We start from the raw sequence: 57,333 nt of genomic DNA on the forward strand, positions 1-57,333 counted from the left end.
CCTTCACTTCGGCCAGGCCACCAAAGGCGTCGAAGCGGGAGCGAATCCAGAAGTTCATCAGATGAACAATCAGGAAAATGAGGAGCAGCGTGCCCAGCAGCGCCATGTTGCGCGAGGACCACTGCGAGTTCTGCTCGGAATGGTTGACCACGTACCCCTGAGCGCCACGGGCCTTTTTGTTTTTAAGCGCCAGGGCGAGGCCCTGATAAATGTGCACGGCAAAACCAAGCATGAGCACGATTTCCATGAACCGGATAACCGGATTGGTGCCCATGAACTCGGCCCAGAAGTTGAAGCTGGCCCCGCCATCGTGGCGCAACAGCTGCAGGTTGATCAACAGATGCACCACCAGAAACGAGCACAGGAACAAACCTGTGGTGGCCATAACAATTTTGCGGCCGATGCTGCTGGTGAGGGTTTTGGAAATCCAACTCATAGAGAGCTACTAAGTAGGGTGGGGAAGTCGATTATAACGGTCAAAGTTAGGTGCCCGGCTAGTAGGAAACAATCTGAATAAAGACTACAACCCGGCCGGAATCAATCGAAAGCCAACTCCGTTAGTATCTTGCTTCGGTCTAACAACCCGCGCTGACCGATTTTTGTTAGGTTTCCGCCAGGTTTTTCCGGACCTTTCTTCCTGCTGTTTCTCTGCCTGCCAAGTTGTCTAACTATATGCGTATCGCTCTACCTATCCGCCCGTTGCAGCATTGGCTGGCGGGGCTGTTTCTGCTGGTGGCCTGCCTGGGACTGGTGCCGGCCGCCCAGGCTTCGCACCTGGCCGCCGGCGACATCCAGGCCCGCACCGACCCCAACAATCCGCGCCATATCTTTTTCACGCTCTCGCTCTACGTGGGCGTGCCTGGTCCCACCGTGGCCGAGGAAAACGAGGTCATCATCTTCTTCGACGACGGTACAGCCCAGGAGAAGATTCCGTTTGTGTCGCAGACCCGGGTAGCGCCCGAGTATCTGCTCAACATTTATAAGTTTGATCATACCTATAATTCTGCCGGACCCTATACAGTAAGCTACGCCAGCGTCAACCGGCCGGATGGAGTGCTGAATATGTCCAACTCGTCGCAGGAGAGTTTTTATATCTCTACCACCATCCTGATTAACGCTTTTATTCAAAATACTACGCCCCAATTACTGGCCCCGGCCATCGACAAGGGTAGTGTACGACAGGTGTTTTTGCATAACCCGGCCGCTTTTGATGCCGAAGGAGATTCGCTGGCCTACGAGTTGGTGCCTAGCAAGCGGGCCGGCGACCCGCGGGTGGCCCTGGCCAATGGTAACCAGCTGACTCCCGTAACGACTACTAACTTCACTTTCCCCAATAATCTGCCCGGTGTTGATGCCCGGCAGGTGGCTTACAGCGGGCCGCCCGCAGGGGTGCCCAACGATAGGGCCATCTTCAGTATTGATGCCCGCACGGGCCAGATTGTGTGGAACGCGCCAGCGCTGCAAGGCGTGTACAACGTGGCCTTTAAGGTGAAGGAATACCGCCGTACGCCCGGCCGGCCTACCATGCCAACACTGCTGAGCGAGACGGTTCGCGACATGCAGATTAATGTGAAGGCGCAAAACAACCTGCGCCCCATCATCAATGTGCCGCCCGATGTGTGCGTGGTGGCCAATACGCCCGTGCCCGGCGGTACCATAACGGCCACCGACCCCGATGGCAACCCCGTGCTGCTCGAAGCCTTTACGGGCCTGTTGCCCACGCCGGCTTCGTTTCAGCAGACCACTAAGGGGCCGCCCGTAGCCCGCGCCCTGTTCCAGTGGACGCCGACTTGCTCCTATATCCGCCGCCAGCCTTACTCGGTGCTGTTCAAGGCCACCGACGAGCCGGGCGGTGCTATTTCGCCGCTGATTGATGAGCGCATCTGGAATATTACCGTGGTCGGTCCGGCCCCGCAAAACCTGCGCCCTACCCCGCAGGGCAATACCATTCGCCTCGACTGGGACAGTTACAGCTGCCAGAATCCGGGGGCGCAGATGCTGATTTTCCGGCGCGAAGGCTGCTTTCCCTACACGCCGACCACTTGCCAGACGGGGTTGCCCGCCGGCTCGGGCTACGTGCAGATTGGCACCGTAGGAGTAGGCACCCGCACTTTCCTCGACGACAACAACGGAGCCGGCCTGACCAGGGGCAAGACTTACTCGTACCGCATATATGTGAAGTTCGCCGAGCCCGGCGGGAGCGAGAGCCTGGCTTCCAACGAAGCGTGTGTAAAAATTGAGGGCCGTGCGCCGCGCCTCACCAATGTAACCGTAGACCGCACCGACGCAGCCGCGGGCCAGATTACCGTGCGTTGGAACCAGCCGGCGCCGCTGGCCAATTTCCGCGAGCCCCGCGGGTACCGCCTCTACCGCGCCACCGGCCAGAACCCGGCGGCCGCTGACTTCCGCAAGGTGTACAGCACGACCAATCTGCTCGATACCACCTTCGTGAATACGGGCCTCAATACCACCGATAACGCCTACACCTACCGGCTCGATTTCTTCAGCAACACAATCCTCGCGGCCGATTCGGTGGAGCGCACCCAGCCGGCTTCGAGCGTGCGGCTGCGGACCACGCCCAACCCGCTGGCCAATACCGTAGCCGTAAGCTGGACGTACAATGTGCCTTGGGACAACAGCAAACGCCCCACCACGGTGTACCGGCGCGAGCCGGGGGGCACGTTCCGGCCCGTGGGCAAAGCCACCAGCACCACTACCGGCGGCACGTTCGTGGACGACGGCAAGGTACTGCCGCTGGTGAAAAACCGCACCTACTGCTACTACGTCAAGACCAACGGCACCTACAACATTGCCCTGCCCGACTCGCTCATCAACCTGAGCCAGGAGCAGTGCGCGCCCCTGCAGGCCGTGCCCTGCACGCCGATACTCACGCTCAAGCCCACCAACTGCGACAGTCTGGCCAGCCGCCTGTTCGAGTTGCCATTCACGCCTAAAACGGGCATGGTGTTCACCAACTTCCTGAGCTGGACGCTGAGCAACCAGCCGACGGAGGATTGTAGCCGCGACATTGTGCAGTATATCATCTACTTCGCACCCACTGCGGCCGATGCGCTGACCGAGCTGGCCCGCGTGCCCGGTACCCAGACCACCTACCAGCACGCCAACCTCACCACTGCCCAGGGCTGCTACGCGGTGCAGGCCGTCGACCGCAACGGGGCCGTGAGTGCGCTCAGCAACAAGGAGTGCAAGGATAACTGCCTGCTGTTCCTGATGCCCAATATCTTCACGCCCAACGCCGACGGGAAGAACGATACGTTCCGGCCCAAAGTGTTCAGCCCGATTGAGCGCACGGCCATCAAGATTTACAACCGCTGGGGCACAAAGGTGTACGAAGGCGACCGGGACCCGCTTATCAATTGGAACGGCGGCGGCATGGGCGAAGGCAACTCCAACGGCAAAGTGTCGGATGGCATGTACTTCTACCAGGCCGAGGTAACGTTTAAAGATGCCAACCGCACCACCCGCACCTTTAAAGGCTGGGTGCAGATAAACCGCTAGCCGCGGGCTTCGGCCCGCCAAAAAGCCGGGTTTCCTTCATGGGGAGCCCGGCTTTTTTGTGGGGAAGCCAGGCCGCTTTTTGCGGGCCGCTACTTTCCGGTCCGGCATTTTTATGCAGCTTGCGGCCGTAAATCTCCCGCCTGCCCCGGCGGTGCTTCCTACCGGGAGCGGCCGCGGGGCGTATTCTGACCACATGAAAGCAGTTATTTTCCCCGGCCAGGGCAGCCAGTTCAGCGGCATGGGCCGCGAGCTGTACGAACAGTACCCCGAGGCCCGGCGCCTCATGGACCAGGCCAACGACATCCTGGGCTTTTCGCTTACCAACGTGATGTTTACGGGCTCGGAGGACGAGCTGCGCCGCACTGACGTTACGCAGCCGGCTATTTTCCTGCACTCAGTGGCCCTGGCCGCCGTGCTGCCCGACTTCCGGCCCGATATGGTGGCTGGCCATTCGCTGGGCGAGTTTTCGGCCCTGGTAGCCGCCAAGGTGTTGCGGTTCGAGGATGCTCTGCAACTGGTAGCCCAGCGGGCCCGCGCCATGCAGGCCGCCTGCCAGGAACAGCCCGGCACGATGGCCGCCATTCTGGCCCTCGACGATGACACCACGGCCCGCATCTGCCAGGAAATTACAGCGGGCGGCAACATTGTGGTGGCCGCCAACTATAACTGCCCCGGCCAATTGGTGGTGTCGGGCTCGCAACGCGGCATCGAGCTGGCCTGCGAGCAGTTGAAGGCCGCCGGGGCCAAACGGGCCCTGCCGCTGCCCGTGGGCGGCGCCTTCCACTCGCCGCTGATGCAATCGGCCGAGGCGGCGCTGGCCGCGGCCATTGCTAAAACGAGCTTTGCGGCCGGCATCTGCCCCGTGTACCAGAACGTGGATGCCGCCCCGCATACCGACCCCGACGAAATCCGCGAAAACCTGGTGCGCCAGCTCACGGCTCCCGTCCGCTGGACCCAGAGCGTGCAGCGCATGGTGCAGGACGGCGCCACCGAATTCGTGGAGTGCGGCCCCGGCAAAGTGCTGCAAGGGCTGGTAAAGAAAATTGCCCCGGAAGTAACGGCCGGCTCAGCAGTAGTATAGGTCTGCCCGCTGTTACCGAAAAGGTCCTGCCAATTCATGGCAGGACCTTTTTTGTGTCTGCGTTTCCAGTTTCACCCGTCATAGTTTGGTGAGACTAACTACTTACCCACGTAACCGCCAGTTCATCGGGGCAGTCGGCCAGCAGCTGGGCTACGGTGCGGCCTAGCGCCGGATGCGGCACAGCGGCCGCAATTTCGGCCAGGGGCAGTAAGGCAAAGCGACGCTCCGGCAGGCACGGGTGCGGCAGCTGAAGCGTGGGAGTTTCGAGCACTAAATCGGCGTAGAGCAGGATATCCACATCGAGCGTACGGGCGCCCCAGCGCACCAGCCGCTGCCGGCCGGCGTGCTGCTCGGCGGCCAGGCAGGCAGCCAGCAGCTGGGTAGGGGAGAGGCTGGTTTGTACTTCCAGGGCCTGATTGAGAAAGGCCGGCTGCTCAGTCAGGCCCCAAGCGGCCGTTTCGTAGAGGCCCGAGGCCGCCGTTACCGGGCCGGCCGTGCGGCCCAATTCATCGGCCGCCGTCCGCAACGTGGCGGTTCGGTCGCCGAGGTTGGAGCCGAGTAGGAGGTAGGCGGTTTTCAAGCGAGTTAGAAACGATAAATGGAAAGTGCCGGTAGAAGGCACGTACGCACTCTTGGCAGTGGTTTTAACTACTGTGACGCAGTTGGCTTCGTTTGTACAAGCCCGCACGCTGTAGCGCGAACTTTGTAGTTCGCGTCCCCGCACCGTTCAGCTGGCTTTTACGGCGCGGGGCCGCGAACTGCAAAGTTCGCGCTACTGGCAACGGCGTAACAGCAGAGTTTTAACTTCTCATTTTCAATTCAAAAAACTCCGCCGTGGCCTCGGCCGCCTGCTGGGCTTGTTCGGGTAGCTCGGCCGCGGGCCAGGGGTGGGCGCCGCCAAAGTTGTGGGTGGTGCCGGCCAGCACCCGCAGCTCGGCGGCGGGCTGCCACGCGTGCAGCTGGCGGGCGCGCTCCAGCGGCACGGTTTCGTCCTGGTCGCCGTGCAGAATGAGCACGGGACGGTCGGCGAGCTGTTGGCGCAGGTTCTGCTCGATGTTCAGGCGGTCCTGGTGCTGGTAGTAGTTCTCCACAAGCTGGTAGTAGAGCGGTAGCTGCTGCCTGGTGCGCGAGTTCTCCACGTGCAGCACGCCCTTGAGCTGCCAGTCGGCCATTTGCTGCTCGGTCCAGCCCGGGTTTACGTTGCTGATGGCCGCCCACGTAGCCACGGCCCGCACCCGGATGTCTTCGGCCGCTTTCAGCAGCACCAGCCCGCCGCCCCGGCTGTGGCCAATGAGCGCCAGCCGCGAGAGGTCCATTTCGGCGGCCGGAATGCCCGTCTGGCCCGGCTGGTGCAGGGCGTCGAGTAGGGCTCCCAGGTCGTCGAGCTCGATGCTGAAGTTGTTGCGGCCGAAGGCTTCCAGGTCCTCCAAATCGCCGGAGCCGCCTACTACTACGCCGTTGTGCGAGAGGTTGAGCTTCACGAACACGAAACCCCGGCGGGCAAACCAATCGGCCAGCACATGGAAGTGGCCCCAGTCTTTGAACCCCTTGAAGCCGTGCACGAATACCACTACCGGCTTGGCCCGGCCATCGGCCACGAAGCGCGCATCGGCGGCAAACGGGCGGCGGTGGTGGGGGGCAGACAGCAGGAAATCGACGGTGGTGGGCTGAGTTGTAGGCATGGGGCTAAGGTAGACAGGAGTGAAATAAGAACGTCGTTCCGGCCTTGTTCACTCCGAAACGCCACCCCAACCCCTTTTCCCGTATCATTGCAGTGCCCAACTACGCCGCATGACCATTTCGCTGGACCAGATACAGGCTCCGATTGCCTTGGAGATGGTGGAATTCGAAAAGAAATTCCGCCAGTCGATGCAGACTAAACAGCTGCTGCTCGATAAAATCATGGGCTATATTATCAAGCGCAAGGGCAAGCAGATCCGGCCGATGTTCGTGTTTTTCACGGCCAAAATCTGCGGTGGCGACCCGCTGCCCGAAGCCACCTTCCGCGGCGCGGCCCTGATCGAGCTGCTGCACACGGCCACGCTCGTGCACGACGATGTGGTGGACGAGAGCAACTACCGCCGGGGTTTTTTCTCCATCAATGCGCTGTGGAAGAACAAGATAGCCGTGCTCGTGGGCGACTATCTGCTGAGTAAGGGCCTGCTGCTGAGCCTGGAAAACGACGACTACGAGCTGCTCAAAATCGTGAGCAATGCCGTGAAGGAGCTCAGCGAGGGCGAGTTGCTGCAGATTGAGAAGGCCCGCCGCCTCGACATTACCGAGGACGTGTACTTCGATATCATCCGCCAGAAAACGGCCTCGCTCATTGCCTCCTGCTGCGCCGTAGGGGCCGCCTCGGCCGGCGCCGACCGCGAAACGGTGGAGCGGGCCCGGCTGTTTGGCGAGAAGGTGGGCATGGCCTTCCAGATAAAAGACGACCTGTTCGACTACGGCACGGCCGAAATCGGCAAGCCGCTGGGTATCGATATCAAGGAAAAAAAGATGACCCTGCCGCTGATTTACGCCCTGCAGCAGGCCGACTGGCTCACCAAGCGCCGCGTGATTTTCAACGTGAAAAATAACGATGGCCGCCGCGACCGGGTGCAGCAGGTAATTGAGTTCGTGAAGCAGTCGGGCGGGCTGGCTTACGCCATTGCCGTGATGGAGCGCTACCGCGACGAGGCCCTGACCGTGCTGCGGACTTTCCCCGAATCGGCCTCGCGCACCTCGCTCGAACAGCTCATCAACTACACCATCGAGCGCGAAAAGTAGCCGCCCACTCCGACGCCTGCCCGCATGAAAACGCGCTACCTGCTGCCGCTGCTGTTGCTGTTCGTGGCCCTCGATTTGGGCTATACCGGCTGGCAGAATTACCGTATGCCCCTCGATGGCGACCTGGCCTACATCGTGCTGCCCGCGCCCGACTGCCGGCCCGTGCTTTCGGACCCGTTTGGCTGGGCCGCGCTTACCCGGCACGAGCTGTACACGGCGCCCAACCGCTTTTTCGCCCACGCGGCCATGGTGGTCTACTTCAAAACAGTGCCGTTTGGGTTGCAGAAGTTTCTGCTGCCCATAACCAGCGTGTACGTGGCCTGCGGGCTGTTTAGTGCCGCGGTGCAGGCACTGGTGCTCTACGTGCTGGCCCTGTACGCCAGCGGCCGGGCCCGCCCAGGCCGCCGGTTCTGGCTCACGGTAGCCGTGCTGGTGCCGCTGTTTCAGTCGGCGGGCTACCACAACCAGATGGGCATTATTGATAACGCCATCACCTACACGTTCTTCTATGCCTTCCCGCTGGCGCTGCTGGGGCTGTTTTACTGGCCTTTTTACCGGGCAGCGCAAGATGGGGAAGCATTCCGGCCGCGCTGGTGGCAGGTTGGGCTGCTGGCGGGGCTGGCCGTGGTACTGAGCTTTAATGGGCCAATTATTCCGGGCGTGGTGGCCGTGCTGCAAACCGGTATCTGCCTGCACTGGCTGGGGCGGCAATGGCGGGCCACGGGCGGAAGCTGGCGGGCCGTGGCGCAGCGGGTACCGTGGGCGGCGTTTGGTTTGCTGCTGCTGCTGGGGGCGCTGTGCCTGTATTCGCTGTACATCGGGCAGTTCGAGCTGGAAAGCCGCGACATCACCATTCCGCTGGCCGAGCGCTACCGCCGGCTGCCTACAGGCCTCAATGAAACCTTTTTTCGGCGGCCCGCGCTGGCTATTCTGCTGGGCGTGGTGCTGCTGAATACGCTGCTGATTGGCCGCCTGCTGCCCGCCACGCCCGAAAGCCGGCGGCTGCGGCAGCTGCTGGGCTGGCTGGCACTATTTGCGGTGGCCTACATGCTGCTGCTGCCGCTGGGCGGCTACCGCGCGTACCGCCCCGACATCATCCGTCGCGACTCCATTATGCCTGTTTTGCTGGGCCTGATGGCCCTCTACGGTGCCACTACTTACTACCTGGCCGCCCACCTGCCGGGCCGCCGCCGCCTCGGCTTCCTGGGCTGGGTAGCCGCGCTAAGCGTGTTCTACACCGTTTCTGATAACACCTGGCGCTACCCCACCAACGCCTGCCAGCGCGAGGCCCTCGAAACGCTGGCCCACGCCACCACGCCCACCGTAGCTCTTCCCCAAACCTGCCCGGTGCTGGCCTGGGCGCCCATCCCTACCTACGCCGAGTCCGATATCCAGGCCCAACTGCTGGCCTACTGGAACATCACCCGTGGCAAGCGCCAGCTTCAACAGCCCACTGAATAAATCATAGCTGGTGCAGATGCCGCTGCTGTTGGCGTCAGCAAACTAAAAGCCCCACCGGACCAAAATCCAGTGGGGCTTTTGCTTAGAAGCTGTTTGAGTTAGCAAAATTTAAGTATCCGTTTGATATTCGCTACGGTAATCCACACGTTGGCGTGGCACAGTGTCCGGTCGTACTCTTTTGACAAGCGGCGATTAGCGCTGAGCCACGCGAACGTGCGCTCCACAATCCAGCGCCAGGCATGAATGCAGAAATTCGTTTTCTCCACCAGCACGTGGGCTGGTTTCTCGACCCGAATCCCGTAGCGTTTCGCCAAATGTTCCCGAAAGACGCCGTTAAACGAGCTGTCCACGAAGACGACCTGCACCCGCCCCAACAGCTCGTGCGTGGCGACCACCTCATCCCAGAAGGCAATGGCGGCGGCCCCGTCCACCGCGTCGGCGGGCAACACCCGACTAGCCAATACGTTCCCCAGCGTGTCGGTCAGCACCAGGCGCTTGCGGCCTTTGACCAGCTTGCCCGCATCGAAGCCCACGGTCGCCCCGGTGGCGGTGGCCGCATTTTTCACGCTTTGCGTGTCGAGGATGACGGCCGTGGGCCAGGCTTTTTTTCGGCCCACTCCCGGCTGCTCACGTTCAGGCAGGTGTTGACCCGTTGCCAAGTCCCATCGACCTCCCACTTGGCAAAATACCAGTACACCGTGCCCCAGGGTGGTAAATCACCCGGCAAATCCCGCCACACGCACCCGTTCTTGAGCACGTAGAAAATGGCGTTCACCACCTCCCACAACGGCCATTTACCGCGCCGACGCACCACGAGCAACGGCTCCAACTGCTGCCAATCGTGCGCCGATAAATCCGAACTGTACCGCTTCCGAACGGCTGAAATCTCTGCTGCTTGCATCCAGCAAAATTAACTCAAACAGCTTCTTACAAATCTAGAGCGGATGACGCCTGCAACAGTGGCATCTGCAACAGCTGTGATTTAGTGCTGCACCTGGTAATACACCTGCTCGGGCTTTACTTCTGATACTTCAAAGCGTACCCCTTTGGGGCTGCTGTTGACGGTGATTTCGTGGGTCATGTCGCAGGTGGGGCACTGGAGCTGCTCGGTTTCGTACTGGCCGTCATCGGGCATGGTGGCGAAGTGCTCGGCGGCGGGCACGCCGATGGAAGCCGTGAAAACCTCCTGGTTGCACTTGTTGCACTCGAACTTGAGGCCTACGGTGTGGCCCTGAAGTTCATCGATGGGGGCGGGGGTGCTTTTTTGCTGAATCCACATAAAGAAAGGCTGGTTTAGGTGATAGGTTGGTTGTTGGAAAAGGACAGTAGGGCCCGTGAGCCCGGCTTGGTGTACGCAGAAACACCAGCGCGGGGTTGGGCCGGTACGCAACCAGCCCAACCCCGCGCTGCGAATCTGGCCCCACGGCCGGAGCGGCGGTGTTTGCAGAGGCCAGTTGCTGCCGCCGGCTACAAATGAAATGTAAGCACCGGCTGGGCCGACTGGAAGGCCACCTTCTCGGCCACGCTGCCCTGGAAAAACCGGCTGAACGCCGAGCGGGCGTGAGTGGGCACCACAATCAGGCCGGCGGCCAGCTTGCGGGCCGCGTCCGTAATGCCACTGCTGATGCTGCCGGCTTCCATGAGCACCGCCTCGGCGGGCGCCAGCTGGTGGCGCTCTATGAAATCGTCTATCTGCTGGCGGGCCTGGCCGGCGTTTTCGTCCGTTACGTGCAGCAGGTGCAGCTGCGCCTCCGGAAACAGCTGCCGCACCTGCCGCAGCCCGGGCACGGCCTGGTCGGCCTCATCGCCAAAATCGGAGGCGAATACGATGTCGCGCACCGCATCGAGGTCGGCGGCCTGCTTCACGGCCAGTACCGGGCAGGGCGCCAGGCGCACCAGCTGCTCGGTGTTCGAGGAGGCGAAGAAGCGCTCAATGGCGTCGTGCTGCTGCGTGCCGAGTACCACCAGGTCGATGTGGCGCTGCTCAATCACCTTCAGAATAGCGTCGTCCACGTCTACCTGGTCGGTCAGGTCGTGCACGGGCACATCGGGGGCCAGCTGGGCGGCCTCGGCCAGCAGCAGGTGCATGCGCTGGCGGGTGGCTTCCATAAGCTTGATGACGAAAATCCGGTCGATGCCATGCGTGCCGGACAGTTCGGCGCTGCCTACCGGCCCGCCAAAGCTGCTGAAATTGGCCGTGCGCGGCTGGTCGGGCAGGGCCAGTACGTGCAGCAGCGTAACCGAGCCGCCCGTGCGCCGGGCCAGCTGCAGCGCGGTCCGAAAGGCGTGGTGCGCCTCGGCCGAAAAGTCGGTGGGAACCAGGATGTTTTTCATAAGCCGGAGAGGAAAGAGGTGGAACAAAACAACGCCGCCCGGACAACGCCAGGCCGGAGCAGGGCATCACCCGGGCGGTATAGTTCTATACGCAGCCCAACCGTAAAGGCTTATTTACTCGGCCAATAGCTGGTCCATGGTTTTGTTGAATTCGGCGTTCTGCTGCGCGTAGTACTGGCCGGTGCCGGGACCCGAGAAGCCGGTGTGAATCTTGCGCACTTCGCCTTTTTTGTCGATGAAAATGATGGTTGGGAAAGCCAGCACCTTTTGCACCTGGGGCAGCGTCTGGCCGGCCGCGTCCTTGTCGGCGGTGCCGGCCAGGGCCAGGTCGTAGCCCACATTCAGGCGCTGCTTCATCTTCGTCAGCTTGCGCTTGGCCGTCGCCTCATCGTCGGAGGCCCGCTCGTAGCCCAGGCCGATAATCTCGACGCCGCGCTGCTTGTTTTGGGCATACCAGGGGGCCAGGAAGTTGGTTTCGTCCATGCAGTTGGGGCACCACGAGCCCAGCAGCTGCACCACCACCACTTTGCCCTTATACTTGGGGTCGGTGATGGAAACCGTGCCGCCTTCAATGCCGGGGAAGCTAAAGTCGAGCTTTTTCTGGCCGGACTTCATGCCGGTCAGGGCGCTGGCGTCGGGTAGCTTGGCGTTGGCATCCTTTACCGCCGTCCAGGTTTCGTGGCCGGTGAGGCCGGAGTAGAAGTCGCCTTCCAGGCGCGTGGCGTTATCGGGGGTGGTGCTTCCGGGCTGCCGGCCAGTGAACAAAAAGCCGTGGCTTCCGTCGAAAGTGCTTAACATGAGCTGGTTGCCATCAGCCTGCCCCGAAAGGTAGCGGTAGTCGCCGGTGGTGGTAAGAAAAGTGCCCGTAACGCCTGCTGGCGTTTGCGTGAATACGCCCACCGCCGGGTAGGTATTTCCTGTATCATCCTTGAAACTGACTTTCCAGGTACCGTCGAAGGACAATACCTTCTGATCTGCCATTACCGGAAACAGCGGCTGCGCCCCCTTCTCTGCCGTCAGCGGCACGCGGTAGGGCTTGCCGGCGTCGTACTTCACCCAGGCACCCGTCAGCTTGCCTTCGCCGGCGGCGCGCACGACCAGCGCAGCATCAAACACGCCCAGCTTGATGGTGGTCGAGTCGCCGGCCGTCGTTATTTCATCCAATTTCAGGCGCTCCTCGCCGTTGCGCAGCGTTACGGTGGGCTGGCCGTCGTCGGTGGCTACGTCGAACAGAAACGGAATCTGCTGGTCCTGGGTGGCGAGTACGCCGCGCCAGGTGCCGGCCGTGAGGGGCGAGGCCGCGGCAGTGGTGGCCGCGTTTGTTTCGGCAGTTTCGGGGTTGGATTGGCAGGCGGCCGCGGCCAATGCCAGTGTGGCCCCGGCTATGGCCTTGCGCCAGAAGAAGGCAACGGGCATGGTTGAAAAGGAGTAAAAGTGAATTGGTGGCTAAATTACGGCGGAGCCTGCATAGTTTATAAAGCAGTGCCCCGCCGGGCCGCCGCCGTCGCTGGCCGAATTCTTTTGAGAATTTCTAAATAGGCCCTTAGCCGGGTCCGGCGGCATTTGTTTGGCTTGCCGGACCCCGGCGCTTAACTATATTTGCATATCTGCCCCGGCAGGCTCGTTCTCTCCACTTTTTCAACCTGATTATGGCATTCGATTTAGAAATGATTAAGGCCGTGTACGCCGGCATGGGCACCCGCATCGAGGCGGCCCGGTCGGCGGTCGGCCGTCCGCTCACCCTGACGGAAAAAATTCTGTACGCCCACCTGTACGGCGGTACCGTTTCGCAGGCCTACGAGCGGGGCGTTTCCTACGTCGATTTCTCGCCCGACCGCGTGGCCATGCAGGATGCCACCGCCCAAATGGCCCTGCTCCAGTTCATGCAGGCCGGCAAGCACACGGCCGCCGTACCCAGCACCGTCCATTGCGACCACCTGATTCAGGCCAAAGTAGGCGCCGACATCGATTTGGCCACTGCCAACTCCGAGAACAAGGAAGTGTACGATTTCCTGGCCTCGGTTTCCAATAAGTACGGCCTCGGCTTCTGGAAGCCCGGCGCGGGCATCATTCACCAGGTAGTGCTCGAAAACTACGCCTTCCCCGGCGGCATGATGATCGGCACCGACTCGCACACGCCCAACGCGGGTGGCCTGGGCATGATTGCCATTGGCGTAGGCGGCGCCGATGCCGTGGACGTAATGGCCGGCATGGCCTGGGAGCTGAAATTCCCGAAAGTAATCGGCGTGAAGCTGACCGGTAAGCTCTCGGGCTGGACCTCGGCCAAAGACGTGATTCTGAAAGTAGCCGGCATTCTGACCGTGAAAGGCGGCACCGGTGCTATTGTCGAGTACTTCGGCGAAGGCGCCGAGAACCTCTCGGCTACCGGCAAAGGCACCATCTGCAACATGGGCGCCGAAATTGGCGCGACCACCTCGGTGTTCAGCTTCGATGAGAAGATGGCCGTGTACCTGCGCGGCACCGGTCGCGCCGAAGTGGCCGAGCTGGCCGCCGGCGTGCGCCAGCACCTGCGCGCCGATGACGAGGTGTACCAGAACCCCGAGAACTTCTACGACCAGCTCATCGAAATCGACCTCAACACGCTGGAGCCCTACGTGAACGGCCCGTTCACGCCGGACGCTGCCTGGCCGATTTCGGAATTCGCTTCGGCCGTGCGCGAGCATGGCTGGCCCGAGAAGCTGGAAGTGGGCCTGATCGGCTCGTGCACCAACTCCAGCTACGAGGACATCACCCGCGCCGCCTCCATCGCCAAGCAGGCCGCCGATAAGGGCCTGACCGTGCAGGCCGAGTACACAGTAACGCCCGGCTCGGAGCTGGTGCGCTACACCGTAGAGCGCGACGGCCTGCTCGATACGTTTGCCCAGATGGGCGGCGTGGTGCTGGCTAACGCCTGCGGTCCGTGCATTGGCCAGTGGGCCCGCCACACCGACGACCCCAAGCGCCGCAACTCCATTATCACGAGCTTCAACCGCAACTTTGCCAAGCGCAACGACGGCAACCCCAACACCCACGCCTTCGTGGCCTCGCCCGAAATCGTGACGGCCTTCGCCATTGCCGGCGACCTGACCTTCAACCCACTCACCGACACGCTGACGACCAGCACCGGCGAGCAGGTGAAGTTCGACGAGCCCGTCGGCATCGAGATGCCGCCTCGCGGCTTTGCCGTGGAGGATGCCGGTTACCAGCAGCCCGCCGCCGATGGCTCGGGCGTAAACGTGATGGTGTCGCCGGAATCTGACCGGCTGCAGCTGCTCGAGCCCTTCAAGGCCTGGAACGGCACCGACCTGCTGGGGCTGCGCCTGCTCATCAAGGCCAAAGGCAAGTGCACCACCGACCACATTTCGATGGCCGGCCCGTGGCTGAAGTACCGCGGCCACTTGGATAACATCTCCAACAACATGCTCATCGGGGCTACCAACGCCTTTACTGAGCAGACCAACTCGGTAAAAGACGCCCTCACGCAGGGTACGCCCTACTCGGCCGTGCCGTTGGTAGCGCGCAACTACAAAGCCCAGGGCATTGGCTCGGTGGTAGTGGGTGATGAGAACTACGGCGAAGGCAGCTCGCGCGAGCACGCCGCCATGGAGCCCCGCCACCTCGGCGTGCGCGCCGTGCTGGTGAAATCCTTCGCCCGGATTCATGAAACCAACCTCAAAAAGCAGGGTATGCTGGGCCTCACCTTCGACAACAAGGCCGATTACGACCTGATTGAGGAGGACGACACCATCGACATCCTCGGCCTGACGGACTTCCAGCCCGGCAAGCCCCTGCAGGTGCGCCTGCACCACGCCGACGGCGACACGGACCTCATCACGGTGAACCACACCTACAACGAGGGCCAGATTGCCTGGTTCAAGGCCGGCTCGGCCCTGAACCTGATTCGCCAGATGGAAGTTGGCGGCGATGCCCAGCTTTCGGAGCGCGTGTAGCTGATTCGAGCTGATTGAAAACGGCCGCCTTCCCGGATAGGGAAGGCGGCCGTTTTTTGTGGCGCAGCGGGCCGCCGGGGCCGGAAAACGAGCCTTTTGGCGCCAGCCGCGTATAGGCAGACTTCCCGCTTTCCCTTTCCCATGAAAAAATCGAACCCGCTTTACCCGGTAACTGCCGCCGTTGCCTATACCGGCGCGGGCATTATTGGGCTGGTAACCGTGTATTTGCTGGCTTCTGTGGCGCTTTCGGCCATTCCGGTGGCCGGCAGCGGCGCAACGCCGGCGCCGGGCAAAGGCGTGCAGGTATACCTGCTTTCCAATGGCGTGCACACCGATTTGGTACTGCCCGTGCGCAGCCCTCAAAAAGACTGGACGCAGTTTATCTCCTACGCCGACACGCCCGCCAACGACGCCAGCCAGGAATTTGTGGGCTTTGGCTGGGGCGACCGGGGTTTCTACCTCGATACGCCCACCTGGGCCGAGCTCAAGCTCAGCACCGGCCTGAAAGCCATGTTCTGGCTCGGTACCACGGCCATGCACACCACCTTCCACCACCGCCCCGAAGTAGGCCCCAAGTGCGTCCTGCTCACGCTCACGCCGGCCGAGTACGACAAGCTTATTCATTTCATCGAAACCAAGTTTGATGTGGATGCCCAAGGCCGCTCCCAGCAGATAAAGGGCCACAGCTACGGCGAGAACGATGCCTTCTACGTCGCCAACGGCACCTATAATCTCTTCGATACCTGCAACAGCTGGACCAACCGCGGCCTGAAAACCGCCGGCCAGCCCGCCGCCCTCTGGACGCCCTTCGACTTCGGCATGTTCTGGCACTACTAGGTTTTTTTTAGCTATTAGCTGTTAGCTGTTGTTCAAGAACCCCTATTGTTCTGCACAAAAAAAGGCCCCGCACTCAACCGAATGCGGGGCCTTGTTCGTTTTTTGAGCTAACAGCTAACAGCTAACAGCTAACAGCTAACAGCTAACAGCTAACAGCTAACAGCTAACAGCTAACAGCTAACAGCTGTTAGCTTAATTAAGCCAGATTTGGGCCACGGGCTCGAAGCGGTGCCGGGCAAAGGCGCCGTAGGGCCGCTCGGCGTAGAAGCCTAGCACATGCACCTGCCAGTGGCCGGAATGGGCATTGCGGCGCATTTGCACGGGGTACACCTGCCCGCGTGCGGGCCAGTCGCCAATGTAGTCGGCTGGCCGGTTCCGGGCGTTCACGCACCGGGCATACTGCTGCATCGGAAGGGGGACGGGAAGCTTCGTTTTTGACATATCCAAAGATACGGATATTGTTGCTTAAAACTAATATTATTAGTTAATAATTGATAGAAAAAAAAGGTGATCCTACTGTTGGGCTTGTGGCAGAAGTGGTGCTAACATGCATTCAATCCCCGGCAAGACGAATTGGTTACTATATTACTGTAAACCAATGTATTTTCGTTTTGCTAAATTGATTGGGCGAATTTTTATGATTCGAAGCCAGGTTTAGCGGCCCGGCGGCTACGGGCGTTTCAGGATGCGGTAGGTGGCCGCGCCGGCCGTTGTCTGCACCCGTATCAGGTAGAGGCCCGCCGGGTAAGCCGACAGGTCGAGCGAGGCAGTTGGCTGCTGGAAATTGTAGGCCGCCAACTGCTGCCCCAGCACCGACAGTACCCGCACCGTGGCCGGCCCAGCCGGTAGCTCCAGGCGCACCCGGCCCGCGGTGGGGTTGGGGTAGAGGCGGACGCCGGCCAGTATGCCCGCCTTGGTGGCGGTGGGCACCTGCTGGTAGCCGGCGGTGGCCGCATCCGCGGCGGCCTGCAGCTCGGCCAGCGAAGGGGCCGCCAGCACCGCGAAGGCCACCATTACCGAGTCGGCGGGGGCCAGGTAGGGAAGAACCGCGCCCACTACCTGGGCCGCATCGGTGCCAGCGGGCAGGCCGGCGCTGGCGTTGGTAGTGCTGCTGCTCAGCGTCAGCCACTTCTCGGCCCGGCTGAAACCGTCGCTGAGGCGCACCGGGCCGGTAGCCGCAGGGCTGGTATCGAGGCTGAAGACGCTGGGCTGCCCCCCGGCCAAGTGCTGCACACCGGCATATATGGTCTGGTTGGGTGCGTTGTACGCATAGCCCAAGCGGCGGGCGGCATCCCAGCCGGCCACGTTGTGGGCGGGGTCGTCGGGTAGGTCCCAATCCATAAACAAGCCCAGATGCAGCGGCCGGAGCGTATCGGCGGTGAGGTTGGTGAGCTGGTATTCGAGCAGCACGTAGCTCTGGTGCGGGGTAGCCGTCCGGGCGGTGGCCCGCTGGCGTAGCGCCACGCCCACGGCCTGCGGATTGGCGGCCGGCAGCTGCGCCTCACGCATTCTGCCCTCGGCCCGCTGGTTGGCGGCCCCGCTGGCGGAAGGCAGGCGGCGTACCTGGGCCACGGCTATAAAGTCGGCGTCGTTGCCGCGGTTGTCGTTGCGCACGTTGCTGGCCAGGCGCGTGGCCGAGGTGGCCAGCAGCAGGCCGCCCTCGGCCAGCAGCGGCGGGCCCTGGCGGTAGCTGATGCCCTCGCCGATGCTGGGGTTGGTGCCGTCATAGCCCAGATTGCCGCGGCTGGTGAGCGTCAGGTGCAGGTTGTTGGCATCGAGCACCACGTAATCGGGGTTGAGCAGCAGAGTTTCGTACTGGTACTCGGTGTAGCCGCTGGCCGCGTGGTGCAGGCGGTAGCGCAGCACGGCCTTGGTATTGAGCGGTACGCCCGCGGCCGCTACAGCCAGCCGGAAGGGTGTGGCCGCGTTGTCGACCTCGGCCAGCGTAGCCAGCGGGCCGGCCGCAAACTCGCCCTGGCGCACCAGCAAGTAGGGCGAAAGCGAGGTGAGCGTTACGGTGAGACCCGGCAGCTCGCGCAGCAGATTTTGCACCCGTACTATAAGGCGCAGCGTGTCGGCGGGCGCGTAGTAGCTGCGGGCCGGGGCAGCCATGCGGGCCACCACCCGGGCCGAGTAGGGCTGCTCCGACACGGCCCGAAACACGTTCAGGCGGCCCGAGCCCAGCCGGCCGGCGTAGGCCACGTTGCCGGGCAGGTTATCGATGAAATCGGTGGTGCGCCGCAGTTGGGCTGCCACTTGGGCCGCGTTGTAGCTTGGAAACCGGGCCCGCACCAGCGCCGCCGCGCCCGCCACCTGGGGCGCGGCAAACGACGAGCCGCCCACCTGGGCGTAGTCGGTATCGGTTACGCCCAGGGTCGTGAAAATGCCTTCGCCGGGAGCCGACACATCCACCCGGTAGCTGAAGGTGGCGGCCACGCTGCGCTCGTCGGTGCGGGCCGTCGAGGCCACCGATACCACGTGCTGGTAGCTGGCGGGGTAAAAGTCGAGGTCTTGGGGCGTGTTGCCGGCGGCGGCCACCACCACCACGTCGTGGTTGAGGACCGCGTAATTGATAACGTCCTGCTCGAAGCGCGAAGGAGCCCCCGTGCCGCCCCACGACAGGTTGATGACCCGGCAGCCGTGGTCGGCGGCGTACACGATGGCTTCGTAGCCGCCAAACGAACCCTCGGGGGTGGAGGGGTAGATTTTCAGGGGCAGGTAGCGCGACTTGTAGCCCACGCCGGCAATGCCGCGGCCGTTGTTGGTGGCCGCGGCCGCAATGCCGGTTACCAGTACGCCGTGGGTTAGGTCGGTGGGGTTGCGCAGGCGCTCGGGGTCGTTGTCGTTGTCGGCAAAATCCCAGCCGTAGTAGTTGTCCACGTAGCCGTCGCCGTCGTTATCAATCCCGTCGATGGGGTCGCGGCGGTTGAGCTGGTTCTGGTTCGTCAAGTCTTCGTGGCTGAAGCGGGTGCCGCCGTCGATAATGCCGATAACGACGCTCGTATCACCCTGGGTGATGCCCCAGGCCTGATGCGCGCGGATATTGCGCAGATAATACTGGCCCCCGGTGCCGGCCGAGTCGGCCTGCGGGTCGTTGGGCTGCTGTAGGTGCTGGTAGTTGTAGAGCGGTTCGGCGTATTCGACCAAGCCAGTTTTGAGTAGCCGCTGCCGCAACTGTTCCGGCGAGGTGCCGGCCGGCAGGCGCAGCTCGTAGAGCAGCCCCAAATCGACGGCTCCGGCCTGGGCGCGGGCGGCGGTGGGCGCGGCGGCCCGCGGGAACTTGGGCCGGGCCGTAGCGCCGAAGGAGCTGAGCGCGGTAGTGAGGGCCGCCGGCAGTACGGCCGGACCCGGCCGGCGCGGCTGGCTGGCATCGGCCGGGGAGGCTTTCAGCCGGAAAACCAGCACGCCCGGCCGCACCGTGCGGGTAGATGCGGGCACTGCGGCCGACTGGGCAACGGCTGACGCAGCACTGCCCAGCAGCAGCGCGACGCAGCAAAACCAACGTAGAGTTATAAGCATAGTACCAGAGAGATAGGGTAGAAGCGCGCGGTAGTCCGACGCTCAGGCAAACGAAACTGCGGCCCCGGCGGATTGGTTCGGGCGGGTTCGGGGCCTATTTCGTAAATTTAGCCACCCCGAAGCAGTTGGCCCGCGCTTTTCGATGAAGTAGCGGCCTTGGCCGGCCAGCGGCGGGGGTATTGTTGTATGGCGGGGCCTAAGGGGGCAGTAAGAAGCCGTTTTTGGCGGCCTGCTGTTTACTTTTCGGTTACCGCTGCTGTAGCATCGTACTCTGCTTTCCCACCCTTATTTTTCTACATGACCACTACCACCGACACCACCCAGAAGCACCAGGCCACCCTCGACGCGGCCGTGGAGGCCCTGCACGGCCGCACGTTCTTTGCCGCCTTCCCCGAAAACCCCTCGCCCGAAATCTATGGTGCCGACGCCGATAAGGAAGGCCGCGCCAGTTTCAAAGCCCACCGCGACCAGCGCTTCACCGAGCTGCAGCAGGGCGAGCCCGCCGGTTGGGCCGGCCAGGAAGAGTCGCCCTACGAGCAGGCTTCACTGGGCATTGAGTACCCGTACTACAAGCCCGAAACGCTGGTGCAGAACGCCCAGGAAGTATTCGGGCAGTGGCGCAAGCTCAAGCCGGCCGACCGCGCCGCGCTATTGACGGAGACGCTGGAGGGCATGAAGGACCGGTTTTTTGAAATCGCCTACGCCACCATGCACACCACCGGGCAGGCCTACATGATGTCGTTTCAGGCCAGTGGGCCGCACGCCGCCGACCGGGCCCTGGAGGCCATTGCCGCCGGCTACGAGGAGCAAACCCGCTTCCCGGAGGAAACCCGCTGGGAGAAGCCCATGGGTAAGTACAACATCACGCTGCATAAAACCTGGCGTGCCGTGCCCAAAGGCGTGGCCCTGGTTATCGGCTGCTCCACGTTCCCGACCTGGAATACGGTGCCCGGCATGTACGCCTCGCTGGTCACCGGCAACCCGGTTATCATCAAGCCCCACCCCAAGGCCGTGCTGCCCATCGCCATTGTGGTGGCCGAGGTGCAGAAAGTACTGGCCGCCCACGGCCTCGACCCGCGCATCTGCCAGCTGGCCGTAGACGCCAACGACCACCTGATTGCCAAGGAGCTGGCCGAGAATCCGGCCGTGAAGCTCATCGACTACACCGGTGGCTCGGCCTTCGGCGAGTACATTGAGGGGCTGAAAGGCAAGACGGTGTTCACCGAGAAAACCGGCGTCAACTCCATCATCCTCGACTCCTGCGACGACCTCGACAAGGTGGCCCAGAACCTGGCCTTCTCGGTGAGCCTGTACTCAGGGCAGATGTGCACCGCACCCCAGAACTTCTTCATTCCCGAAGGTGGCGTGAAAGTGGCCGGCGAACTGGTGCCCTACGAAGACGTGGTGCAGAAGCTGGCCGCCGCGGTAACCAGCCTGGCCCAGAACCCCAAGGCTGGCCCGCACGTGCTGGGCGCCATCCAAAGCGCCGCCACTCAGGAGCGGGTGCGCGACCTGGCCCTCGAAGGTAGCCGCTCGGTGCTGGCCCATGGCACCGTAGATAACCCCGTGTTCCAGAACGCCCGCACCTGTTCCACCAGCATTCAGGAGGTCGATGCCAGCCGCGTCGAGCAGTTCAGCCAGGAGCTGTTCGGCCCAATTATGCTCGTTATCAAAACCCGCGACACCCAGGAGAGTATCCGCCTGGCGGCCGATTTGGCCCGCGAGTACGGCGCCATTTCGTGCGGCGCTTACACCACCGATTCGGCTATCAAGGAGCAGATTATGGACGAGATGAGCTTGGCCGGCACGCCCGTCAGCTTCAACCTCACCGGTGGCATCTACGTGAACCAGAACGCGGGCTTCTCCGACTTCCACGTAACCGGCGGCAACCCGGCCGGCAACGCCAGCTTCACCAACCCCGAGTTCGTTATCAAGCGCTTCACCTGGGTAGGTTTCCGCGAGCCGGTTATGTAAGCTGTTAGCTGAGAGCTATTAGCTGTTAACTTCCGTTCAAAAAAGCTTTTCTTCGCACAAAGTAAGGCCCCGCACTCAACCGAGTGCGGGGCCTTATTCGTTTTGTCAGCTACCAGCTACCAGCTACCAGCTACCAGCTACCAGCTACCAGCTACCTAGCGGGCCTTTTTGTACTTGTACTTCTTGGGCGCGTCCACCATCCGGAATTTCTGCGGGTCGTTGGCATGCAAATCAATACCCAGGCCAATTGGGGTACGGTTTTTATAAGAACGCGACCGGTCGTTGGAGCGCTTAGTGGACGTGTTGCCGAAGCGAGTGGGGTGTTCCATGGCTTTGTCGCCGCTGGAGCAGGAGGCGGTGCTTACCAGTAGAAGACCCAGGACGGAGCAGAGTAAGGTATTTTTCATAATGCAGTGGGCAGGGTTGACAACTCGTAACCGCTACGCCAACAACGAATTGTAGCAGTAGCTCAGCTACTTATTTGGTCTTTGTACCCCGATCTACCTTAAAAGGATACAGTGGCCGCGGAAAAATACCAGCCACTTCCCGCAGGGCTCATAAACTCAGTAGTTCCCGAAAGCGCCCCGACTGCTGGCGCGATACTTCTACCTCAGGCCCGCCGCGAAGCCTGATTTTGAGTGTGTTGCTGAACCAGGGTTCGATGCTTTCTACCCAATTGAGGTTGATGATCTGCTGGCGGTTGGCCCGGAAGAAGGTGCGCGTATCGAGCCGCTGCTCCAGGTGCTGCAAGGTGCGCGGAATCAGGGGGCGGTGCTGGTCGAAATAGATTTGGGTGTAGCTGCCGTTGATTTCGAACAGCCTTACCTCAGCCAGGCGCACAAACCAACACTGCTCGCCATCCTTCACAAACACCTGGTCCTGCTCGGTGAGCGTGGATAGCGCCGGGGCCTCGGGCGCGGGCTTCGCCACCACTGCCGGGCGGTGCTCCGCCGGTGCCAGCCGCGCCTGCACCTTTTGCAGGGCCGCCGCCAGTCGCACTTCCTGAATGGGCTTGAGCAGGTAATCGAGCGCATTTACCTCAAAAGCCTGCAGCGCGTACTCGTCGTAGGCCGTAGTGAAAACTACCTGGGGCGCGGCCTCCAGCGAGGCCAGGAGCTCGAAACCGGTTTCACTGGGCATATGAATGTCGAGCAGCAGCAAATCGGGCCGCACGGTGGTCAGCAGCTCGCGGGCCTCGGCGGCGTGCCGGGCCTCACCCACCACGGTCACATCGGGGAAAGCGCCCAGCAGGTGCCGCAGCTCGGTGCGGGCCAGCCGCGAGTCATCGACGATAAGGGTTCTCATATTTCCATCACTGATTGACGCTGATTGGATTGATTTCGCTGATTTTTCGCTCCCAACTGAATGGGTAATGCGTAGCTCACTAACCCCTAACCCCTAACCCCTAACCCCTAACCCTTAACCCCTAACCAACCGGCAGCTGCAAATGGGCCACTACGGTGTTGGGGCAGTGCGGGTCGTTGGCCAGGTGCAGGTGGGCGGCGGGGCCGAAGAGCAGGGCCAGCCGCTCGCGGGCATTGCGCAGGCCCACGCCCTGCGGCTGGTCGGGCGTGGGGGCAAACCGGCCGGTGTTGCGCACGTTCAGGTGCAGGGTATTGGAGTCGTTGAGCTGGGCCGTAAGCTTGATGCTGCCACCTTCGGGACGGGGCGCGAGGCCGTGCTTGATGGCGTTTTCCACCAGCAGCTGCACCGTCATGGGCGGAATGAGGACGGACAGGGCGGCCGGGTCCACGTCGAGTGAATACGTCAGGCGCTCTTCGAGCTGCATGGCTTCGAGCTGGAGGTAGTGCTCCACAATTTCCAGCTCGCGGGCCAGCGGCACCTGCTCGGTGCTATTGAGCTGGATGGAATAGCGCAGCAGGTCGGAGAGGTGGGTAATCATGGCGCGGGCGCGGGCCGGGTCCTCCATCACCAGGGCCCGGATGTTGTTGAGCCCGTTGAACATGAAGTGCGGGTTGATCTGGGCCTTGAGCGTACGCATTTCGGCCTCGCGCACGGCCGCCGTCAGCTTCCACTTGTCTACTTCGGCCTGGCGCGAGCGGCTCAGGTAGTGCCAGCCGAAGTAAAACCCTTCCCAGAGCCACAGCAATATATTGACGTTCAGCGCGTAGCCGATAAACTGCCCCCAGCCGTAGGGTTGCCCGGTAGGAGCCGGCCGTATCAGCCAATAAATCAAGGCCCAGACGATAACCTGGCTTAGCACCGATAGCAGCAGGTTGGCCACCAGCAGCCGTCCCAGTAGCGGCAATGGCGCCAGCTGCGCCCAGCCCCGCGCCCGGATGTGGTAGCGTAGCGCGTGAGTCAGGCCCAGCAGGGTCAGCGCAATAGTCAGGCTGATGAGCAGGACGTCGACCGAAAACCGCCCCAAAGCGGAGAAGACCACCAGGTTGAATGTGGCGTAAAGAGTCCAGCCGGTTGCCTGGCAGTACCAGTAGGAGCGGTTGGGGGCGGGCACAGACATTTTTGCAAGACAGAAAATGTGGAAGAATGAGCAGGGCTTGCCCTGAATGAGGACTGCCCTGGGCGCTCATTTCGGTGATGCTGCCTTCGGTAGCCCGTGCCAGCGCCGTTCCAGCACCACAATAGTAATACCGTAGAGCAGCACAATCAGCAGCGGTAGCACTACGAAGCGCTGTGTGGGCAACAAATACCAAGCGGCCAGCAGCAGCCCCGTGCGGCCCACGGCATGAAATACACCCACCCAGTGCTGAATAATCCACGACAGCGGCAGCCACATCAGGCCCGTCAGAATGCCCACCGTGAGCGGCAGGGATGTGTAATCGGCCAGGAAAAACGGGATGGCCACGGCGTACACCAGCAGCGACATGGCCACGGTGTAAAAGAACAGCGTGTCAAAGGAATTTTTGGGCTGGCCGCGCCGGAAGAAGTCTTCGCCCGTGATGCGCGAGAACAGCATGCCCAGGTACACAATGCTGCCCGTGGCCCCGTAGAGCACCCACACCGCTGGGCGCGGCGGCAGCAGCAGCCCGGCAGCGGCTACCACCAGCCAGGCCGTGGCGCCGGCCAGTGGCATGGCCAGAAACCGCCGGCTGGTAAATGCGCGCCGCTGCTCGTCGAGGGAAATCGGACTCATAACCGGGAGTATTTGCAGGGAGCGGTAGGAAAAGTACGGGCTACTTGCGGGCCGCGGCCGACTGCTTCAGGAAAGCGTCGGTCTGCTGGAAAAACCAGGCTGTGTCATCCCACATCAGGAAGTGGCGGCCCGCTTCCGACATCTCCACGCGGTGGGCGGGCAGGGCGGCGTACTGGCGCTCAAAAATGGCCTTGGTGCTTTCCTTGGTCGAGCCGTAGTCTTTGTAGGCGGCCCAGGCCCCGAGTACCAGCACGGGCTGCCTGATGCGGCCCAGCTCGGCGCGCAAATCGGTGGTGTAGAGGTCGTACATGGCCTGGCCTACGGTAGCGGGGTCGGAGGCCATGCTCCAGCGGGTAGCCTGGCTGATGCGGGCCGTGTCGGTTATCATGGTCGCCGACATCTGGCGGGCGGCGGCGTAGGGCAGCTGGCCGGTCATCTGCCGGCGCATGTTGGCGGCCATCGGGCGGGCCATGGCCACCGTCATGTCGGGGTTTTGCATGGCGGCCAGAAACGGCAGCGAATCCACAATTACCAGCGGGCCCAGGGCTTCGGGGCGGGTTACGCTCAGCCACAGGGCCATAAAGCCGCCCAGGCTGTGGCCCACCACTACGGGCTTGCTGAGCTTCTGAGTCTGGATGTAGGTCAGCAGCTGGTCGCGCACGTTGCGCAGCAGCGAATCGGTGCTGGCCGGGGCCGCCGCGCCACCGAAGCCGGCCAGGCTAACGATGTGACACTGGTACTGCTTCTGGTAGCGGGCCACCGTTTCGTCCCAGACCGCGCCGGGGCAGGTCAGGCCCGGAATCAGCAGCATGGGCGCGCCCTTGCCCACCACCCGCACCGAGAAGTTGGGGTGCGCGGCCGGATTATCGGCCACGGCGGCGGCCAGGGCAGGGGTCGGAGCAGCAGCGGCGGCAGGCAGGGCAGTGGTGGCCAGTAGCAGGGCGGCGGCAGCGAAGGGGCGGAGGGCGGCGGTCAGTTTCATGGGGAAGAGGAAGAGAGGTGAAGTAGATGATTCAAACCTACTGCTCCTCCGGCGTCCCTGAAACTACTTTTCCGCGAACGGTCAATCGGCCCGTCGAATGGCTGGTGGGGCGGCCCGAATGGCGGCGGCCCTTTTACAGCAGGTCGCGCAAATCCTGCCGCAGGTTCTCCACGCCGCGCCGGATTTCTTCCCACACGCCCGTTTCGGAAGCAGGTGGAGCCGCGGCTGCTTCGGTGGGTGAGGCCGCCGTGGCCTGGTGCAGCTGCGCGAGCAGGCGGGCGCGCTTGCCTTCGAGGGCCTCGGCGTGCTGCTGATAGGTAGCAGTGGAGCCCGCCACGGTGGCGTGGGCCCGCCGGTGCAGCGTCTGGATTTTATCGTCCAGCTCATCGAGGGCCCGCTGCAGGTTGGCGGCGCTCAGGTGGGCCGGAACGCGGATATGGTCGGGGTCGGGAACGGTAGCCATTGCCAGAAAAAAAAGGAGGTGAAACGTGGCCGCGCATAGTAGCCGGCCGCAAGTAAGGAAACGGTGGTTCTTCGCCGAAGTTATCTTCAGCCGTTGCCCCACACGACCGGCAAATCCAGCTCGCGGGCCAGCGGGGCGGCAGCCGAAGCGTAAAGCAACGTCAGCAGCTCGTTTACGGCCGGGGCATACTCGACACGGTAGTCCTCGTGCAGCTTGCCGAACTGTTTGAGCACCTCGTGGGTGCGGCGCGCGAGGTGCTGGAGCAGCGGCTGGGTGGGGCCGTGCAGGCGGGCCGTAGCCTCGGGCTGCTCGCGCAGCACATTGGTCAGCAGCCGCAGCGTCAGCTCGATTTCGCCCTGGGTGTCGGCCGTAACTTTGGCGTGGTAGCTGAGCCGCTGCTGGAGCTGCCGCACAATATGCAGCAGGTCGTTGGGCGTTTGGTGGAAGCCGCGCACCGGGTCGTCGACCTGCTGTTGCAGCACTTCGCGGCGGGTTTCCAGCGCGTCGTCGCCCTCCAGCAGCCGGAAGGCGAGCTGCTCGATCAGCACAGCGTCTTTGGCCACGAGCTTGGTGAGCAGCTGGTCTTTTTCTTTGGTCGGCAGGGCCAGCAGGGCTTTGCGCAGGTCGGGGGAAAGCATCTTTTGGGAGCTGTTAGCTTAAAGCTATTAGCTGATAGCTTTTTGTTCTTGATAATACGTTGGTCAACTCAACGGGCCCACCAGTTCCGCCCGAGCCGGTAGGCGGACACGGCACCGAGTAGCAGCAGCAGTAGCGTGGAGTTGCGCCAGTCGGGGGATAGGAGTGGGGCGAACCAACCGAACTTCCAGAAGGCCGTGATGAAATCGTCGAACTGCACCCAAAATGGTTTATGAAGCACAGGAGGTAGATAACCGCCAGATACCCCACAAACCCAATCGGGTATTTCCTTGTAATTCGGGTCAGGCTTGCTAGTGAAAGTGTATAGAGTCGTCGGCTCATGGCGGATGTCAACCCAATACCTTTTCATGTCATACATATTGCACCAGTCCAATAGTTGAATCAGACTGGAATAGCTAGCCTCCTGACCAATTCGTACTTGTAGGCCCCGGTTGTAATTGGGGTCGGCTCCCAAGTGACGAAAAACGGCTTGGACGTTACGCAAGGCAAAGTAGTCTTCAAACAGGTTGCCTGTTACCGCCAATGTTTGCCAAGGGCGGAAGGCTGCAATTATAGCTGGCGAAGAGTAGGGAAGAGAGGTGCCCTCTACAGCATGATCAGCAAGAATAATTGAGTTAGGTCGTAATGGAGGAAAGGTTATTTCCATCACGTGCTGCACCCGCATCCCCCGCACCTGCGGCAACGCCACGCAACCCAGCCACAGCAGCCAAGCCAGCGCCAGTAGGCCCGGGGGCAGCAGCAGGGGGCGGCGGTAGCGGCGGGGGAGGGGCAGTAGGAGCATAAAGCTAACGGGTACATAATCAGAGATAAATGGATGGTTTCAGGCCGATGTTCAGACGAAACCAACTCCGGGGGTAATTTTGGGGTTAGTAGAACCCAATCTACCTGTTTTTCCTGTTGATGCGCTATTGCTCTGCCGCGCTGCTGCTGCTGCCCCTGCCGGCCCTGGCCCAAACGCCTCCCGCTGCCCCCGCCCCGCCCGATACCGCCCGCGCCGTAGCCCTGCCCGAAGCCACCGTGGCGGGTTACGGCCAGCAGCTGCCACTGCGCCGCACGGCCGCCGCCGTAGGCACCCTCGACCGGGCCGACTTTGAGCGGTTTCCGGATAATGCCCTTACCCAGGCCGTGAATACGCTGCCCGGCGTGCGGCTGGAGGAGCGGGCCACCGCCAGCTACCGCCTCAGCGTGCGCGGCAGCACGCTCCGCTCGCCCTTCGGGGTGCGCAACACCAAGGTCTATTACCAGGGTCTGCCCTTCACCGAGGCCAGCGGTAGCACGCCTCTCAACCTGCTCGACCCCAGCTTGCTGGGCGGGCTGGGGGTGATAAAAGGTCCGGCTGCCAGCGTGTATGGGGCCGGTACCGGCGGGGCCGTGCTGCTAACGGGCCGCCGCCCCGCCACGCCCGGCACGCACGTTTCGGCGGGCTTTACGGCGGGCAGCTACGGGCTGCGGCGCAGCACCGTGGCCATCGAAACGGCCACTGCCACCGGCTACCTGCGCGCCGCCTACGCCCGCCAGACGCTCGACGGCTACCGCCAGCAAAGCGCCCTGCGCCGCGACGTGCTCAGCCTGGATGGCGAGTGGCAGCTCACCGAGCGCCAGACCGTGAGCCTGCACGCCCTCTACGCCGACATCGACTACCAGCTGCCCGGCGGCCTCACGCGGGCACAGTTCGAGGCCGACCCGCGCCAGGCCCGGCCGGGCACGGCCACCGCGCCCGGTACCGTGCAACAGCGCACCTATTACGCCTCGCGCACCGGCCTGCTGGGGGCCAACCACGAAGCCCGCTTTACCGAGCGCCTCACGTTGCGCTCGGTGCTGTACCTGAGTGGCAGTCGCATCAATACGCCGTATTTAATTGATTTCGAGCGCAACACCCTGCTGGGCGGGGGCGGACGCACGGTGCTCAGCTACCGCACGGCTCTGGCCGGCCGCACCCTGCGCCTGCAGGCCGGCACCGAGGCGCAAACGGGTTTCAAGAGTGCCCGCAACTACCAGAACCGCGCCGGCCAGCCCGGGCCATTGCGCTACGATGACGAAATTCGCACCCTCACTGGCTTCGCCTTCGCTCAGGCCGACTACGAGCTGCCCGCCGAACTGCTGCTGACGGTGGGGGCCAGCTACAACCGCCTGCGCTACCGCATCAGCCGCCTCTCTGATGCCGCTGCCAACCCTATGGGCTACGAGTTAAACCGCGACTTCCGGCCCCAGGTGTCGCCGCGGGTGGCGCTGTTGCGCGAGTTTGGGCCGGGGTTGTCGGTGTATGGTAGCGTGAGCACGGGCTTCTCGCCGCCTACCGAGGAAGAAATCCGGCCTTCCGACGGCTCTATCAACCAGGCCCTGCAGGCCGAGCGGGCCACCAGCTACGAGCTGGGGGCGCGCGGGAAAGTCTGGCGGCAGCGCCTGCGCTACGATGTGGCCCTCTACGACCAGCGCCTGCGCCAGACCATCACCACCCGCACCACCGACCTGGGCACCCAGCTTTTCCTCAACGCCGGCACCACCCGCCAACGCGGGGCCGAGGTGGCGGTTAGCGGCTGGCTGTGGCAATCCGATGTTACAAGCAGCAAGGCCCAAACTGTCCGTTCTTCGGGGAGTGCTGCTGATGAGGAAGTCGGCCTGCGGGCCTTCGTGAGCTATGCCTACAACCACTACCGTTTCGGTAGCTACCAGCGCGGCGGTCAGGATTACAGCGGCAACCGCCTCACCGGCACCGCGCCTCACACGCTCACAGCCGGCCTCGATTTGCGCCAGCGTCACGGCTTCTACCTCAGCCCCACTGTCAACCACCAGACCCGCCTGCCGCTCAACGATGCCAACACCGCTTACGCCGCTGGCTACTGGACCATTGGTTCGCGGGGCGGCTGGCGCGGCCCACTGGGCCCGCTCACGCTGGATGTGTTCGGGGGCGGCGAAAACCTGGGCAACCGCCGCTACTCGTTGGGCAACGACCTCAACGGGTTCGGCGGCCGCTACTTCCAGCCCGCCGCCGCTCGCAACTGGTACGCGGGCATCCGGGCCAGTTTTTAGCTATAGAAGCTGTTTAGAAAGTCAAAAATTCTGTCATCCTGAGCGCAGCGAAGGACCTTGCCATGGCTGCACAATGGCGGCTCAGTCGTGATAAGGTCCTTCGCTGCGCTCAGGATGACACACTCGTAAAAAAGACGCCTTTGTAAACAGCTTCGTAGCTAACAGCTGTTGGCTCCGTTCAATAAAGGTGCAGTAAACTGCCGGAAACGCTGTCCGAATTGCACGCCTCTTGAGTGTATCTAATAGCTATCCACTCAAAAAAATCAAGAAGTTGGCAGCAGCAATATGGGTCGGGGGCTGTGCAAGAGTACCTGCGCCGTTACGCTCTGGTTGAACAGCTGCCCCCAGAAACTGCGCCGGCGCGCCGGTAGCACCAGCCAATCGGCCTGCAGTTCGGTGGCGGCGCGCACAATGGCTCCCGGTACGTCAGAATCGACCATGTTGTGTGCTGTAACCGGCAGCCCCAGGCCGGCCAGCAGCGGACTGGCGGTGAGGGTTTCGGCGGCAGATACGGATGTGGTGGTGGCTTTAGAGGCCACATGGCAACTGCTGAAACGTGGCCGCAGTTCTTCCAGCAACGCCCGCAGCCCGGTTGGGGGCGTAGCAAAATCAAGCGGCTCCCCATCAACGGCCAGCAGCAGGTGGCGGGGCGGCGCCGGCGCACCGGCCGACTGCGGCACGACCAGCAGCGGCGTGTTGGTAGAGCGCAGCAGCTGCAGGGCCGTGGTGCTCACCAGTTGGTCGGGCGTTTGCTGGGTGTCGGGCTTGCCCAGCACCACCAGGGCTGGCGCGTACTGCTCCACGGCAGCGGCCAAAGCCTCCGGTAGCCGGTCGGATACCGCCTCGCTGAGCACGGACACCGGCAGGCCCGCCGTGCGCTCGGCAAAGGCCGCTTCAATCTGCGCGTCGCTCAGGTGGCGGATGCTGCCGGTAAAGGCTTCCGGATCGAGCAGACTCTCGCGGCGCACGTACAGCAGCCGCAAAGGTGCCTTCAGCAACGCAGCCAGCGCCGCGGCATGGCGCAGGGCCAGGTCGGCATCGGGGCTGAAATCGGTTAGAACGAGCAGCGGAGCAGTCATAAGGCCAGAGGGTAACAAGGTGAAAAAGCCCGCTCTTAACCCGAGAGCGGTCCTGCCGGCGGCAGTTATAGCTCTATATACCTCAATTTCACTACACTTTCACCTTCTTGCCGGTGCGGGCGGCTTCGTAAATGGCGTGCACGAGGCGGATATCGCGCAGGCCTTCTTCACCGGGGGTTTTGGGCGTTTTATTTTTGAGTACGCACTCGGCCATGTGGTCGAGTTCGGCAGCAAACTGGTTGCCTTCCTTGAGCTGGGGCTCGCGCTGACCTTCTTTATCGCCGATAACTAGGTGGTGCCGGTCGTAATCGGTGGCCGGGTCGAGGTCGAGCCAGGCCTGCGAGCCGAAGGCGCGGAAACGCTTCACCTGCTGAATGCTGTAGGCGCTGGTGCAGGTAGCCAGTGTGCCGCCGGGAAAGCGCAGTGTGAAATGAATACGGTCCTCCACTTCCTGGAAGCGCGGGTCCGACTTATCGGTCATTTCCTGGGCCGTTACCTCGGTGGGCTCCTCGCCGGTAAGGTAGCGGGCGGCGTTGAGCGAGTAGATGCCGATGTCCATGAGTGAGCCCCCGCCCGCCATTTTCTGCACCACGCGCCAGGTATCGGCCGGGTCGTCTACCGGGTCTACAATGCGGCCGTGGTCGGCCGTGATTTGCAGTAGCTTGCCCAATTCGCCGCGGCGGATGCGGGCAATGGCATCGAGGTTGAAGGGCTCGTACTGGGCCCGATAGGCAATCATGAGCTTCTTGCCGGCTTTTTTGCAGGCCTCAATCATGCGCTGGCAGTCGGCTACGGTAGGTGCCATAGGCTTTTCGCTGAGCACATGCTTGCCGGCGCGGGCGGCCCGCTCGGTGTACTCGGCGTGCAGGGCGGGCGGCAGCACCACGTACACCACCTCCACGGCGGGGTTGTCGCGAATGGTATCGAAGTTCTGGTAGTTGTAGATGTTTTTCGGCTCGATGCCGTACGCGCGGGCCAGGCGGGCAGCTTTGTCGGGCGAGCCGCTAACCAACGCCACCAGGCGGGCGTGCTTGGTTTCTTTGAATGCGGGCATCATCTGCTCAGTGGCAAACTTACCCAGGCCCACAATGGCGAAGCCAATCTTCTTCTGGTCGGCGTGTTGCATAGCAGCTGATTCGGTTGAGGAGAGTGGGAAAGCGGCGCTGGGGCCGGCTACTGCAGCCAGGGCCGTACCCAGGCCAGCCCGGCGCAGAAACTGCCGTCGCGAAGCCGATGAGAAAGTTGAGTCCATCCGGAAGCGGGCAACGGGTGAATCTGATTCAACGGGTAAAAAGGCCTCTTGTTACGACGGACAGCCACTTTGCGTGTAGGCTCATCCGCAGAATCAGCTCCGCTAACCTGCCAAAAAGCCCCTTCGCCACGCGGGCAAAGGGGCCAGAAATAAGGCTATGCCGTATGAGCTTAGCGGTTGTTGTCGTCGATGGGATTGTTGAAGCCCGTAATGCGCAGCTCGTCGGTAGTTGATTCGGTATCGGGGTCGGGACCGGTAGTAGCGCCGCTGGGCGTGCCCGACATAGCATTTTCGAGTTGCGTGCTCGTGTCGAGCGTGCCTTCGGCGTCGTGCTTATAGCCGTACAGTTCCTCGCGGTGCTTTTGCTGCTCCTCGGTCAGGTTGCTATTTTTCGCGTCGAGGGCGGCGGCGGGGTCCTGGTTCAGCTTATCGTTGGATTCGTTTTTTTTATCGGTGCTCATCACAAAGTGGGTCTGGGGTGAAGGAAAAAGGCGTGGCGCCCTTAATCGTTGTTCGGCATTTCGTTTTCCTTGCCCGAGCCGGGAATGCCACGGCCGTTGTCGGCGCGCAGGGCGCTGAATTCGTCGGGGTTGTCGTTGGTACCTACGTTGGTGTTGCGCTCCTCTTGGGTATCGGAAGCCGGGGCAGTGGTGTGGTTGGCCGGTTCGTTGGTGGGCCAGTTGCGGGTGCCGCCGCCGTAGCGGGGGTCGTCTTTGGCCCACCCTTCACGCTGCTCATCGTACTCGGCGTCTTCGGCCTGGCGCACGGCGGCCGGGTCGAGGTTTTGCGGGGCGCTGCCGCGTTGTTCGGCAAAGGCCACCGAAGGGGCCGACTCGCCCCCTTTCGTTACGCTTTCGTTTTCATTCGTCGGCGCTTTCGGATTGTCGGGGTGGCCAAATTCGCCGTAGTTGGGGGTATCGTGGACAGTCTGCAAAGGGTCGCGGGAAGGGTCGGGGGCGTTGATGGGAGTGGTCGACATAAGAAAAGAGTAGGAGTAGGGGAGAATAGGGAAGAAACGGCAACGTAGGTAGCCGCTCTTGCCATTCATACGTAAACTTCCAGGAAATGGCGGTGTCCAGTTGGGCTTGCGCCTTTCCCGCCTTCCAATTCTTCCCCCTTTTTGCTCCTTCTATGTCGCTTCCTATTCAGCACCACCCCGAAAATCAGGAATTTACCGTTTCCCAGGATGGCCATTCGGCCGAGCTATCCTATAGCCTCCCCACCGAGGGCGTCATCGACTTCACCCATACTTTCGTTGAGGAGGAGTTGCGCGGCCAGGGTATCGGCGACGAACTGGCCAAAGCCTCCCTGGCCTACGCCCGCGAAAACAACCTGAAAGTGCGTACCACCTGCTCGTTTATGGCCGGCTACGTGGCTCAGCACCCCGACTACCAGGATTTGGTGGAAGGAAGCTAAGGGCTCTGCAACCCAGAATCCAACCAGCAAAAAGCCCCTGACATCCGCAAGGACATCAGGGGCTTTTTGGTTGTTAGTTGCTTGGGCCGAACCTACCGGCGTACTTCTACGCGGTTGGTGTAGGTTACGCCGTCGGCCGTTACGCGCAGCAGGTACAGGCCCTCGGCCAGCGGCTGCACGTCGAGCGTAGCCGTTTCGGTGGCCGATAGTGGCTGGGTGCGGCTCAGCACCTGCTGGCCCAGCATGTTATAAAGGCTGATGCTGGCCGACTGCCGGCCCCGCAGCTGAGGCAGGCGCACCTGCACGCGGCCGGTGGCCGGGTTGGGGAACACCTCCAGGCCCTCGCCCAAACGGGCCGCGCCAGTAGTGCCCGTAATTATTAAGCAGTTGCTGGAATGGGGACCGATTTGGTCGTACACGTCGGTACCCAAAAATGCCCACTCGGCCCGGGCAGCGGCCCAGCGCGGTTGCCCCTGTTTTACGGTTGGTAGGCGCATCAGCGTAGCATCGGTAGTACTGCCGCCGCCGGGCAACTGCCAGCCGCCAACCGGCTGCTGCCCGATAACACCGATAATGTCGAGCGTATCGCTGCCATCCATGAGCAGCAAGGCATCATCGCCATTGAAAAAGCCCACATTCGATTCTAAATCCGCTTGGGCTTTCACAATGGGCGAAGCCACGCCGGAGTTGGCAATTACATACTGTCTGCCGGAGGCCACGGTGCCGGTAAGCTCGACCGTAGCAGTGGCCGTTTTAGCACCGTTGCTGAACAGGCTTACGGTAATACCTTCCAGGTCGATTGAGGTAGTAGAAGGGTTGTAGATGGCAATGGCCTTGGTATTGCTGGCTTTGCCTTCAATGTAGCGCGAGAAGTATAATGCCGTGCAGGGCTCGGCGGGCAGCGCCACATCGTCGTTGAGAATGGTTAGCTCGTGGGTGCGCAGGGGGCCGAGCACCGCGCCGCCCGTGGTGGGCGTGCCCAGGGCCAGCAGCACCGTTTCGTTGGGCTCGGGCAGCACATCGCCCACAATGCTCACGGTTACGGCCTGGGTCTGGTCTACCTGGCCGGCCGCAAACGTGAGGCTGGTCGTATTCAGGGTATAGTCGGCGGGTGATGTGGCAGTGGTGCCGGACGCCAGCACAACTACCGGAATCGTAACGGCCGCCGTGGGCGCCGGGCCGGTCAGCGTTACGCTTACCGAGTAAACACTGGTGCCGTTGTTGCCCTCGTTTACGCTGGCTTTAGCCGTGGCAAACTGAATGGTGGGGGCCGGGCCGTCGTCGTTGAGAATGGTGAGCTCGTGCTGGGCCGGGCCGCCCACGGCCGCGCCGGTCGAGGGGTTGCTCAGGGCCAGCACCACGGTTTCATCGGCCTCGGGCGTCAGGTCGCCGTTGATGGTAACGGTAACCGGCTGGGTGGTCTGGCCGGCGGTAAAGGTCAGGGTCTGGGGCGTAGTGAAGACGAAATCCTGGCCGCTGGTGGCCGTCGAGCTGGCCGCCGCCAGGCTCAGCTGCACGGTAAGCGCAGTAGTAGGAGCGGGGCTGATGGTCACGCTGGTGGTGTAGGTGCTGGTGCCGCTGTTGCCCTCGGCAATGCTGCCGGTAGCGGTGGCAAACGCGAAGGTTGGCAGTACCTGGAAGCCCCAGGCGCGGGCCACTAAGTCGGGGTAGGCAATGTAGGGGTTGAAGTTGCCCTGGCTTTTAGCGGCGCGCCGGTTACGCTCCCGCTCAGTTGGATCAACCGGGTCGGCCAAATGCCACTGATAGAGCGTGTTCAGGTCGGCGGCGGCCGTAATTACATCTTTTCCCGGGTCAAATTTCTGGCCCTGGTGCATGGTGTAGAAGTAGAAGAGGGCCCGGGCCAGATTGCCCTTGTGGTCTTCGCGGGGCTCAAACTGCGAGTTGGTATCCTCGCTGTACTCGTCGATGTTGGTCGTCGGAATCGTCGTCTGGCCCACCGTGCCGCGCATCCAGAGCTGGGTCTGGTTGTCAGGAATTTCGGCAAACGGGTCGGAGCCGCGGTTCGAGTTCCAGGTGATGTAGGTCGGGAACAAGTGGTGAATATCCGAGCGCATCCGCACCTGCTCATCAAACCACGACTGCGGCACGGTATGCTCGCAGTTGATCTGCTTCACTACGCCGGTGCTGGTGTTAGTCGAATCGAGCCGTACGTTCTCGGTGTAGCCCGAGTACACGCACACCAAGCGGCCGTTCTGGTTGTCTACGTAGTTGTACATCCGGCCGCGGGCAGTGCCGTAATCGAGCTCCACGCGCTTGCCGTCGTACCAGTTCTGGCGCAGCCAGTCTTTCAGGTTCTGGCCCTGCAAGGCAGTGGGCGGAGCCTGAGGCATGGTCTGGGCTGAGGCCATGCCCAGCCCAAGGCACAGCACGGCGGTCAGCATGCGGGCGAAAAAGTGTTTCATCAAGTAGTAAGAAGAGTGAAAACCAAACTGTCCGTAAAGATCGGCAAAGATCCTCCGCCCGCAAACGCTCAGCTGTTGACGCTTTTATAAAGAAGCGCCGTCTTGGCCGGCGCGAACAAAAAAAGCGTCCGACCCCATAGAGGGTCGGACGCTTTGGCAGTTTTCAGAAATTTTGAAGTCTTACTTCGTCGGCATCAGCACGGTATCAATAACGTGGGTAACGCCATTCTTCGATACGGCATCGGCTACCGTTACCGTGGCCATGCCGCCTTTGGCATCGTGCAACATCACCGAGTTACCGCTACGGTGCACCATCAGCGTTTCGCCCTCTACAGTGGTCAGCGTCTGCCCATCCTTAAGGTCGGCGGCCATCAGGCGGCCGGGTACTACGTGGTAAGTTAGGATGGTGGTAAGCTTGGCTTTGTTTTCGGGCATTACCAACGTGTTCACAGTGCCAGCGGGCAGCTTGTCGAAGGCGGCGTTGGTGGGAGCGAATACGGTGAATGGTCCGTCACTCTTAAGCGTGTTTACCAAATCGGCGGCCTTCACGGCGGCTACCAGCGTGGTGTGGTCAGAAGAGTTAACGGCATTGTCTACAATGTCCTTATCAGGCGTCATCATAGCTCCCCCCACCATTACTCCGGCCGAGTTGGTCATGCTCATGTCGGCCATATCGGCACCCTCGCGGGGCTTGGTAGTAGCCTTCATTTTGGCTCCATTGGCCGATTTGCCCTTAACCTTGGTCTTGCCATCGTCGGCTACCTTGGTCTTGGTCATCATCCCATCTTCGGTAGTAACCTTGGTCTTTTCGTCGTCCGATTTTTTGGTCATCTTACCCTGGGCTACGGCCGAGCCGGCACTGAAGGTAAGGGAAAGAGCCAGGGCGGAAAGCAAATACTTGTTCATAGGTAGGCAATTTAGTAGGAGTGGAAACTCAGGCGTACCGTTGAGGTAAGCGCCCGCCTTATACGAGCTACTTGGCTCAAAAGATGCGCCGCCGCCACTGCTTCCTGCCCAGCCTCACCCAAAGGGCATAAAAAAAGCCCTCCGCGTTCAGGCAGAGGGCTTAGGTGTGGTCGCGCTAGGAATCGAACCTAGATCTAGAGCTTCGGAGGCTCCCATACTATCCGTTGTACTACGCAACCCGGTAGTGAGGCGCAAAACTAGAGAGAAAAAGGGCGTTTGCCAAACCTGTTTCCGCTTTTTCTGCGAAATCCTGTACCCCTGCCAAGTAACCTTCCGACGGGCTAGGCAGTTAATTAGCCAAACCTCTTTCTCACCAGCTATTCCTTTTTATGGCAAGCACCGAAAAAAAGACGCTCTATACCGCCGACGCCACCGCTATCGGCGGCCGTAGCGGCCATGTCCGCTCCGCTACCGGCATCATCGACCTCGAAATGTCGGTGCCCGAAGGCCTGGGTGGCAAAAAGAACGCCACTAACCCCGAGGAGCTGTTTGCCGCCGGCTACTCCTCCTGCTTTCAGCAGGCGCTACTCGTTATTGCCCAGCGCGCCGGCGACAAGCTCGACCCCGGTACCGAAGTAAAATGTTCGGTCTCGTTGTTCCAGGAGGGCGAAGCCTACGGACTTTCGGCTGTGCTCGATGTGGACCTGAAAGCCTTCGACGAGCAGAAAACCATGGATATGGTGCGCCAGGCCCACACTATCTGCCCCTACTCGGTGGGTACCCGTGGCAATATGGAAGTGGAGCTGCGCGTGAAGGGCAAAGCCATTTCCGTGAAAGCCGAAGACAACGCCGGTGTTGCCAGCGAGAAGTAAAACCCGCTAAGCAGTAAGCAAGAATGGCCGTTGAACGACTCCCGAAAGGGGCGTTCAACGGCCATTCTTGCTTTTAAGCGCTTGCTAATTACTTAGCCAGTACTTCCTTCACGCGCTCGGCAGCGTCTTTCAACAGCACGGCCGAGTACACCTTCAGGCCACTCTCGTCGATGATGCGGGCGCCTTCTTCGGCGTTGGTGCCCTGCAGACGCACGATGATGGGCACGCGGATGTCGCCGATGTTTTTGTAGGCTTCCACCACGCCGTTGGCCACCCGGTCGCAACGCACGATACCACCGAAGATGTTGATCAGGATGGCCTGCACGTTCGGGTCCTTCAGGATGATGCGGAAACCGGCTTCTACGGTTTCGGCCGAGGCCCCTCCCCCAACGTCGAGGAAGTTGGCCGGCTCGCCGCCGCTCAGCTTGATGATATCCATAGTGGCCATGGCCAGACCAGCCCCGTTCACCATGCAGCCCACGTTGCCGTCGAGCTTCACATAGTTCAGGTTCGAGGCCGAGGCTTCTACTTCCAGCGGGTCTTCCTCGTTGGTGTCGCGCAGGGCGGCGAAGTCCTTGTGGCGGTAGAGGGCGTTTTCGTCCAGGTCCACCTTGGCGTCAACGGCCAGAATCTTGTTGTCCGAGGTCTTCAACACGGGGTTGATTTCGAACATGGCCGAATCGGTTTCGTCGTAAGCCTTATACAGGGCCGTCACGAACTTCACCATCTCCTTGAACGCCTCGCCCGACAGGCCCAGGTTGAAGGCGATTTTGCGGGCCTGGAAGCCCTGCAGACCTACGCGCGGGTCGATATGCTCGCGGTGAATTTTCTCGGGATGCGCCTCGGCCACTTCCTCGATATCTACGCCGCCTTCGGTGGTATAGATGATAACGTTCTGACCAGTAGCACGGTCGAGCAGCACACTCATGTAGTACTCCTTGGTCTCCGACTCGCCGGGGTAGTACACATCCTGGGCCACGAGCACCTTGTGCACCTTGCGGCCTTCGGCGCCGGTTTGCTTGGTAACGAGCTGCATGCCGATGATCTGGCCGGCAATTTCCTTTACCTGCTCCAGGCTTTTGGCGAGTTTCACCCCACCGCCTTTGCCGCGGCCGCCGGCATGAATCTGGGCCTTAATAACGTACCAGCTGGTGCCGGTGTCGGCGGTGAGCTTTTCGGCAGCCGCTACGGCCTCTTCAGCCGTATTGGCCACGATGCCTTCCTGTATGCGCACGCCGTAGCGCTTCAAAATGTCTTTGCCCTGATACTCGTGAATGTTCATAGAGGTCAGTTATGGGGGTGGTTTCTAACCGCGAAAGTAGGTAGAATTGAGTTGGGAGTTGGTGGGGGAGGGGGAATTATTGGGTAATAAAGTGCTGGCGTGAGGAGGTTATGGCTCAAGAAAGTCTATCATCCTGAGCCGAGCGCAGGACCTGCAAAGAGGCTAACGGCAAGCATTCGCCTCGCTCTGGGTCCTGCGCTCCGCTTAGGATGACAGGTTTTATTTCAGTTCCTACCTTTCTCTACTACCTTATCCGCCCTTCAAAAACCACTCGCTCATCACCCGCTCGGCAGGCTTGTGCTGGGGCGTGAAGTCGGAGTGGCGGCGGGCGGGGCCGTCGGGCTGCAGGCCGGGGTACCACTTCCAGATGAACAGACCCTTAAACCAGGGCCGGGGCCAGAATGTCTCGAACAGGGCGGCGTAGCAGGCAGCCTGGGTGGCCTCATCGGCCGGGGCCAGCAGGTCGAGCTGCTGGGGCCACTCCCAGGGCTTGGCGGCCGCGTTGGCGGTGGTTTTGTAGCCGGCTTCGGTGAACACGACGGGCTTGTTGTAGCGCTTCTGCACGGCGGAAATGTGGCGTAGCGGCTCCTGCCAGCCGGCCAGCAGCTGGGCTTTCGTGGGGCTGGTTTGGGTGCTGAGCGGGAAGTAGGCCTGCACCCCGATGAAGTCCAGCGCATCCCAGAATTTCACCTGCTCGAACTCGCCGCTCCAGTTGGCCGCGTACGTGAGGGGCCCGTGGTACACCTGCCGGACTTGCCCGATAAGCGCCCGCCACTCGGCCTCGTGGCCCACGGTGCGCTCCAGCTCGGTGCCGATGCACAGGGCGTCGAGCCGGCCCGTTTCGGCCAGCCGGGCATAGTGCAGGATGAAAACCGAGTAGCTGCTGAACCAGGTCTGCCAGTCGGTTTCGGAGGCCATGTTGATGTCGCCTGACCAGTTGCTAGGGCCGCGCAGCCACAAATGAGGCTTGAGCAGCGTGCGGATGCCGTGCTCCTTGGCGCGTTGGGCCGTAAGCAGGATGCCCGCGTCGCTTTCGCCCCAGTAACGGCGGCTGGCCACGCCGCTGCGCAGCTGCACCGTGGGCTCGGCCGCGCCCGCCTGCCAGCCGAAGGGCATCTGGGCAATCCAGGTCACGCCGGCCTTGGTTAGTGGCTCCAGGTCGAGCATGGAGGCCGAATCGGTGCCCACCCAGCTCACGCCCCGCAGCCGGCCATCGGGCGGGGGCGGGGTGGTGGGCAGCGGAGCCAGGGCGGCCGCCCCCGCGGGCGTTGGCCGCAGGGCCGGCACGGTGCGCGGCCAGTACCACCAGCCGGCCGCCAGCGCCAGCAGCACGGTGGCCGTCAGCACTAGCCCGCCGAGCCAGCGCGGGAACGAAAAAGCAGGGAGGGGCATAGAAGACAGCATACGAACCGGGAAGGTACGCCCGTTGGGGCTTGCGCGCGCTGCCCGCCCCCCTGGCCGGGCCGAATGCCACCGCAACGCCCGACATTCCGTAGATTTGTTTCCGTACTCCTATATCTGGCCCCGTTCCCCGACCCGTTTTGCTGCAAGCCATCAACGTCCGCAAAAGCTACAACACGCTGGAAGTGCTCAAGGGCATCGACCTGACCATCGAGAAGTCGGAAATTGTGTCCATCGTGGGCTCTTCGGGCGCCGGCAAGAGTACGCTGTTGCACATTCTGGGCACGCTCGACAACCCCGACTCGGGCGAGGTGCTGTTTGATGGCGAGTCGGTTAGCTCGCTGGGCCGCTCCGATCTGGCCCGGTTTCGCAACCGCCACATCGGCTTCATCTTTCAGTTTCATAACCTGCTGCCCGAATTCACGGCCCTCGAAAACGTGTGTCTGCCGGCCTATCTGGCGGGCCGCTCGGAGAAAGAAACCCGGGTGCGGGCCCGCGAATTGCTGGGTATGCTGAACCTGGAGCGCCGCGCCGACCACAAGCCCTCCGAAATGAGCGGCGGCGAGCAGCAGCGCACGGCCGTAGCCCGCGCCCTCATCAACTCGCCCGAAATCATTTTCGCCGACGAGCCTTCCGGCAACCTCGACTCGCAGAACGCCCAGGAGCTGCACCAGATTTTCTTCCTGCTTCGCAAAGAGTTGGGTCAGACCTTCGTCATCGTCACCCACAACGACCAGCTGGCCGAAATGGCCGACCGCACCATCACCATGAAGGACGGCTACATCTGGGAAGGAGACAATTAAAAGGCCGCACAGGCAGTTATCAGCGCAAAAAACGCCGGCCAGTAGCCGGCGTTTTTTTGTGCCCCGGCTTCTGAGCCTGGGTTGATTATACAGATGCCACCGGTGGCCCTCGCGCCCTGGTTCAGACGAGGCTCAACTGTAGCGCAAGGCGGCAGGTAAGCTAAATAAGATAGTGACTAATTAGGTTGGAAATATGGTTTGTAAGTATCTGTTAATCAACGATAAAAATTATATAAAAATAGATGAATTTTTGCACCATTTGTGTTGCGTATCGGTTATATACCCGAACCCCATTTATGTCATTACAGGAACCTAACGGAAAAGCACCATGAGCCAAGCAGTGAAAGCCCCCAAAGAGCCCATCCGCAAGCCCAAAGTTGAGAGCTACGACTTGTCGCACTCCGACGAAACGCTGCACCTGGCCACGGATTTGGCCAAGTTCATCAAGGAAAACAAGCTCACGACCAATGTGCAGGGCAAGGAGTTTGTGAACGTGGAGGGCTGGCAGTACGCCGGCTCGCGCCTGGGCATCGTGCCCGTGGTCGAGCACGTCATCAACGTCAGCAACGACCAGGAAATTAAGTATCAGGCCAAGGTGATTCTCTTCGACCTGAAGAGCGGCCAGACCGTAGGCGCCGGCTTTGCGGTGTGTTCCAACAAGGAGCAGGGCAAGAAATTTTACCAGGAATTTGCCATCATGAGCATGGCCCAGACCCGCGCCATCGGCAAGGCTTACCGCAACATTCTGGCCTGGATTATCCGCGCTGCCGGCTACGAGCCCACCCCGGCCGAGGAGATGGACTACGGCGGCAACACGCCCACCGTGGCCGAAACGCAAGCTCCGACGCCGGCTCCGCAAGCTGCTCCGGCTGCGCCCGTAGCCATGAAGGCCGTACCCGCCGAGCCGGTGGCCGCTACCGAGTCGTCGGCTCCGGCCTACGCTTCGGCCTCGCAGAAGGAGGAAATCATCCGTCTGCTCAACCACCCGGTGGTCACGCGCGCCGAGAAGACCAAGATGCTACTCAACATCAACCGCTTAGATGAGGAGCGTGCCACCCAGGCCATTGCCAAGCTGAAGAAGGCCATCGACGACCGCGAAAACGGCCAGACAGCCGCCGCCGCCTAAGCGTCAGGCTGAAAACACGAAGCCCGGTTCCTGAAAAGGAGCCGGGCTTTTTAGTGGTTGTGTTTTACGTGAGATGGTTAACCAATGGCAAGAACAGTGTAGAGACACAACATTTTGTGTCTCGTCGTTGAACTGAATACCTGACGATTCTGGCGTGGGTTGTTCAACAATGAGACACAAAATGTTGTGCCTCTACAACGCCCTTGCATTTCGGTTTGTGACTGGTTTAGTGCTATGCCCCACACCTACAATTCCTCATACAGCCAAGCCATCTGGCTGCGGCTTACGGCGGCGGGCAGCAGGCGCATCAGGACGTTGCGCAAGGCGGTAAGCACCGGGTTTTCGAGCTGGCCCACGCGGCCCAGGTACCAGGACGTGCGCACGATGCGGGCGGTGCGGGGTCGGCGGCGCTGCTCGAAGGCACGGAAAGCGGCCGGCACATCGGAGGGGGCAGCGCGCAGGCAGCGGGCCAGCACGGCGGCGTCTTCGATGGCCATACCCGCGCCCTGGCCCAGGTTGGGCGTGGTGGCGTGGGCCGCGTCGCCGAGCAGCAGCACCGGGCCGCGGGCGAAGTGGGGCAGGGGCGGCAGGTCCAGAATGTCGTTCCAGAGCAGCTGGCTAGCGGGAGTGAGGTCCAGCAGGGCGGGCACAGGCGCGTGGAAGCCCGCAAATTCGCGCTGCAGGTCAGCCACCTGGTAGGCCCGGAACCTGGGGTTGCGCGGCTCGGGACTGTTGAGGCAGGCAAACCAATACACTCGCCCGCCGCCCACCGGCACGTACCCGAACCGCCGGCCCGCCCGCCCCCAGGTTTCGCCCGATTCGCCGGCCGCCAACCCCAATACGCTCGCATCTACCACGCCCCGCCAGCAGGTGTAACCCGCGTAGCGCGGTACGGCCGCCGGCCACAGCTGCTGCCGCACCCGCGAGTTCAGCCCGTCGGCACCCAGCAGCGCGTCGGCGTGAGCCTCGGTGCCGTCGGCGAACCGGGCCGTTACGCCGGCCGGAGTTTCGTGTAGCCGCTCGAAGGGCATGCCCAGCTGCACGGTGCCCGGCGGCAGGTCCGCCAGCAGCGCCCGTTGCAGGTCGGCTCGATGGACGCCCACATTATCGAAGCCCAGCTGTTGAGTGAATCCGCTGGTGTCGGCGGCCTGCAGCAGACGGCCCTGCTGGTCGAGCAGGCGCAGCTGCCGCACGGGCGCGCCCTGCGCCGCTACGGCGTCATGCAGGCCCAGTTCGTGGAGGGCGCGCATGGCGTTGGCCCCCAGCACCACGCCCGCGCCCACCGCCCGCAGCTCGGGCGCCGCCTCGTACACCCGCACCGCGTGGCCCAGGTTTAATAGCGCATGCGCCGCGGCCAGCCCCCCGATGCCGGCTCCTATAATGATGAAATCAGCCATAAAACAAAGTCAGCCTGCAAATAGCAAAGCCGTTTAAAGAGTCAAAGAAACGTCATGCTGAGCATGACGTTCTTTTGGCCATTCTAAACGGCCTCGGCACAAAAAAAAGGCCCGAAGCAAGCTGCTCCGGGCCTTTCAAACCTAAAAGAAATCAGCGTAATCAGCCGAAAAATCGGCGTCAATCAGTGATTTACTTGCCTTCGACTTCCTCGTAATCCACGTCGGTTACGTTGTCGGCGTTGGCGCCCTGCTGGCCGTTGCCGCCGGGCTGGCCGTCGGCTCCACCGAAGGGGTTGCCTCCGTCGGCGCCGGGCTGGCCGCCTTCGGCACCGCCCTGGGCGTACATCTCCTGCGAGGCGGCCTGCCAGGCGCTATTGATGGCCGCCATGGCGGTATCAATAGCGCCGAGGTCCTTGCTCTCGTGGGCCTTCTTGAGGTCGGCGAGAGCGTTTTCGACGGCCGTTTTGTTGCCGGCGCTCAGCTTGTCGCCGTACTCGGTCATCTGCTTCTCGGTCTGGAAAATCATCGAGTCAGCTTGGTTGACCTTCTCGATTTTCTCACGCTCGGCCTTGTCGGCTTCGGCGTTCGACTGGGCTTCCTGGCGCATCCGCTCGATGTCGGCGTCGGAGAGGCCCGACGAGGCTTCGATGCGGATTTTCTGCTCCTTACCAGTGCCCTTATCCTTGGCCGTTACGTGCAGAATGCCGTTGGCATCGATGTCGAAGATAACTTCGACCTGCGGTACGCCGCGGGGCGCGGGCGGAATGGAATCAAGGTGGAACTTGCCGATGGTGCGGTTCTGCGAAGCCAGCGGCCGCTCACCCTGCAGCACATGGATTTCCACGCTTGGCTGGTTGTCGGAAGCCGTCGAGAACGTCTCCGACTTCTTGGTCGGAATCGTGGTGTTCGACTCGATGAGCTTGGTCATCACGCCGCCCATGGTCTCGATGCCGAGGCTCAGCGGGGTTACGTCGAGCAGGAGCACGTCCTTCACCTCGCCGGTGAGTACGCCGCCCTGGATAGCGGCGCCGATGGCCACTACTTCGTCGGGGTTTACACCCTTGCTGGGCTTCTTGCCGAAGAACTTCTCTACGTCTTCCTGAATGCGGGGCATGCGGGTCGAGCCGCCCACCAGAATCACGTCATCAATGTCCGAAGTGCTCAGGCCGGCGTCCTGCAGGGCCTTTTTCACGGGCTCCATGCTGCGCTTAAACAGCGAGTCGGCCAACTGCTCGAACTTCGAGCGGCTCAGCTTTACCACCAAGTGCTTGGGGCCCGAAGCCGTAGCGGTGATGTAGGGCAGATTAATCTCGGTTTCCGACGACGAAGACAGCTCCACTTTGGCTTTCTCGGCCGCTTCCTTGAGGCGCTGCAGCGCCATGGCGTCCTTGCGCAAGTCGAGGCCTTCGTTTTCCGACGAGAACTGGTCGGCCAGGAAGTTGATGATAACCTGGTCGAAGTCATCGCCGCCGAGGTGGGTGTCACCGTTGGTGCTCAGCACCTCGAACACACCGTTGTCGAGCTCCAGAATCGAGATGTCGAACGTACCACCACCGAGGTCGTACACGGCCACCTTGTGGTTGGAGTGGTCCTTATCGAGGCCGTAGGCCAAAGCGGCGGCGGTGGGCTCGTTGATGATGCGTTTCACTTCGAGGCCGGCAATGGCGCCGGCTTCCTTGGTGGCCTGGCGCTGGGCATCGTTGAAGTAGGCCGGAACCGTAATAACGGCTTCGGTTACCGTGGTGCCCAAGTACTCCTCGGCGGTCTGCTTCATCTTCTGAAGCACCATGGCCGAAATTTCCTGGGGCGTATAGTTACGGTCGCCGATTTTCACGGCTACGGTGCCGTTGGTGCCGCCTACCACTTCGTAGGGTACGTTTTTAGTCTCCTCGGTTACTTCCGAGAAGTTACGACCCATGAAGCGCTTGATGCTTTGAATGGTGTTGTTGGGGTTGGTAATGGCCTGGCGCTTGGCGGGGTCGCCCACCTTACGCTCGCCCTTACCGTTATCGAGAAACGCGACGATGGAGGGAGTAGTGCGGCGGCCTTCGCTGTTGGGGATTACCACCGGCTCGTTGCCTTCCATTACCGACACGCACGAGTTAGTGGTGCCGAGGTCAATACCGATTATTTTGCCCATGATGTTATGAGTAGGAGTAGAAAGTAGGTTGTCAGTTGAAAGAAGGCCGGAACCCTCGTGCACTGGTAATTACAAGAGACGTACCAGCCCCCGAAATGCGCGTTTCTAATGACAGATTGTCATTTTTGAGGGCTGCGCGGCGGCTTTTCGTGCCGGTCTGACTTTCTACCGAAATCTAGCGGGCAGGGTTTCTGCCAGCCGGGCAGTAAGCAAAAGCGCGCTACAGCCCGTTCAGAAACCTCGCCACCGTGCGCTGCCACAGCGCCTCGTGCTTCCACCAGTACGGCTCGTGGCCCGAGCCGGGAAAATCCTGTCGCTGCTTCGGGCCGGCCAGGGCCGCGAAAATGGCATCGGTTTCGGGAAGCGTCACGCGTGGGTCGGCGGTGCCCCAGAGTAGCAGGGTGGGCGTGGGGATGCGGGCGGCGTAGGCGGTGGCATCGAGGGCGAAGGCATTAAAACCGTTGGCCGCGCCGCCCCAAAATACCAGCAGGTTGGCCATGGGAAACGCGGGTACGCCTATGGAGTGGAAGCGACTTTGGGCGGTGGCCAGCATCGAGCCGTAGGGGCATTCGAGCAGGTTGGCCGTGGGGCGCAGGCCCAGCTCGGCCTCGGCCCGCAAGGTGGCTACCGCGCCCATGGAGTTGGCGTAGATGAACACCGGCCCCGGCCGCCGCTGCAGCCAGCGCACGGCGGCGGCTACGTCAGCGGCCTCGTGGTAGCCCACAGTGCAGTTATAACCCGCCGAGCCGCCGCTGCCCGCAAAATCGGTGAGCAGCACGTTGTAGCCCAAGCGGCGAAAATAGCCGGCCTCGTGTAGCAGCTGGCTTTTGGAGCTGGTATAGCCGGGAAACAGCGCCACCGTGCCCCACGCCCGCGGCACCGCGCCGTACCAGCTTTCCAGCTGCCCATTGGGGCTGGGCAGCCGCACGGTAGCGTACGGAAACGTGGGCCGGACATAGTTGCGCGCCTTGGGCGTGCGCACGCCGGTAGCCAGTACGCCCAGTTTGCCGGCCAGCGTTAGCTGCTCGGGGCTGCCGGTGGGCCGGCCGGAGTCAGCCGTGAAATGGGTGAAGCGCCAGGCGTGGAAAAAGGCCACCGCGTTCAGCAGCCCCAAACCCAGCAGAACTACCAACAGCCCGCGCCGCGCCAGCCGCCGCCGCTGCACTAGCCGCGCCGCTTGGGGCCGCCGCCCGCCGCCCCGGGCTTGCTACCGGGTTTGCCACCGGTTGGTTTGGTGCCGAAGGTTTTGCCGTTGCCGCCTCCGCCGCTAGGTCTGGCGCCGGCCGGCCGGCTACCCGCCGATTTTCCCCCGGCGGGCTTGCTGCCTGCTGGCCGGGTGGGCGCGTCGGCCCGGCTGCCGGCCGGTTTTGGGTTGATTGATTTTGGCCCACCGGCGGGGCGGTTGAGTTTGCTGCCGGCTACTTTGGGGCCGCCGGGGGGCGTGAAGCCGCCGCGGCTGCCGCTGCTTTTTTTGCCGCCGGGCGGGATGCCGCCGGGCCAGTATTCGGAGGGTTTGGGCGTTTTGAAGGTGCCGGCCGCGGAGGTCTGGGCGGCCATTTCCTCGGTGAGCAGGCGTACTTCGGTAGCCGTTAGTTCGCGCCACTGGCCGGGCTGCAACCCGGCCAGCTCCATATCGGCAATGGCGGCCCGCACCAGGCGCAGGGTGGGGTAGCCCACGGCGGCCGTCATTTTGCGCACCTGCCGGTTCATGCCCTGCGAAATACGGATCTGCAGCCAACTGGTGGGGATATTCGCCCGGAAGCGTACCGGCTTGCTTCGCTCCCAGAGCTCGGGAGCTGCGGGCAGTAGCTCCACTTCGGCGGCCGAGGTGTAGCCGGTTTTCAAATCCACGCCCCGGCGCAGGTTCTCCAGGGCCTCGGGCGTCGGCTGGCCTTCTACCTGCACCCAGTAGGTTTTGGGCACCTTAAAGCGCGGCTCCGATAGGCGGTGCTGCAGCTGCTTGTCGTCGGTGAGCAGCACCAGTCCCTCCGAGTCGTAATCGAGCCGTCCGACGGGGTAGATATCGGGCACCGTTACAAAGTCCTTGAGCGTCTGCCGGCCGGTTTCGTCGGTAAACTGGGTCAGGACTTCGAAGGGTTTGTTGAGCAGGATGTAGCGCATAGAGAGGCGGTGAATGAGGGAACGGGAATCTGGCGCTCATCCTGCGCGGCGCGCAGGATGAGCGAACTGCAAAGGTACGGCTACTGCGCCAGCCGGCGGCGGCGGATGCTCTCGGCAATCAGCAGGCGCACCTCGCCGTTGGGCCGCACCACGTACTCGCCACTGTCGCGGATGAGAATGCCGTCGGGCGTCTGGTCGCGGTAGTCGTGGTGCACCAGAATGCCAATGCGGGCCGTATCGGCGGGGGTGGGAGCGAGCGGGGCAGGCAGGCCATTGATCCGGGCCATCTGCGCCAGATACAGCAGTGAGTCGCGACGGGTGTAGGGCTGCAGGCGGAACTTGCCGGGCGAGTAATTGCGGGCCGTAGAAACCCGGTTGCGCAGAAAGTCCTGCACAGCCAGTTCCGCTTTTTTATCGGTCGATTTGGCGCAGCCGGCGAGCAATACGATGGTGGCGAGCAGAGGCAGGTATTTCATTGGGGGCGTTATAAAAGCGGTATTGTCATGCTGAGCGAAGCGGAGCGCAGTCGAAGCATCTCTACCGTAATGGTAACCTCAATAATAAGGTTAGCGCTGCGGTAGAGATGCTTCGACTGCGCTCCGCTTCGCTCAGCATGACGTTCTTTTCACTGGCAACTGGCAACCAACTCACACGCCGCCGGAGTATTTGCGGGTGGCCCATTCGGCCGTTATCAGGGCCAGCAGCAGGAAGAACAGCCATTTCAGGTTGATGAGGTCTTTGAGGTCTTCCTGCTCGTAGATGACGGGCTTGTAGCCGGCCTTCTCGATGTCCTGCGCCAGTTGGTCTAGCTGGGCGGGGAAATACAGGCGCTGGCCACTGCGGCGGGCCAGTTGGGCCAGCAAATTGTGGTCGGCGCGGCTTTGCAGGGCTTCGAGCTGCTGCTCCTGCACCAGCACTTCGCCGGCATCCTGCTGAAGCTGGCCGCCGAGCGTGGCGCGGGCCCGGTAGCGGTAGAGGCCGGCCGGCAGCTCGCCCAGATGCACCGGCGCGCCGTCGGGGGTGGGGGCGAAGCTGAAGGTGCGGGTTTTCTGCTGCTCGTCGGTGAGGGTGAGCGTGACGGGCTCGCCATACACCCGCTCGAAAATGGCGTTGTAGGTTTCGGCCCCGAAGGTTACGTCATCGGATGTGTTGAAGGCGTCCTGGGTCGGGTACACGTCGAGGCGCTTGCGGTTGGCGTTCTGGGTGAGCAGCTGCAGCGTCCGCAGAATCAGTCGGTCGTAGGCTTCGGGCCGGTCATCGTGCTCCACGGCTTCCTGCAGGCGCCACTGCCAGCTGCCCTCGGTGAGCAGCGTGGCCTGGCGGCGGGCAGCGGTGCCGCCGAACACCAGCAGCGGCTTCTGGGTGGCCACCCGGCCCACCTGCTGCCACAGCGCCGCCTCGGCCCCGCCACTGAGCCGGACCTCGCCAAACGGCACCGGCACGGGCGGGTAGGACAGAAACCGCTTCAGCGCGTCCTCTTCAAAAGTAAACCGACTAAAACCCGGGTTGGGCACAGGTGTTACGTCGTCGGTCTGTGCGCCGCGGGGCTGCACCGTGAGGCCGGTGCCCAGGCGGTTGTAGACCCCAAAATCAGACTGCGCCCCGAGCACGTACAGAGCCGGCGCGCGGCGGGCGGCCACCTGGGCCAGCACCTCGGCGCCCACACCCGAGCGGGCTGGCAGCTGGTGCAGAATGGCCACGTCGAAGTCCTGGGTTGTAAGCGGACTGATGCCGGGCAGATAGGTAATAAGGTCGAAGTTGTTGGTCTGCTGAATGGCGGCGCGCAGGGCCTTGAGGTCGGGGTGGGGGGCGGCGCCGGCCAGCAGCACCCGCAGCTTGCCCTTCACCACGTCGAGGTAGGCGAATTTGGTGTTGTTGAGCAGCGTGAACTCGCCCGGCAGCGGCGCGGCCCGCACCTCGTAGCGGCGCTTGCCGGTGCCGGTGGCCGTTACCAGAAACGTGGTTTTAACGCGCCGCTGCCCGGCCGGCAGAGCCACGCGCCTGGTTTGCAGCACCCGGCCGTTTTCGCGCAGCTGCACGGTGGCCGTGGTGCCGGCCGCGTAGCCGGCGTAGGCCAGCTCGGCTTCAATCGGGAACTGGTTGCCACTGAAGGCTACCCGGTTGTAGCTCAGGGCGGGCAGGCTCAGGTCGCGCTTCGGAATCGTGTCGCCCACGCCAATAGTATAGAGCGGGAAGCGGTAGTCGGCAAATTCGGGGGCCTGGCCCTGGTTCACGAGGCCATCGGAGAGCAGCACCACGCCCGCCAGGTTGCGGCCCTGCATGGTTTCGCCGATGCCGGCCAGCAGCCCGTCGAGGTCGGTGGCCGGGGCCCCAAACTGCACCGAGTCGGGCCGGGTGGCGCGGGTGGCCGCGAGCGTGCGCGTTTCCACCGCGAAGCCGCGGGCGCGCAACGTTTCGGCCAGCCGGGTGAGGCCCGCAGTGGCCTGCTGCAGCACCGCCGGCGGCGTAAACAGCGCCACCGACTGCGAGTTGTCGAGGGCCAGCACGACGGTAGGCTTTTCGGTGCTGGTGGTGGTCGATTTCAGGAAGGGCGAGAGCAGCAGAAAGCACAGGAAGCTCACCACCACGAAGCGCACGGCCGCCAGCGCATAATTAACGGGCCGGCTCCAGGGCGCCCGGGCCGAGTAAAGCAGCGCCGCGTAGCCCGCGCCCACCAGCAGGCACAATCCAATCAACCAGGGAGAAGCAGATAACAGCAAGAGCCGACGTAATCAGTGGAAAACCCATAACCCCCGGCGCGGGCCCAGAGTTGCGCGAAGGTACGGAACCCGACCCCAACCCCAACTCACCCTCCATCAGGCTGGCACACGCTGCGGGCCAGCTACAAAAAGGCCTACACCGCCAACTCGCAAAAACGCGAAACGGCCGTCATTGCCCGCGGCATCAAAGCCAGCAGCATCCTCGAAGACATCCGTTACCTCAACGAAAGCAGGCTGATGCTAGACGGCACGGGCCCATCGTGGTAGGTGGCCTGGTGGGCGGCATCGGCGTCGGCGGGGCCCACGGGAATGAGGATGCGCGGATTGCTAAAGCGGGGTTGAAGGTGCTGGCGGAATAGAAAGAAAGGAGAACCCGCGTGGCAATGCTGAATCTGTCTGCTCTATGAAATTGTGTCTTCGGGAAGCGTGCTGAGATTGGCTTGCTACCTCAATTTTTGTTGCGTACTTAGCACAGCTTCCCGAAACTTACGGCCATGTTGGGTTTCGGCAACCTAGATGTTGTAGGCAAGCTTGGCGACAATTTTCAAATTGACATAGGTTTATATACTTACCGCTTATGACGACTAAAAAAATATTAATTTATACAATACTATTGTTGACCACTCTAGTTGGACTGCAATGCAAGATCACGCATTATTATGCATCGCAAAGTACGGCTTATAAAGCCATTTACATTGACCAATTTAAGTTGACATATCTAAGACAAATTCTTAAAAAAAGTTATAATAATTCCAAAGCCATTCAAGAAATCCTTAGCTCAGACCACAGTGGATTTACTGAGCCTGTTTTAACAGAGAGCGATTATGAATTAATTGACAGTTTATCAACAGCACATAATGCGTTTATGAAGGTTGACTCGACGCAAGGTTATAGAAGAGCAGAAGGAGCACAAGGAAAGCGACCGTTGGGGTTTATATTAGACAAGGTAGATAGTCAATGGCTCGACAGTCTTGCTCGACAAAGACTAAAGCTTTCTGGTGTTCCAAAAAGTTGGACAGACTAAAAAGCCTGCCTGCAACAAAAGGTTTTGTGCAATTGGGGCATGACGTTGAAACAATCATTGTCAGTGCATATACAGGCTTTATATTCGGCGGACGTAATTCTGTTAAGCAGTAGTTATTAACTTCGGCTTTTAGTTATAGATTTATCTTCAGTTCCGGGCAGACAGTTGGTCAATTCGCCACCTGCTGTAAGCCGCAAAACGCTACTGTCCGTAACCCCTAAAACCAAAGCTGCCGCTGCTCCTCACGAAGCAGCGGCGGCTTTTTAAATGGCCTCACTTAAACCTTACTCCCCGCTGGTAGCAGCCGGGCCTTCAGCAGCCGGAGTATCGCCACTTTCGGGGCGGGGGCCACGGTTGTTGCGGTTACGGCCGCCGCGCTTGCGACGGCGGTTCTCGTCCGTGCCGGCCTCGCGGGTGGCACCCGCAATGTGGGCGCCGGGCGCGTCGTCGGACAGGGGCAGGCGGGGGGCGCGGCGGGGACGGTTTTCGCCGTCGGTGGGCACGCCTTCACCGGGGGGCGTTACTTCGCCTTCGGGGCGGGGCAGGCGGGGCGCGCGGCGGGGGCGGTTGGGGTCGTGGGCCCGCGGTTCGCGGGGCTCGCGGGCGGGGCGCTCGTAGGGCTGGGCCGGGGCCTGGCCGGCATCGAGGGCTGCCAGGTTGGCCTGGGCGCGGGCAATGCGGGCCTGCTGGTCGGCGTCGGGCTTGTCGCCGCGGCGGTCGGGGCGGGCGCCGCCGCCGTCGCGGCCACCACCGCCGCCCGAACGGCCGCCACCGCCGGAGCGACCACCGCCGCCCCCGCTACGGGCGCCGCGCTCGGGGCGGCCACCTATTTTACCACCCAAGCCGCTGAAGCGCTTGGGGTCGAACTCGGGCGCGGGGCCAAGGCCCATGGCTTCGGTGATGTCCTGCTTCTCGACTTCGCGCTCAATGAGCTTCTCGATTTTCACCACCCGGTCCTGGTCCTGATCGGAGATAAAGGTGATGGCCGTGCCCTTGGTGGCGGCGCGAGCCGTGCGGCCAATGCGGTGGACGTAATCCTCGGCGGCGCGCGGAATATCGTAGTTCACCACGTGGCTCAGCGAGTCGATATCAATGCCGCGGCTGAGCACGTCGGTGGCCACCAGAATCGGAAACTGCTTGTTCTTGAACTCGCGCATGATCTGCTCGCGCTCCTCCTGGGTGCGGTCGGAGCTGATGCCCTGGGCCACGTAACCCAGCTTGTTGATGGCCCGCACGATACCGCTCACGGCCGCTTTCTGGCTCGTGAACAGCACCATGCTCTGCACCTCCTGGGTTTTGATGATGTGTTCGAGCAGGTAGATTTTCTGGCGGTCGAAGGCCATGTAGAACTGCTGGTCGATGCCGGCGGCAGGCTTGGATACGGCCAGCCGGATTTCCTCGGGCTCCTGGAGCAGTTGCTTCGAGAAGTCGCGGATTTTGGTGGGCATGGTGGCCGAGAACAGCAGCGTCTGGCGCACCTTGGGCAACTGGCGCACGATGTTGAGGATGTCATCGGAAAAACCCATGTCCATCATCTTGTCGGCCTCGTCGAGCACCAGGTATTTGAGGTCCTCGAACTTCACGTAGCCCATCTGCATGTGGGCGATGAGGCGGCCGGGCGTGGCCACGATAATATCGGCGCCCGAGGTGAGGGCGCGCTTCTGCTGCTCCCAGCCCTCGCTTTTGCCGCCGCCGTAAATGGCAATCGAGCTGGCTTCCACGAAATAGCCGAAGCCCGTTACCTGCTCGTCAATCTGGGTGGCCAGCTCGCGGGTGGGCACCAGCACCAGCGTGGACGTGGTGCCGTGCTTGGCGTGCGAAATCTTGTCGAGCAGGGGCAGCAGGTAGGCGGCGGTTTTGCCGGTGCCGGTCTGGGCGCAGGCAATGAGGTCTTTGCCGTCGAGGATTTTGGGGATGGCCTGCTCCTGGATGGGGGTGGCCTGCTGGTAGTTCATGGCATCGATGCCGGCCAGCAAATCGTCGTGGAGGTTAAATTCGTGAAACGTCAAGGTTCAGCTTGGATAGAGGATGAAAAAAGGCTGACCTGTCGTTTCTGGGCCAGCAAACCGCTTGCGTACTATGTGAACAAAGATAGGGTACGGAAAGCGGACAGTTTTTAGGCTGATTCTTCAGCCCTACCGGTTCATTATGCCGTAGGCGGTACTAGTTTTTTCTTAACCGTTCTGCATGAAATACTTCTTCGCGCTAACAACCGCTGCTGGTTTGGCCCTGCTGCCGGCCGCGGTCCAGGCTCAGAGCACCCCCGCCGATTCGGCGGCCACAGCCGTTACCGCGCCCACCAACCCGTTCACCGTGTATGGTTTCGTGGATGCGTATTACGGTTACGATTTCAAGCACGCGGCCACCAACGAGCGGCCCAACTTCATTTTCTCCCACAACCGCCAGAACGAGTTTACCGTGAATCAGGGCCTCATTGGCCTGCGCTACGACAACGACCAGGTGCGGGGCGAAGTGGGCCTGCATGCCGGCACCTACCCCTCGGCCAACTACGCGCCCGAAGACCCCATCATCCGCAACATCTACCAGGCCTACGCCGGCTTCCGCCCCTTTCGTAAGGCCTGGATTGATGCCGGTATCTTCAGCTCCCATATCGGCATCGAGTCGGCGCTGAGCAAGAACAACTGGACGCTGACCCGCTCGCTGGCCGCCGAGGGTTCGCCTTACTACGAGGCCGGCGTGAAATTTACCTACGAGGCCGCGCCCACGCTCACGCTCACGGCGCTGGTGCTCAACGGCTGGCAGAACATCCGCGAAAACAACCAGGCAAAGGCCCTGGGTACCCAACTACAGTGGCAGGCCACCGATAAGCTGCTCATCAACTCCAGCACCTTTTACGGCAACGAGCAGCCCGAAGGCACGGTGCGCCGCCGTCGCTACTTCCACGACTTTTACGCCCGCTACACTGCCGCCGACCGCCTGAGCCTGGCGCTGGTGTTCGACGTGGGCAAGCAGGAGCGCCCTGAGGCCGGCGCCAAGGCCGATACCTGGTACACCGGCACGGCGCTGGCCCGCTACCAGCTGGCCGAAAAGTGGCGCATTGGCGGCCGGCTCGAATACTTTTCGGCCGACCACGGCGTGGCCATCCTCAACGCTACGCCCGCCCTCACCGACCCCGATTTCAAGGTCCGGGCCGGCTCGCTCAACCTCGACTACCTGCCCACCAGCCATGTGGCCGTGCGCGTGGAGGGCCGCCTGTTCAACTCCGGCCGCGACTTTCTGGTTGACCGCAACGGCCGCCTTACCAAAAGCTACGGCAACCTCACGAGCAGCGTGGCGCTGATGTTTTGAGCTGGGCCTTATTGCGCGGTAGGCCCAGGGCTAAAGTCCTGGGCTATTGAATGCTCAACTACAACCGCTTTCTAGCCCAAAATTTCAGCCTAGGTAACTAACGCCAGTAGCGGCAACCGTTGCATAGCCCAGGGCTTCAGCCCTGGGACCCGGGGAAGCCCCCGCCCGCCAGAATTTCCAGCTGCCAGCGCAGTTGCTCGGGCCGTACCGGAAAGGGCCGGCCGTGGCGGATAGTTTGGTACACGGCCTCGAACAGACCGGTGTAGTTGCCGGTGGGGGCGGGGAGGGAAGTGGTGACGAACTGGCCCGGCTCGCTGGTGGCCAGCGTGAGCGTGCCGGCCGCGTCGGCGGGCTCCTGGCCGTAAGCAGCCTCGGTGGGCAAAACCCCCTGGTCGAGCTGGGTTTCCTGCACGTCGGCCCGGCTTTTCTGAAACGAGCCCAAGGTGCCGTGCAGCACGTAGGCCGGCACCGGCGCGGCCGTAAGCAGGCTGCCCGTCACGAATACGTGCAGGTTGCCAGCGTACTCCAGATGGGCGTGGAAGTAGTCATCGACCCGCGAGCCGGGGCGGTGGCTGGCGCGGGTGAACCGGCTATGCGCGGGCCGGCCGAACAGGCTCAGGGCCTGGTCGAGCACATGGGGCCCGAGGTCGTAGCTCAGGCCGCTGCCGGCTACGGCCGGGTCTTCCTTGAACATCTTGGAATTGAGGGCCGTTTTGTACCGGTCGAAGCGGAAGTGCACCTCCGTAAGCTGGCCGAGCTGGCCGCTTTCCACTACCTGGCGCACCAGCTGAAAATCAGAATCCCAGCGGCGGTTCTGGTAGGCCAGCACATGGCGCTGCTGCTGCCGGGCCAGCGCCAGCAGCTCGTCCAGCTCGGCTGGGGTAGTGGCCACCGGCTTCTCGATGAGCACGTGCTTGCCGGCCGCCAGCGCCTGCCGGGCCAGGGCAAAATGCGTGTCGTTGGGCGTGTTCACTACCACCAGCTCCAACGAATCATCAGCCAGCAAATCGGCCACCGTGTTGTAGCTGCTGATGGCGGGGTACGTTGCGGCGGCGGCTTTGCGGCGGCGCTCCACCACGGCCCGCAACGCGAAGCCCGGATGAGTATTCAGGAAAGGCGCGTGGAATACGCGGCCCGACATTCCGTAGGCCAGTAGGCCGGTTGGGATAGGCATAAGGTGTATCGAGTAAGCGGTAAAGAACGTCATTCAGAGCGCAGCGAAGAATGACGTTCTTTACCACCACCTTCCTGACTGACTGACTGACTGACTCACTATGCTCGACCGATTTTCCAGCCAAGCCGCCGAATATGCCCGCTACCGCATCAGCTACCCGCTGGCTCTCTACCAGTGGCTGCTGCCGCGGGTGCCGGGCCGGGCACGGGCCTGGGACTGCGCTACCGGCAACGGGCAGGTGGCGACCGTGCTGGCCGGGCACTTCGGGCAGGTAGAGGCCACCGACAGCAGCGCCGCCCAACTGGCCCAGGCGCCGGCGCTGCCCAATGTGCGCTATCAGCTTAGTCCGGCCGAAGCCACGCCTTTCGCCGCCGGCAGCTTCGATCTGATAACGGTGGGCCAGGCCGTGCACTGGTTCGAGCCGGCGGCATTCAACCAGGAAGCCCGGCGGGTACTGCGCCCCGGCGGCGTGCTCGCCGAGTGGGGATACGATCTGGCCACCATCAGCCCCGAACTCGACCCGCTGCTGCGCCACTTCCACGACCACACGCTGGAACGGTACTGGGATGCCCAGCGCCAGCACATCGGCGAGCGGTACGCCCGCCTGCCGTTCCCGTTTGCGCAGGTCGAAACCCTGGAGTTGGCCGACCAGCACCAAGTGTCGGTCGAGTGGTTTCTGAGCTACCTGCGCACCTGGAGCAGCGTGGTGAAGTATGAGCAGCAGCACGGCCGCAACCCCGTTGAGGCACTGGCCCCGGCGCTGATGCGCCTGTGGGGGCCGGCCGCACGAACCGTAACATTTCCGATATTCGGGCGGCTGGGGGTGAAACAATAAGCGGCCCACCGTCCTGCCCGACTTTCCGGAGCTGCTGGCGCAGCAACACCAGCCGGCCGGATAGCTGTTGGGCGGTACCGCGCGGCTGCTGGAGGTGCTGCTGCTGCACGCCGACACCCAATTCACCCTGCTCGATGAGCCTTTCACCGGCGTGATGCCCGTACACACCGAAGCCCTGGCCGCCGTGATGCGCCGCGCAGCGTTGCGCAAGGGCTTGCTGCTCCCGACCACCGCTACGAAGAGGTGCTGGCCCTCTGCGACGCGGTGTACCTGCTGCACAACGGCCGCCTGGAACTGCTGGCCAACCCCCACGAAGGCCTCCGCGACTGGGGATATCTTAGCGGTTAGCGGCGAGTGGG

The 57,333-nt window shown here is 62.3% G+C and carries 49 protein-coding genes and 1 tRNA gene (1 of these 50 only partly in view); 15 read left to right on the forward strand and 35 right to left on the reverse strand.

Annotated features, from left to right (window positions below):
- On the reverse strand, positions 1-436 hold the 5' portion of the coding sequence (locus tag BLW21_RS12255) for a succinate dehydrogenase cytochrome b subunit (protein WP_092740401.1). The gene continues 335 nt to the left of window position 1, outside the view; 436 of the gene's 771 nt are visible here — the first part of the coding sequence; it begins with the start codon at positions 434-436; its stop codon lies off the left edge, out of view.
- 236 nt (positions 437-672) lie between these two features.
- Here BLW21_RS12255 and BLW21_RS12260 point away from each other — a divergent pair, with 236 nt between their 5' ends.
- Both BLW21_RS12260 and fabD read left to right on the forward strand, forming a co-directional pair.
- Positions 673-3,519, forward strand: coding sequence for a T9SS type B sorting domain-containing protein (locus BLW21_RS12260; RefSeq protein ID WP_092740403.1), 2,847 nt, complete (start codon positions 673-675; stop codon positions 3,517-3,519).
- 193 nt (positions 3,520-3,712) lie between these two features.
- Complete coding sequence (gene fabD, locus BLW21_RS12265) at positions 3,713-4,600, forward strand: ACP S-malonyltransferase (protein ID WP_092740405.1); 888 nt, start codon at positions 3,713-3,715, stop codon at positions 4,598-4,600.
- A gap of 94 nt (positions 4,601-4,694) precedes the next feature.
- Here fabD and folK read toward each other — a convergent pair whose 3' ends face one another.
- Both folK and BLW21_RS12275 read right to left on the reverse strand, forming a co-directional pair.
- Positions 4,695-5,180 (reverse strand): 2-amino-4-hydroxy-6-hydroxymethyldihydropteridine diphosphokinase, encoded by a 486-nt coding sequence (gene folK, locus BLW21_RS12270; RefSeq protein ID WP_092740407.1) that lies wholly within the window; start codon positions 5,178-5,180, stop codon positions 4,695-4,697.
- 220 nt (positions 5,181-5,400) lie between these two features.
- Positions 5,401-6,282, reverse strand: a complete 882-nt coding sequence (locus tag BLW21_RS12275) for an alpha/beta hydrolase family protein (RefSeq protein ID WP_092740409.1) — start codon at positions 6,280-6,282, stop codon at positions 5,401-5,403.
- A 109-nt stretch (positions 6,283-6,391) separates the two neighbouring features.
- Between BLW21_RS12275 and BLW21_RS12280 the strand changes: the two genes are divergently transcribed.
- Together BLW21_RS12280 and BLW21_RS12285 are read left to right on the forward strand one after the other, a co-directional pair.
- Positions 6,392-7,372, forward strand: a complete 981-nt coding sequence (locus tag BLW21_RS12280) for a polyprenyl synthetase family protein (RefSeq protein WP_092740411.1) — start codon at positions 6,392-6,394, stop codon at positions 7,370-7,372.
- Positions 7,373-7,396: 24 nt separating this feature from the next.
- A complete protein-coding gene (locus BLW21_RS12285) occupies positions 7,397-8,833 on the forward strand; it encodes a hypothetical protein (RefSeq protein ID WP_092740413.1) in 1,437 nt (478 codons plus the stop codon).
- A 98-nt stretch (positions 8,834-8,931) separates the two neighbouring features.
- Here the strand turns inward: BLW21_RS12285 and BLW21_RS12290 are convergent, their stop codons facing one another.
- The 5 genes from BLW21_RS12290 to BLW21_RS12310 all read right to left on the reverse strand — a co-directional run bounded on the left by BLW21_RS12290 (position 8,932) and on the right by BLW21_RS12310 (position 12,583).
- Entirely contained in the window at positions 8,932-9,450 is a 519-nt protein-coding gene (locus tag BLW21_RS12290; RefSeq protein WP_175470952.1) for a transposase, read from the reverse strand.
- Positions 9,396-9,734, reverse strand: coding sequence for a transposase (locus BLW21_RS12295; RefSeq protein WP_092740417.1), 339 nt, complete (start codon positions 9,732-9,734; stop codon positions 9,396-9,398). Before BLW21_RS12295 ends, BLW21_RS12290 begins: the two co-directional genes overlap by 55 nt.
- A gap of 81 nt (positions 9,735-9,815) precedes the next feature.
- Entirely contained in the window at positions 9,816-10,112 is a 297-nt protein-coding gene (locus BLW21_RS12300) for a hypothetical protein (RefSeq protein ID WP_092740419.1), read from the reverse strand.
- 188 nt (positions 10,113-10,300) lie between these two features.
- Positions 10,301-11,167 (reverse strand): universal stress protein, encoded by an 867-nt coding sequence (locus BLW21_RS12305; RefSeq protein ID WP_092740421.1) that lies wholly within the window; start codon positions 11,165-11,167, stop codon positions 10,301-10,303.
- A gap of 114 nt (positions 11,168-11,281) precedes the next feature.
- Positions 11,282-12,583: a peroxiredoxin family protein gene (locus BLW21_RS12310; RefSeq protein WP_092740423.1), complete on the reverse strand. Its 1,302-nt coding sequence runs from the start codon at positions 12,581-12,583 to the stop codon at positions 11,282-11,284.
- Positions 12,584-12,816: 233 nt separating this feature from the next.
- Here BLW21_RS12310 and BLW21_RS12315 point away from each other — a divergent pair, with 233 nt between their 5' ends.
- Positions 12,817-15,117 carry an aconitate hydratase gene (locus BLW21_RS12315; RefSeq protein WP_092740425.1) on the forward strand — a complete coding sequence of 767 codons (2,301 nt, stop codon included), beginning with the start codon at positions 12,817-12,819 and terminating at the stop codon, positions 15,115-15,117.
- Positions 15,118-15,258: 141 nt separating this feature from the next.
- Complete coding sequence (locus BLW21_RS12320; RefSeq protein WP_092740427.1) at positions 15,259-15,954, forward strand: TIGR02117 family protein; 696 nt, start codon at positions 15,259-15,261, stop codon at positions 15,952-15,954.
- A 192-nt stretch (positions 15,955-16,146) separates the two neighbouring features.
- Here the strand turns inward: BLW21_RS12320 and BLW21_RS12325 are convergent, their stop codons facing one another.
- Together BLW21_RS12325 and BLW21_RS12330 are read right to left on the reverse strand one after the other, a co-directional pair.
- On the reverse strand, positions 16,147-16,341 hold the full coding sequence (locus BLW21_RS12325) for a hypothetical protein (protein WP_139255197.1): 195 nt from the start codon (positions 16,339-16,341) through the stop codon (positions 16,147-16,149).
- Between the two features lie 282 nt (positions 16,342-16,623).
- On the reverse strand, positions 16,624-19,473 hold the full coding sequence (locus BLW21_RS12330) for a S8 family peptidase (RefSeq protein ID WP_092740431.1): 2,850 nt from the start codon (positions 19,471-19,473) through the stop codon (positions 16,624-16,626).
- A 297-nt stretch (positions 19,474-19,770) separates the two neighbouring features.
- On the opposite strand from BLW21_RS12330, the gene paaN reads away from it, so the two are divergent.
- Positions 19,771-21,447, forward strand: a complete 1,677-nt coding sequence (gene paaN / locus BLW21_RS12335) for a phenylacetic acid degradation protein PaaN (protein WP_092740433.1) — start codon at positions 19,771-19,773, stop codon at positions 21,445-21,447.
- A 155-nt stretch (positions 21,448-21,602) separates the two neighbouring features.
- Here paaN and BLW21_RS12340 read toward each other — a convergent pair whose 3' ends face one another.
- The 8 genes from BLW21_RS12340 to BLW21_RS12375 all read right to left on the reverse strand — a co-directional run bounded on the left by BLW21_RS12340 (position 21,603) and on the right by BLW21_RS12375 (position 27,445).
- The gene (locus tag BLW21_RS12340; protein WP_092740435.1) at positions 21,603-21,854 is read right to left on the reverse strand and encodes a hypothetical protein; all 252 of its coding nucleotides are present in this window, start codon (positions 21,852-21,854) and stop codon (positions 21,603-21,605) included.
- A 148-nt stretch (positions 21,855-22,002) separates the two neighbouring features.
- Entirely contained in the window at positions 22,003-22,752 is a 750-nt protein-coding gene (locus BLW21_RS12345; RefSeq protein WP_092740437.1) for a LytR/AlgR family response regulator transcription factor, read from the reverse strand.
- Between the two features lie 121 nt (positions 22,753-22,873).
- Positions 22,874-23,929 carry a sensor histidine kinase gene (locus BLW21_RS12350; protein WP_092740439.1) on the reverse strand — a complete coding sequence of 352 codons (1,056 nt, stop codon included), beginning with the start codon at positions 23,927-23,929 and terminating at the stop codon, positions 22,874-22,876.
- Between the two features lie 66 nt (positions 23,930-23,995).
- Positions 23,996-24,562: a DUF7010 family protein gene (locus tag BLW21_RS12355; RefSeq protein ID WP_092740441.1), complete on the reverse strand. Its 567-nt coding sequence runs from the start codon at positions 24,560-24,562 to the stop codon at positions 23,996-23,998.
- A gap of 40 nt (positions 24,563-24,602) precedes the next feature.
- Positions 24,603-25,544: an alpha/beta fold hydrolase gene (locus BLW21_RS12360; protein ID WP_092740443.1), complete on the reverse strand. Its 942-nt coding sequence runs from the start codon at positions 25,542-25,544 to the stop codon at positions 24,603-24,605.
- A 133-nt stretch (positions 25,545-25,677) separates the two neighbouring features.
- Positions 25,678-26,007, reverse strand: coding sequence for a hypothetical protein (locus tag BLW21_RS12365; protein WP_092740445.1), 330 nt, complete (start codon positions 26,005-26,007; stop codon positions 25,678-25,680).
- An 86-nt stretch (positions 26,008-26,093) separates the two neighbouring features.
- Complete coding sequence (locus BLW21_RS12370; protein ID WP_092740447.1) at positions 26,094-26,645, reverse strand: hypothetical protein; 552 nt, start codon at positions 26,643-26,645, stop codon at positions 26,094-26,096.
- Between the two features lie 68 nt (positions 26,646-26,713).
- Positions 26,714-27,445, reverse strand: coding sequence for a hypothetical protein (locus BLW21_RS12375; protein WP_092740449.1), 732 nt, complete (start codon positions 27,443-27,445; stop codon positions 26,714-26,716).
- A gap of 119 nt (positions 27,446-27,564) precedes the next feature.
- Here BLW21_RS12375 and BLW21_RS12380 point away from each other — a divergent pair, with 119 nt between their 5' ends.
- A complete protein-coding gene (locus BLW21_RS12380) occupies positions 27,565-29,694 on the forward strand; it encodes a TonB-dependent receptor family protein (RefSeq protein WP_092740451.1) in 2,130 nt (709 codons plus the stop codon).
- Between the two features lie 263 nt (positions 29,695-29,957).
- Here BLW21_RS12380 and BLW21_RS12385 read toward each other — a convergent pair whose 3' ends face one another.
- The 4 genes from BLW21_RS12385 to BLW21_RS12400 form a co-directional block, all read right to left on the reverse strand.
- Complete coding sequence (locus BLW21_RS12385; RefSeq protein ID WP_092740453.1) at positions 29,958-30,773, reverse strand: universal stress protein; 816 nt, start codon at positions 30,771-30,773, stop codon at positions 29,958-29,960.
- Between the two features lie 91 nt (positions 30,774-30,864).
- Complete coding sequence (locus BLW21_RS12390; RefSeq protein WP_092740455.1) at positions 30,865-32,025, reverse strand: Gfo/Idh/MocA family protein; 1,161 nt, start codon at positions 32,023-32,025, stop codon at positions 30,865-30,867.
- 170 nt (positions 32,026-32,195) lie between these two features.
- A complete protein-coding gene (locus BLW21_RS12395; RefSeq protein ID WP_092740457.1) occupies positions 32,196-32,486 on the reverse strand; it encodes a hypothetical protein in 291 nt (96 codons plus the stop codon).
- 41 nt (positions 32,487-32,527) lie between these two features.
- Positions 32,528-33,004 carry a hypothetical protein gene (locus BLW21_RS12400; protein ID WP_092740459.1) on the reverse strand — a complete coding sequence of 159 codons (477 nt, stop codon included), beginning with the start codon at positions 33,002-33,004 and terminating at the stop codon, positions 32,528-32,530.
- Positions 33,005-33,156: 152 nt separating this feature from the next.
- Between BLW21_RS12400 and BLW21_RS12405 the strand changes: the two genes are divergently transcribed.
- A complete protein-coding gene (locus BLW21_RS12405; RefSeq protein ID WP_175470953.1) occupies positions 33,157-33,441 on the forward strand; it encodes a GNAT family N-acetyltransferase in 285 nt (94 codons plus the stop codon).
- 92 nt (positions 33,442-33,533) lie between these two features.
- Here the strand turns inward: BLW21_RS12405 and BLW21_RS12410 are convergent, their stop codons facing one another.
- From BLW21_RS12410 to BLW21_RS12420, 3 genes are all read right to left on the reverse strand, one after another.
- Complete coding sequence (locus BLW21_RS12410) at positions 33,534-35,864, reverse strand: endonuclease (protein WP_092740463.1); 2,331 nt, start codon at positions 35,862-35,864, stop codon at positions 33,534-33,536.
- A gap of 180 nt (positions 35,865-36,044) precedes the next feature.
- Positions 36,045-36,536, reverse strand: coding sequence for a fasciclin domain-containing protein (locus tag BLW21_RS12415; protein ID WP_245711892.1), 492 nt, complete (start codon positions 36,534-36,536; stop codon positions 36,045-36,047).
- A gap of 401 nt (positions 36,537-36,937) precedes the next feature.
- A tRNA-Arg gene (locus tag BLW21_RS12420) sits at positions 36,938-37,009 on the reverse strand.
- Between the two features lie 150 nt (positions 37,010-37,159).
- Between BLW21_RS12420 and BLW21_RS12425 the strand changes: the two genes are divergently transcribed.
- Positions 37,160-37,642 (forward strand): Ohr family peroxiredoxin, encoded by a 483-nt coding sequence (locus BLW21_RS12425; protein ID WP_092740465.1) that lies wholly within the window; start codon positions 37,160-37,162, stop codon positions 37,640-37,642.
- A gap of 88 nt (positions 37,643-37,730) precedes the next feature.
- On the opposite strand, the gene sucC is transcribed toward BLW21_RS12425, so the two are convergent.
- The gene (sucC, locus tag BLW21_RS12430) at positions 37,731-38,924 is read right to left on the reverse strand and encodes an ADP-forming succinate--CoA ligase subunit beta (RefSeq protein ID WP_092740467.1); all 1,194 of its coding nucleotides are present in this window, start codon (positions 38,922-38,924) and stop codon (positions 37,731-37,733) included.
- 249 nt (positions 38,925-39,173) lie between these two features.
- Positions 39,174-40,316, reverse strand: a complete 1,143-nt coding sequence (locus tag BLW21_RS12435; RefSeq protein WP_092740469.1) for a glycoside hydrolase family 113 — start codon at positions 40,314-40,316, stop codon at positions 39,174-39,176.
- A 149-nt stretch (positions 40,317-40,465) separates the two neighbouring features.
- On the opposite strand from BLW21_RS12435, the gene BLW21_RS12440 reads away from it, so the two are divergent.
- Complete coding sequence (locus tag BLW21_RS12440; protein WP_092740471.1) at positions 40,466-41,128, forward strand: ABC transporter ATP-binding protein; 663 nt, start codon at positions 40,466-40,468, stop codon at positions 41,126-41,128.
- 328 nt (positions 41,129-41,456) lie between these two features.
- Complete coding sequence (locus BLW21_RS12445; RefSeq protein WP_092740473.1) at positions 41,457-42,254, forward strand: hypothetical protein; 798 nt, start codon at positions 41,457-41,459, stop codon at positions 42,252-42,254.
- Positions 42,255-42,499: 245 nt separating this feature from the next.
- Here the strand turns inward: BLW21_RS12445 and BLW21_RS12450 are convergent, their stop codons facing one another.
- The 6 genes from BLW21_RS12450 to BLW21_RS12475 form a co-directional block, all read right to left on the reverse strand.
- Complete coding sequence (locus BLW21_RS12450) at positions 42,500-43,651, reverse strand: FAD-dependent monooxygenase (RefSeq protein WP_092740475.1); 1,152 nt, start codon at positions 43,649-43,651, stop codon at positions 42,500-42,502.
- A 190-nt stretch (positions 43,652-43,841) separates the two neighbouring features.
- On the reverse strand, positions 43,842-45,791 hold the full coding sequence (gene dnaK / locus BLW21_RS12455) for a molecular chaperone DnaK (RefSeq protein ID WP_092740477.1): 1,950 nt from the start codon (positions 45,789-45,791) through the stop codon (positions 43,842-43,844).
- 220 nt (positions 45,792-46,011) lie between these two features.
- Positions 46,012-46,905: an alpha/beta hydrolase gene (locus BLW21_RS12460; protein WP_217633864.1), complete on the reverse strand. Its 894-nt coding sequence runs from the start codon at positions 46,903-46,905 to the stop codon at positions 46,012-46,014.
- 50 nt (positions 46,906-46,955) lie between these two features.
- Complete coding sequence (locus BLW21_RS12465; RefSeq protein WP_092740481.1) at positions 46,956-47,912, reverse strand: pseudouridine synthase; 957 nt, start codon at positions 47,910-47,912, stop codon at positions 46,956-46,958.
- An 80-nt stretch (positions 47,913-47,992) separates the two neighbouring features.
- On the reverse strand, positions 47,993-48,388 hold the full coding sequence (locus tag BLW21_RS12470; protein ID WP_092740483.1) for a hypothetical protein: 396 nt from the start codon (positions 48,386-48,388) through the stop codon (positions 47,993-47,995).
- A 171-nt stretch (positions 48,389-48,559) separates the two neighbouring features.
- On the reverse strand, positions 48,560-50,608 hold the full coding sequence (locus BLW21_RS12475) for a VWA domain-containing protein (RefSeq protein ID WP_245711884.1): 2,049 nt from the start codon (positions 50,606-50,608) through the stop codon (positions 48,560-48,562).
- A gap of 601 nt (positions 50,609-51,209) precedes the next feature.
- Between BLW21_RS12475 and BLW21_RS21180 the strand changes: the two genes are divergently transcribed.
- A complete protein-coding gene (locus tag BLW21_RS21180) occupies positions 51,210-51,656 on the forward strand; it encodes a hypothetical protein (protein WP_139255198.1) in 447 nt (148 codons plus the stop codon).
- A gap of 284 nt (positions 51,657-51,940) precedes the next feature.
- Here the strand turns inward: BLW21_RS21180 and BLW21_RS12485 are convergent, their stop codons facing one another.
- On the reverse strand, positions 51,941-53,665 hold the full coding sequence (locus tag BLW21_RS12485) for a DEAD/DEAH box helicase (RefSeq protein WP_092740487.1): 1,725 nt from the start codon (positions 53,663-53,665) through the stop codon (positions 51,941-51,943).
- Positions 53,666-53,843: 178 nt separating this feature from the next.
- On the opposite strand from BLW21_RS12485, the gene BLW21_RS12490 reads away from it, so the two are divergent.
- Positions 53,844-54,965, forward strand: a complete 1,122-nt coding sequence (locus BLW21_RS12490; RefSeq protein WP_092740489.1) for a porin — start codon at positions 53,844-53,846, stop codon at positions 54,963-54,965.
- A gap of 136 nt (positions 54,966-55,101) precedes the next feature.
- Here the strand turns inward: BLW21_RS12490 and BLW21_RS12495 are convergent, their stop codons facing one another.
- Positions 55,102-56,139 (reverse strand): Gfo/Idh/MocA family oxidoreductase, encoded by a 1,038-nt coding sequence (locus BLW21_RS12495; RefSeq protein ID WP_175470955.1) that lies wholly within the window; start codon positions 56,137-56,139, stop codon positions 55,102-55,104.
- Positions 56,140-56,239: 100 nt separating this feature from the next.
- On the opposite strand from BLW21_RS12495, the gene BLW21_RS12500 reads away from it, so the two are divergent.
- Entirely contained in the window at positions 56,240-56,974 is a 735-nt protein-coding gene (locus BLW21_RS12500) for a class I SAM-dependent methyltransferase (RefSeq protein WP_092740491.1), read from the forward strand.
- Positions 56,975-57,333: the final 359 nt, after the last annotated feature.

It is taken from the genome of Hymenobacter psychrophilus, from assembly GCF_900107135.1.
Lineage (GTDB): Bacteria > Bacteroidota > Bacteroidia > Cytophagales > Hymenobacteraceae > Hymenobacter > Hymenobacter psychrophilus.

Coding starts and splice junctions, on each gene's coding strand:
- BLW21_RS12410 (WP_092740463.1), bottom strand. CDS start 35,864: ATGAAACACTTTTTCGCCCGCATGCTGACCGCCGTGCTGTGCCTTGGG.
- BLW21_RS12375 (WP_092740449.1), bottom strand. CDS start 27,445: ATGCTCCTACTGCCCCTCCCCCGCCGCTACCGCCGCCCCCTGCTGCTG.
- BLW21_RS12385 (WP_092740453.1), bottom strand. CDS start 30,773: ATGACTGCTCCGCTGCTCGTTCTAACCGATTTCAGCCCCGATGCCGAC.
- BLW21_RS12465 (WP_092740481.1), bottom strand. CDS start 47,912: ATGCGCTACATCCTGCTCAACAAACCCTTCGAAGTCCTGACCCAGTTT.
- BLW21_RS12425 (WP_092740465.1), top strand. CDS start 37,160: ATGGCAAGCACCGAAAAAAAGACGCTCTATACCGCCGACGCCACCGCT.
- BLW21_RS12360 (WP_092740443.1), bottom strand. CDS start 25,544: ATGAAACTGACCGCCGCCCTCCGCCCCTTCGCTGCCGCCGCCCTGCTA.
- BLW21_RS12415 (WP_245711892.1), bottom strand. CDS start 36,536: ATGGCCGACATGAGCATGACCAACTCGGCCGGAGTAATGGTGGGGGGA.
- BLW21_RS12450 (WP_092740475.1), bottom strand. CDS start 43,651: ATGGCTGATTTCATCATTATAGGAGCCGGCATCGGGGGGCTGGCCGCG.
- BLW21_RS12490 (WP_092740489.1), top strand. CDS start 53,844: ATGAAATACTTCTTCGCGCTAACAACCGCTGCTGGTTTGGCCCTGCTG.
- BLW21_RS12495 (WP_175470955.1), bottom strand. CDS start 56,139: ATGCCTATCCCAACCGGCCTACTGGCCTACGGAATGTCGGGCCGCGTA.
- fabD (WP_092740405.1), top strand. CDS start 3,713: ATGAAAGCAGTTATTTTCCCCGGCCAGGGCAGCCAGTTCAGCGGCATG.
- BLW21_RS12260 (WP_092740403.1), top strand. CDS start 673: ATGCGTATCGCTCTACCTATCCGCCCGTTGCAGCATTGGCTGGCGGGG.
- dnaK (WP_092740477.1), bottom strand. CDS start 45,791: ATGGGCAAAATAATCGGTATTGACCTCGGCACCACTAACTCGTGCGTG.
- BLW21_RS12330 (WP_092740431.1), bottom strand. CDS start 19,473: ATGCTTATAACTCTACGTTGGTTTTGCTGCGTCGCGCTGCTGCTGGGC.
- BLW21_RS12275 (WP_092740409.1), bottom strand. CDS start 6,282: ATGCCTACAACTCAGCCCACCACCGTCGATTTCCTGCTGTCTGCCCCC.
- BLW21_RS12365 (WP_092740445.1), bottom strand. CDS start 26,007: ATGGCTACCGTTCCCGACCCCGACCATATCCGCGTTCCGGCCCACCTG.
- BLW21_RS12300 (WP_092740419.1), bottom strand. CDS start 10,112: ATGTGGATTCAGCAAAAAAGCACCCCCGCCCCCATCGATGAACTTCAG.
- BLW21_RS12320 (WP_092740427.1), top strand. CDS start 15,259: ATGAAAAAATCGAACCCGCTTTACCCGGTAACTGCCGCCGTTGCCTAT.
- BLW21_RS12280 (WP_092740411.1), top strand. CDS start 6,392: ATGACCATTTCGCTGGACCAGATACAGGCTCCGATTGCCTTGGAGATG.
- BLW21_RS12310 (WP_092740423.1), bottom strand. CDS start 12,583: ATGCCCGTTGCCTTCTTCTGGCGCAAGGCCATAGCCGGGGCCACACTG.
- BLW21_RS12445 (WP_092740473.1), top strand. CDS start 41,457: ATGAGCCAAGCAGTGAAAGCCCCCAAAGAGCCCATCCGCAAGCCCAAA.
- BLW21_RS12405 (WP_175470953.1), top strand. CDS start 33,157: ATGTCGCTTCCTATTCAGCACCACCCCGAAAATCAGGAATTTACCGTT.
- paaN (WP_092740433.1), top strand. CDS start 19,771: ATGACCACTACCACCGACACCACCCAGAAGCACCAGGCCACCCTCGAC.
- BLW21_RS21180 (WP_139255198.1), top strand. CDS start 51,210: ATGACGACTAAAAAAATATTAATTTATACAATACTATTGTTGACCACT.
- BLW21_RS12400 (WP_092740459.1), bottom strand. CDS start 33,004: ATGTCGACCACTCCCATCAACGCCCCCGACCCTTCCCGCGACCCTTTG.
- BLW21_RS12390 (WP_092740455.1), bottom strand. CDS start 32,025: ATGGACTCAACTTTCTCATCGGCTTCGCGACGGCAGTTTCTGCGCCGG.
- BLW21_RS12355 (WP_092740441.1), bottom strand. CDS start 24,562: ATGAGTCCGATTTCCCTCGACGAGCAGCGGCGCGCATTTACCAGCCGG.
- BLW21_RS12285 (WP_092740413.1), top strand. CDS start 7,397: ATGAAAACGCGCTACCTGCTGCCGCTGCTGTTGCTGTTCGTGGCCCTC.
- sucC (WP_092740467.1), bottom strand. CDS start 38,924: ATGAACATTCACGAGTATCAGGGCAAAGACATTTTGAAGCGCTACGGC.
- BLW21_RS12345 (WP_092740437.1), bottom strand. CDS start 22,752: ATGAGAACCCTTATCGTCGATGACTCGCGGCTGGCCCGCACCGAGCTG.
- BLW21_RS12350 (WP_092740439.1), bottom strand. CDS start 23,929: ATGTCTGTGCCCGCCCCCAACCGCTCCTACTGGTACTGCCAGGCAACC.
- BLW21_RS12435 (WP_092740469.1), bottom strand. CDS start 40,316: ATGCCCCTCCCTGCTTTTTCGTTCCCGCGCTGGCTCGGCGGGCTAGTG.
- BLW21_RS12470 (WP_092740483.1), bottom strand. CDS start 48,388: ATGAAATACCTGCCTCTGCTCGCCACCATCGTATTGCTCGCCGGCTGC.
- BLW21_RS12500 (WP_092740491.1), top strand. CDS start 56,240: ATGCTCGACCGATTTTCCAGCCAAGCCGCCGAATATGCCCGCTACCGC.
- BLW21_RS12305 (WP_092740421.1), bottom strand. CDS start 11,167: ATGAAAAACATCCTGGTTCCCACCGACTTTTCGGCCGAGGCGCACCAC.
- BLW21_RS12315 (WP_092740425.1), top strand. CDS start 12,817: ATGGCATTCGATTTAGAAATGATTAAGGCCGTGTACGCCGGCATGGGC.
- BLW21_RS12395 (WP_092740457.1), bottom strand. CDS start 32,486: ATGAGCACCGATAAAAAAAACGAATCCAACGATAAGCTGAACCAGGAC.
- BLW21_RS12340 (WP_092740435.1), bottom strand. CDS start 21,854: ATGAAAAATACCTTACTCTGCTCCGTCCTGGGTCTTCTACTGGTAAGC.
- BLW21_RS12295 (WP_092740417.1), bottom strand. CDS start 9,734: ATGCAAGCAGCAGAGATTTCAGCCGTTCGGAAGCGGTACAGTTCGGAT.
- BLW21_RS12380 (WP_092740451.1), top strand. CDS start 27,565: ATGCGCTATTGCTCTGCCGCGCTGCTGCTGCTGCCCCTGCCGGCCCTG.
- BLW21_RS12370 (WP_092740447.1), bottom strand. CDS start 26,645: ATGCTTTCCCCCGACCTGCGCAAAGCCCTGCTGGCCCTGCCGACCAAA.